We start from the raw sequence: 56569 nt of genomic DNA on the forward strand, positions 1-56569 counted from the left end.
GTGTCGTGCAGCATTCTGGTGGCGTGCTCGTCCGCGCAGGAGCAGCAGCAGGCGGCTGCGGCGTAATGGGCTAGTGAGGGACGCGAAGCCGCGCGCCCCGTCATCTAGCCCAGATGTGAATAGACCCTGTCGCGTGGCCGGCCCCGATGGCCAGCCACGCATCCCATCCGGCCAGGTTTCAATCTCACTCGTTCAGATTGATCGCCGCGAGCTTCCACGTGACCAGACCTTCGCGACGAAAGATTGCCGAATAGTTCGCGTTACCTTCGCCACGCCGGTACGTGATGACAAACTCATTGAGACTGCGATAGCCGGCCGTGCTTTGACGCCCGGGCGGCGGTGCGCTTGCCTGCGTGGTGGTGTCGCCCGCGGCTGGTGCGGCCGGCGCTTCGCCGCCCGCGGCTGGCGGCGCGGACGGTTGCTCGCCCGGCGTGCCACGCGGCGGCATGCCGTTCAGCAGCGCCGCGACGCCGTCGGGTGTCGCATAGGCATCGACGAGCGGGCCGATCAGCGTCACGCCGATCACCGCGCCGATCGTGGCCATCTTGTTGCCGGCATCCGCTTCAAGCCGGCGTGTCAGCATGGCGCCCACCTGTTGCTTCAGGCTATCGCGTAGCGCGGGAAAGTCCACATACTGATTGACGGTTTGCACGTCACGCGCATCGGCGGCGCGTTTGAGATTGTTCACCGCGAGATACGGTGACGCATAAATAAAGCCCAGCGCGGCAATCACGATCACCACGATCAGCGTGATCAGCAGCGGCCGGGTGGCGCTGCCCTGTGTGCGTTTCCGAATTGTCATCGAATGGGACTCCACGTCAGTGATGATCTAACGTCGACCACGGCGAGGTCGAAACGATCCCATCCCACGCGAATCTCTGAACATCCGAAGTGTTTGTTGCATGCGTACTCAGGATTCGCTCAGGCTTCGAACACCGCGCCGTGCACGTTGGCTTCGTCGGCTATGCAACGATCGATCATACGGCATACAGCGTCGACCGTACCGACCATGATCAGTCGCGACGGTCCATGATAGACCCGCACCGGCGCGCGACGCGCGGGCTCGGCGATGTTCAGCGCCGAATTCAGCGACACGCGCGCGAACGCCGGCAACGACGACGGCAGACCGGAAGCTTCGGCAGCCGCGTCGAACAGCGACGGCGTGCGCGCAGCGGGCGCCTCGATTAGCGCGCAGGGCGTGAGCTTGCGCAGATGGCGCAGACGGCCGAACTGGCGAAAGGGCAACAGGCGGGCAAGGCGTTCCATGAGTCTCTCCAGGCGATTCGGCGTAGATGCGGGCGTAAATGCGGGCGTAAATGCGGCTTGGGTTGGACAAACCGGCGCAAGCGTTCCGGCGACAACGAAAGATCAGAACTCGCTGGGGCGGATCAGCCCGACCGCGATCCCTTCGAGCGCAAAATCGGCGCTGCCGGATTCCACGAAGATGTTGTCGTAATCGGGGTTTTCGGCGATCAGTTCGATGCCGTTCGGCCGGCGCTTCAGACGTTTGACCGTTACGTCGTCGCCAAGCCGCGCAATGATGATCTGGCCGTCCTTCGCTTCGGTGCGCTTTTGCACCGCGAGCAGGTCGCCGTCGAGAATGCCCGCGTCGCGCATCGACAGGCCGCGCACCTTCAGCAGGTAGTCGGGCTTGCTCGAGAACAGCGCCGGGTCACACGCGTAGTGCTGCGAGATATGTTCCTGCGCGAGGATCGGGCTACCCGCCGCGACCCGGCCGATCAGCGGCAACGACAACTGCATCAGGCCCGCATGCGGCAGGGTGAACTGATACGGCGCGTCCTCCTGCCCGGACAGCAGGCGGATGCCGCGCGACGCGCCGGCCGCGAGTTCGATCACGCCCTTGCGCGCCAGCGCGCGCAGATGCTCTTCCGCGGAATTGGCCGAGCTGAACCCGAGTTCGGCGGCAATTTCCGCGCGAGTGGGCGGAAAGCCGGTGCGTTCGATCGCGCGGCGGATCAGATCGAAAACCTGCTGCTGTCGTGCGGTGAGTTTTGTCATGGCCACTGTATGTATGAACAGGTGACTGTATTTTTATACAGTATTCGGCGCATTTCAAGCTTTACTTTAAGTTCGGCGCAAGGGTCGCGCTGGGGCGTCGTTTATCGGCGACATGACGGCGTTGTCGGCGTCCCAACCGCCGGCGCATCTGTCGTTACCACTTTTAAGCATTAAAAAATGAAGAAACATTATTTTTAATAATGAAAGCGCTTCGATAGACTGGCCTCCGGTTGGCGCTCATGGGCACGTGACCGCGACGCAGAACAACACCAGACGCTCATCAGCGGACATCACGCGGAGAAAAATCGAAATGAACCATCGGCATATGGGGCTTGCGGCTCGAACCAGAAAACTGATCGCGGCGCTCGTCGTCGGCGCGGCGGGGGCGCTCGGCATGTTGGGCGCAAGCGGCGTCGCGCACGCCGACACCACGCTGTTGAACGTGTCCTACGATCCGACGCGCGAGCTGTATCAGGACATCAATCAGGCATTCGGCAAGGAATGGAAGGCCAGGACCGGCGGAGCCGTCACCTTCAGGCAGTCGCACGGCGGCTCGGGCGCGCAGGCTCGCTCGGTGCTCGACGGACTGCAGGCCGACGTCGTGACGCTTGCGCTCGCCTATGACATCGACGCGCTCGCGAACAAGGGGCTCGTCGACAAGAACTGGCAAAAGCGTCTGCCGGACAACGCATCGCCGTACACGTCGACGATCGTGTTTCTGGTACGCAAGGGCAACCCGAAGCACATCAAGGATTGGGATGATCTGGTGAAGCCGGGCGTGTCGATCGTGACGCCGAATCCGAAGACCTCGGGCGGCGCGCGCTGGAACTACCTGGCCGCGTGGGCGTACGCCGAGCATCAACCGGGCGGCAACGACCAGAAGGCCAGGGAGTTCGTCGGCAAGCTGTACAGGAACGCCGGCGTGCTCGATTCGGGCGCGCGCGGCGCGACCACGAGCTTCGTGCAGCGCGGTATCGGCGACGTGCTGATCGCGTGGGAAAACGAGGCGTTCCTGTCGCTGAAGGAGTTTGGTCCGGACAGGTTCGAGATCGTGGTGCCGTCGGTGAGCATTCTGGCCGAGCCGCCGGTCGCGGTGGTCGACAAGGTCGTCGACAAACACGGCACGCGAAAGGTGGCCGAAGCGTATCTGAACTTCCTGTATAGCGAGCAAGGTCAGGAGATCGCCGCGCGCAATTTCTATCGTCCGCGTTCCACCAAGGTGGCCGCCGATCTGACCGCGAAGTTTCCGAAGCTGAAGCTGTACACGATCGACGATTCGTTCGGCGGTTGGACCAACGCGCAGAAGACCCATTTCGCGGACGGCGGCGTGTTCGATTCGATTTATCAGCCGCAGTAAGAACCACCGCCTGAATCACAGCCAGGGCAAAAGGGCGCGCCCAATGGGCGCGCTTTCGGCTAACCGGGGTCCGGTGGCCAGCGGTGCGGCAGGACCGCCGCAGTGCGGCAACACGGCAAAACGAACAACCGCGCGAGCATCAACCATGAACGAGTATCCAGCATGACCACGTTGACCTTCCGCAAGCCGAGCGCATTGCCCGGTTTTGGCCTGACACTCGGCATCACGGTGGCTTATCTGAGCCTCGTGGTGCTGATTCCATTGGCGGCGACCTTTCTGAAAACCGCGACGCTCGACTGGGATCAGTTCGTGCGCGCGGTCACGTCGCCGCGTGTGCTCGCGTCGTATCGGCTGACGTTTTTCTCGGCGCTAGGCGGCGCGCTGATCAACGCAGTGTTCGGCTTTCTCGTCGCGTGGGTGCTGGTGCGCTACACGTTTCCGTTCAAGCGTATCGTCGATGCGGTCGTCGATCTGCCGTTCGCGCTGCCCACCTCGGTGGCGGGCATTTCGCTCGCGGCCGTGTATGCGGGCAACGGCTGGATCGGCCAGTTCCTCGCGCCGCTCGGCATCAAGATCGCGTTCACGCCGGCGGGCGTGCTGGTCGCGCTGACGTTCATCGGCCTGCCGTTCGTCGTGCGCACGGTGCAACCGGTGCTCGAGGAGTTCGAGCGCGAGCAGGAGGAGGCGGCCCCGTGTCTCGGCGCGTCGCGCTGGCTCACGTTTCGCCGCGTCGTGCTGCCGGCCGTGTTCCCGGCGCTGCTGACCGGCTTCGCGCTCGCCTTTGCGCGCGCGCTCGGCGAATACGGCTCGGTGATCTTCATCGCCGGCAATGTGCCGATGAAGTCGGAGATCACGTCGCTCCTGATCATCACGAAGCTCGAGCAATACGACTATGCGGGCGCGACGGCGCTCGCGGTCGTGATGCTGGTCGTGTCGTTCCTGATGCTGCTGTCGATCAACACGCTGCAGTGGTATCTGCAGCGGCGCACGAGCCGCGGCAATACGGGGTCGGCGCCAGTGGCCACGAGCGTCGCCGCTATCGGTGGAGGTGTGCAATGAGCCGCGTTCCGACCCACCCGGCGAGCGCGGCGCGTCGCCCCGATCCGGTCAGCGAGCCGGCGGTCGTGCGCTGGCTGCTGATCGGCCTCGCACTGCTGTTTCTCGCGCTGTTTCTGGCCGTGCCGCTCGCCGCGGTGTTCTACCAGGCGCTGAACAAGGGGCTGCGTTTTTACTTCGAAGCGCTCGCCGATCCGGATGCGCTGTCGGCGATCAAACTGACGCTGCTCACCGCGGCGATCGCGGTGCCGCTGAACCTCGTGTTCGGCCTTGCGGCGTCGTGGTGTATCGCGAAGTTCGAATTCCGCGGCAAGGCGCTGCTGACCACGTTGATCGATCTGCCGTTTTCGGTGTCGCCGGTGATCTCCGGTCTGATCTACGTGCTGATGTTCGGCGCGCAGGGCTGGTTCGGCCCGTGGCTCGAAGATCACGACGTGCAGATTATCTTCGCGGTGCCGGGCATCGTGCTCGCGACGATCTTCGTCACGTTCCCGTTCGTCGCGCGCGAGCTGATTCCGCTGATGCAGGCGCAGGGCAACGACGAGGAAGAAGCCGCGCACGTGCTCGGCGCATCGGGCTGGCAGACGTTCCGTCGCGTCACGCTGCCGAACGTCAAGTGGGGTCTGCTGTACGGCGTGATTCTGTGCAATGCGCGCGCAATGGGCGAGTTCGGCGCGGTGTCGGTCGTGTCGGGCCATATTCGCGGGCAGACCGACACGATGCCGCTGCACGTCGAAATCCTCTACAACGAGTACAACTTCTCGGCCGCGTTCGCCGTGGCCTCGCTGCTCGCGCTGCTGGCGCTGGTTACGCTGGGGCTCAAGCTGTTGGCCGAGCGTCATATGTCGGCGGAACTGTCGGCGGCGCGCGAAGTGCCTGCGTATGCGGGGCCCGTGTCGCCTTCCGGCGCTTCGCAGGCCAATAGCGCGCAGTCCGCTTCTCATTCGTTTTTCGTCAACGCCACGCCTGCGTCGCAGCGACATCCGCTCAAGCAAGGAGAGCTGTAAATGGGTATCACCGTTCGTAACCTGCAAAAGCGCTTCGGCGATTTCGTCGCGCTCGACAACGTGTCGCTCGACTTTCCGCCGGGCGAACTCGTCGCGCTGCTCGGGCCGTCGGGTTGCGGCAAGACGACGTTGCTGCGTGTGATCGCCGGCCTCGAATATGCGGATGGCGGCCGGGTCGAGCTGCAAGGCCTGGATGTCGCGGCGGTCGGCGCGCGTGAGCGCGAGGTCGGTTTCGTGTTCCAGCACTACGCGCTGTTCCGTCATATGACGGTGTTCGAAAACGTCGCGTTCGGGCTGCGCGTGAAGCCGCGCAAGGAACGTCCGTCCGAGAAGGTGATTCGTGAGAAGGTGCATGAGTTGCTGAAGCTCGTGCAGCTCGACTGGCTCGCACAGCGCTATCCGTCGGAGCTGTCCGGCGGCCAGCGCCAGCGCATCGCGCTCGCACGTGCGTTGGCCGTGGAGCCGAAGGTGCTGTTGCTCGACGAGCCGTTCGGCGCGCTCGACGCGAAGGTGCGCAAGGAACTGCGCAGCTGGTTGCGTCGCCTGCACGACGATCTGCATATTTCGACGATCTTCGTCACGCACGATCAGGAAGAAGCGCTCGAAGTGGCGGACCGCATCGTCGTGCTCAATCGCGGGCATGTCGAGCAGGTCGGCAGCCCACAGGAGGTGTACGACCATCCGCAGACGCCGTTCGTCTACGAGTTTCTCGGCGCGGCGAACCGTCTGCACGGCAGCGTCGATGCGCAAGGCTTCGTCGTCGATGGTGCGGCGCTGCCGGTCGCGATCGCGGCGGGTTTTAGGGGCCCGGCGTTCGCCTATGTGCGGCCGCACGATCTGCAGTTGTATCCGCAGGCGGCGGGGCATCGCGAGGGCATTGTCGTCGACGTGCGGCGCGTGGTGACGCTCGGCGGTTCGGTGCGCGTCGAGCTCGCGGGCCGCGAGGGCAATCTGCTCGAAGCCGAACTCGATCGCGAAACGTGGCGTGATCTGCAACTCGCGGTCGGCGACGGCGTGACCGCGGTGCCGCGCGCGCTGCGGGTGTTTCCGGCGCAGTGAGATGGCGGCGCCGCTGTGCGGCGCTGTGGACAGGAGAGAACGTATCAGCCGTACCGCGTGGTTCGCCTGGCATTTGCGGCTCCAATAACTCAACTCTGGCAGAACCGGAGACACAACGATGAATTTCCAGCAATTGCGCTTCGTGCGCGAAGCCGTGCGGCAGAACATGAACCTGACCGAAGCGGCGAACGTGCTCTACACGTCGCAGTCGGGCGTATCGAAGCAGATCAAGGATCTCGAGGACGAACTCGGGGTCGATATCTTCATCCGCCGCGGCAAGCGTCTGACCGGGCTCACCGAACCGGGCAAGGCCGTGCATCAGTTGATCGAGCGGATGCTGCTCGATGCGGAGAATCTGCGCCGCGTCGCGCGTCAGTACGCGGATCAGGACAGCGGCCACCTCGTCGTCGCGACCACCCACACGCAGGCACGCTACGCATTGCCGAAGGTGGTTCGGCAGTTCACGTCGGTGTTCCCGAAAGTGCATCTGGCGCTGCGCCAGGGCAGCCCGCAGCAGATCGCGCAGATGATCATCAACGGCGAGGCGGATATCGGCATCTCGACCGAGGCGCTCGACCGTTTTCCCGACATCGTCACGTTCCCGTGCTATTCGTGGCATCACGTCGTGGTGGTGCCGAAGGATCATCCGCTCGTCGGCCGTGCGAATCTGACGCTCGACGAGATCGCCGAATTCCCGATCGTCACCTACGACCAGGACTTCACCGGCCGCTCGCATATCGATCAGGCGTTCGCGAAAGCGGGTGCGTTGCCCGACGTCGTGCTGACCGCGATCGACGCCGACGTGATCAAGACCTACGTCGAACTCGGCATGGGCATCGGCGTGGTCGCGGCGATGGCCTACGACCCGAAGCGCGACAGCGAACTCGTCGCGCTCGACACGCAGCATCTGTTCGAGGCGAGCACGACGCGTGTCGGCTTGCGCAAGGGCGCGTTCCTGCGCGCGTACGCCTATCGGTTGATCGAGATGTTCGCGCCGCAGTTGAGCGAGGCGGACATCGCGGCGCAGTTGCGCGAGGCGGCTTAGAGCCGCGAGCAGCTTAGGGTGGGACTTGCACCCGCAGGATGGGCGCAAAAAAAGAGTCTTGCCGTGCCCGGCAAGACTCTCTCTAAACACCCGCTATACAGCTATTGGACTAACGGACCTTCTGCTTTTTACGTGCCTTGGCTATTAGAACTCGTAGCCAACCTGCGCACGTACGCCAGCGTCACCAGTCGACGCGACCGACACCGCAGCGTTGACGAGCCACTTATTGTTCTGTGAGCGGTACGTAGCTCCTACTGCTGCGGCGCTGCCGCCCTTATAGGTCGCCCCACCCGCAGCGACGATTGTCTTGCCCGGGCCCGACGGCGTCATGTTCGGCATTGCCATCGCTGCTGCGATCCCTGCGTAGGCGTTCTTCGCGACGTCGTTGATCGCCTGGTTGGTCGCGTTGATACGCTGATCGGTGTAGTTGTTGGCCTGCTGAACGCCTTGTGCGACCGAGCTGTTCATCTGACCGACATTGACTGCATCCGTGTCCGCGGTACCCGCTGCGACGTTGGTGATCTGGCGTTCGTGACCCACTGAACCCACCGATACCGAGTTATCGCGATCCGTCACCGAGCCCTGACCCAACGCCACCGAGTTCGCATTGCCAGCCTGCGAGCCCGTGCCGATCGCCGTCGAGTTGACGCCGGTCGCCGCCGCATTGGTGCCCACTGCCACCGCGTTCTCCGCTGCGGCGCTGGCGTTTGCCCCGACCACCGTGCTGCCCGCACCGGTACCCGGCATCGCTGCATTGACCACTGCAGCATCGTCGCTGTTCGATGACGAAACATCCGGGGCATTGAGCGACGGGTTGCCCGGTTGGATGTTCGACATCTGGGAACCGAGATCCTTCACATGCCCGTTGAGATCCGTCACCTGGTCCTGCAACGCCGACAACTGGCCGAAGTTCACCGCGTCGTACTGGCTCGCGCCGTTCGCCACATTGGCCAGGATCACCGGACCTGCGCTCTGGCCACCACCCAGCGTCACGGAACCAAAGTTCACCGAGCCGTCGGCGTTACGGTCGTACTGCACCGCGCCCGACAGCTGCGTGCCGACATCGCCCACCTGGGTCTGCAGCTTCGTGATGTCCGTGGTGTTCTGCGTGACCCGGTCATCGAGGTTGGTGACGGCATCGCCCACGCTATCCACCGTCGTACCGCCCACGGTGTAAGTGGGCGCTTTGATGGAACCGTCGGCATTGACCGCAGCACCACCGCCTAGCGCGGCAGTCACGCCTTTAAGCTGCGACACAACGACTCCGTCCGAGTCTTGCGTGCCGGCCGCTACATTCGTGATCTGTCGCTTGGCCGTCGCACTGCCAACCGACACCGTATTTGCGCGGTCGGCGATCGAACCCGCACCCAGTGCCATCGAGTTTGTTGCGGATGCAGAGGCGCCTGCGCCGATTGCGGTGGAATTGGCCCCGCTGGCTGCTGCACCGCGACCAATTGCAGTCGCCTTGTCCGCCGTCGCCTTGGCGGTATCGCCCAATGCGACAGCGCCATCACCGGTTGCGGTCGCATTGGTGCCGAGAGCAGTAGCGCTATATGCAGTTGCCGACGCACCAGAATCCGCGGAAGCGTTAAGCCCAATAGCTATACTGCTGACATTTGTGCCACTAGTCTTAGCTCCTGTGCCAACTGCAATCGAAGTTGCTCCGTTGGCAACGCCACCGCCCGCGCTGTACTGTGCGTGTGCTACCGGCGCCCACGAGGCTGCGGCCACAACCCCAGTCGCCACAACAGCAGAAACCGTTGCCTTACTACGCTTGCCGCGCGCAACCGAATTCTCCGGTGCTGCCACCCACGAACCAAGGGCTTCATTCCAGACACTGATATATGACCTGTTCACGACATAAATCCTTTTAAGAGTTTAAAATTAAGTGATACGAACTATTTTCGAAGCACCGGTGCCATTTTTTTTTGTTCAATATCATCCGCAAAACAGAGGCGATAAGTTCCCGCAAGATCATGGCCGCAGTGAGAACCGGCGAGATTCTGCTGAGTCCATCGGGGGCCGGACTTTGGTAAGTCTCTGTAACCGAGTTCAGTTTATATTTTTGAGATTGAGCGGAAATAAGCCCGGTCCGAATCGTCGCCAGTGGGTATTTGGGCGCTCTGGTGCTTGAGACGGCAGCACAGCCTGTTATTGGTGAAAGCGTGGCAACGTCATAAATCCGGACAGGGCGACGAGTAGAAAGGGGCGCCGTATGTGTTTATCCAGTATCTGCAGTTCAGCGATGCCCGTCGTCAATACTTGTGGTGATGAGTGCAATTGGGCACCGCATGAGATTTAAGGCAACGCTTATGTGGACGCCTCCCGGATTGCAAGCGGTTTTATCACGTTGGCTGGTAGGTAAGGTCGCACGCTTATGTCCGGCCTGTTTGCGCAGGTCGTGATGCCTGCTGGCCTCTATGGAATGCGCTGGCGGGGTCCTCATCTGATCATCGAACACAAAGGTTCATATGCCTTATCGGGTTATCCCTGCCCCGGTCCAACCTGTTAGCCAATGTGGGTCTATCGCTTGCGCACCTCGATGAAGGAAGTAGGTTAATTCACTGGTTGTGGCATCAGTTCGTCAGTCCGGCCGCTTGAATGGGTTGATATCTGTCGGTGTGCGCCAGGACGGCCCAGATAGTTCTGGCTAGCTTGTTCGCTACCGCCGCGACGGCGACATTGAAGGGTCGGCGGCTGAGCAGTGCGTCGACCCAGTCGCTATGCTTACCCCGGAGGACAACGGAGCGTGCCCCGTGCATGAGTAGGGTGCGTAGGTAGGTATCTCCGCGTTTGCTCAGGCCGAGTTGACGCACTCGGCCACCGGTCCCGATCTGGCGCGGCACCAAGCCGAGCCACGCGGCAAACTCACGTCCTGATTTGAAGTTGCGTGCATCGCCAATGGCGGCCGCCATGGCTGTGGCGGTGAGGAGACCGACACCCGGAATGTCGCTGAGTTTGCGGCAGTCCTCGTTGTTCCTGAAGGCTTGGGCGAGGCGGCGCTCCAGAACGGCGATCTCGCCGTCGATTGCCTGTACACGGGTCCACTGTTCACGAAGGCTGTCGACGAGCAAACCCGGAAGACGGTCGGCAACTCTGGCGAGACAGGCGGAGATGTTGTCGGCAAACGCGCGATATCCCTCGGGCAGCACTTCGCCGAATTCGTAGAGAAGGCCGCGCAGGGCGTTGGTCTGCATGATGCGAAACTTCATCAGTTGCGCCCGGAGCCGGTGCAGCGCGAGAATGGCCTGCTGCGCTTCGGTCTTAACGGCGACAAACCGCGCATCGGGCTGCTGAGCAGCTGTCCAGATCGCCCGCGCGTCGGCGGCGTCAGTCTTGTTACGCAGAACGAAGGGACGCACTGAGCGTGGGGCAATGAGCTTCACGTCGTGGCCGAGGCTCATCAGCTGTCTGGCCCAGCAGTGAGCGCTGCCACACGCTTCCATGACGACAAGCGAAGGCTCGCGCCTCGTGAAGAATTCGATGACCTGGTTGCGTTTGAGTTTTATGCGCTCAATCTCCCCGGTTTGAGCCATAACGGCATGCAATTGGAATACGTGCTTGGCTATGTCCATGCCGATTACGGTGGGTTTCATTTGAACCTCCTCAAGTGGCGAGCTGCAGGCAAACGCCGGAAGCTCTCACTGATGATGGCAGAAAGAGGCGGCGGTCGCCCGTGTCACATCGGACGGTAGGTGATCGCCGCCGGAGGGAGGCGTCCATCCCATCTGATTAAGTCCACCGATCCGGCACCTCAAGCGTTATAGAGCTCGGATTGAACGAAGAAGGCGAAACAGGATGAAGCAGCAGACGCTGGCGATGGCAGCCGATCAAGGAGCGGGTTTCGAGACCCGCCGCAGACGCACGCGGCGCGACGAGTTTCTCGACACGATGAATGCGATCGTGCCATGGGCGCAGCTGTGCGCGGTGATCGAGCCACATTATCCGAAGCGCGGCAATGGCCGCCCGCCGATTGGTCTGGAGCGCATGTTGCGCATTCACTTCATTCAGCACTGGTTCAATCTGGCGGACTTTGCCTGCGAAGAGGCGCTTTACGATAGTGCCAGCCTGCGTCGTTTTGCAGGAATTGATCTGGGCTGCGAGGCGGTACCAGACGCCACCACGCTGCTCAAATTTCGTCGTCTTCTCGAAACCCACAAACTGTGGCGAGCAATTGTTTGCCGAAGTCGGCCGGGTGCTGCAGGCCAGCGGCATGAAGCTCAAAAGCGGCACCATCGTGGACGCGACGATCATCGGCGCGCCGAGCTCGACGAAGAATGAGCAGAAGGCGCGCGACCCCGAGATGCATCAGACCCGCAAGGGCAAGCAATGGTACTTCGGTGCCAAGCTGCACATCGGTGTGGACAGCCAGAGCGGCCTGGCGCACAGCGCGGTGCTCACGCCGGCCAATGTGCATGACAAGCATCCACTGCCGCAATTGCTGCACGGGCAGGAGCGGCGCGTCTACGGCGACAGCGCCTATGCGAGCCAGAAGGAACTGATCCACAGCAAGGCGCCCAGGGCGCGCGACTTTACCAATCAGCGCACGCGCCGTGCGGGCGGCGAAGTTGACGAGGTGCAGCGTGGCAAGAACCGCAACAAGTCGAAGATCCGGGCCCGGGTCGAGCATGTCTTCGCGGTCGTGAAACGGCTGTGGGGATTTACCAAGGTGCGCTATCGCGGGTTGGCAAAGAACGCCAACCGGGCATTCGTCGCGCTCGCGCTGGCCAACGTCTATCTGTCGCGCAGGCAACTGATGGCACCGGTACGCCCATAGTGGGCGAAAGGCGGGCAACGCGCTCGCCCACAGGGCCCGCGAGGGCCGAAAAGCAATAGCGCAAGCTCGGCTTCATGACTTGACGACGTTCAATTGCTGACGCGCTGCCAAATTCGCGGCTTGTTCAGCGTAGCCTTAAGCCCGCTCGCGCGTTGCACACGCTCGCGCAAGCCGAACCCGCGTCCGGTCTTCCACGCATGGCGACGCGAAGCGCATCGCTTACAATCGCCGCCATGAATACCTCGACTTCTCCCTCTCTCCCGATTCCCCCCGGCCATAGCACCGCGCCGACGCTGCCGCGCATCGCGGTGCTCGCGACCGGCGGCACGATCGCCGGCGCGGCCCCGGATGCCGCCAATACGTCTGGCTATCAGGCGGGCGTCGTCGGCGTCGATCAGCTGCTCGCGGCGGTGCCGGCGTTGTCTACGGTCGCGCGAATCGCGCCCGAGCAGATCGCCAGCGTCGACACCAAGGACATGTCGCTGCCGCTGTGGACCACACTCGCGCAACGCATCAACGCGCTGCTCGCGACGGACGACGTCGACGGCCTGGTGGTCACGCACGGTACCGATACGCTCGAAGAAACCGCCTATCTGCTGCATCTGACCGTCAAGTCGGACAAGCCGGTCGTGCTGACCGCGGCGATGCGCCCAGCGTCGGCGCTGTCCGCCGACGGTCCGCTGAACCTGCTAAACGCGGTGACGGTCGCCGCGCACGCGGCGGCACGCGGGCAGGGCGTGCTGGTCGCGTTTAACAACCGGATTCATAGCGCGCGCGACATTGTGAAAACGAGCACCTATGCAGTCGATGCTTTCCAGTCGCCTGAGATTGGCGCGCTCGGCTGGGTGCAGGATGGCCGCGTCGAGTTCCAGCGCGGCGTGGTGCGCGCGCATACGGTCGCGAGCGAATTCGCAATCGATGCGGCGTGGCCGCAGGTGGAGATCGTCACGAGCTATGCGGGCGTGTCGCGGATCGCCATCGATGCGCTGGTCGCCGCGGATGTGCGCGGCATCGTCGTGGCGGGAACGGGCAATGGCTCGATCCACCAGTCGTTGCAGCAGGCACTGGCGGATGCCGCGTTGCGCGGCGTGGCGGTGGTGCGCTCGTCGCGCGTGGGTTCGGGGCATGTGATGCGCAACGGCGCGGCGGCCGACGATGCGCTCGGTTTCGTCAGCGCCGGTTCGCTGAATCCGTACAAGGCGAGGGTGTTGCTGATGCTGGCGCTGGCCGCGGGCCACACTGCGCCGGCGGCGTTGCAGAAGGTGTTCGATACGTATTGATTGGCGAATCCGACAGCCGGACACCCGACGACGACGTCTGACCGACCAAGGCTTCCCCGTCACCGACGGGTGCCGCTGCGGACCCCACTTGCCGCTCTCAGCCCAGAGCGGCGCGATTTGCCCGTTACGCCGCGCCGGCAACCCAAGCTGCCGTGCAACGAACGGGCGCCCCACCTGTGTTCACCGCGACGTCGCCGATGCCGAAGCGGCAACCGGCGGAATCAACGGCGAGCTGAACTGAAGAGGAAGCACGAAGACCTCAAGCCGCCTTCGCTTCCTCGCTATCCGGCGCCTGCGCGACCTCATGATTCGCCATGATTTCGAGCGCGCGCACCATCGCCGAGTGATCCCACGCCTTGCCGCCGTTCGCGGCGCAGACGCTGAACAGTTGCTGCGCGCTCGCGGTATGCGGCAGCGCGATGCCGAGCTTACGCGCGCCATCGAGCGCGAGATTCAGGTCCTTCTGATGCAGCTCGATGCGAAAGCCCGGATTGAACGTGCGCTTCGTCATGCGCTCGCCATGCACTTCGAGAATCCGCGACGACGCGAAGCCGCCCATCAGCGCGCGCCGCACCCGCTCTGGGTCGGCGCCCGAGCGCGACGCGAACAGCAGCGCTTCCGCGACCGCTTCGATGTTCAGCGCGACGATGATCTGGTTCGCGACCTTGCAGGTCTGACCCGCGCCGTTGTCGCCGATCAGCGAGATGTTCTTGCCCATCAGCTCGAACAACGGCTTGGCCAGCGCAAAGGCTTTCTCGGGACCGCCGACCATGATCGTCAGCGACGCATCCCGCGCGCCGATTTCGCCGCCGGACACCGGCGCATCGAGATAGTCGACGCCGAGCGCGTTGATCTTCTTCGCGAACGCCTGGGTGTCGAGCGGCGAGATCGAGCTCATGTCGATGACGAGCTTGCCTTTGGCGAGGCCGGCGGCGACGCCGTCGTCGGCGAACAGCACGTTGGCGACGTCCGGCGTGTCCGGCACCATGATGATGACGATGTCGGCGGCCTGCGCGACCGCGGTCGAACTGGCGACCACGCTCGTGCTCTTCGCGATGTCGTCCGGTACCGGATACGCGCCGTTCACGAACAGCGCGTGACCGCCCTTGATGAGGTTGCGCGCCATGTGCGCGCCCATGATGCCGAGTCCGATGAAGCCGATCTTTGCCATGTGTGTGAATCTCCAGGGTTATAGGGGGCGTGCGTTGAGGCTTCAGGGTTCCGTCAGGAACCCCAAGGCGCCTCAAGCCGCCGCATGCGCCGCGCCGCGCGCCTGACCTGCCACGCTTTGCACCCAGCCGAGGCCGGCATCGGTCGTCGTGCGCGGCTTGTATTCGCAACCGACGTAGCCGTCGAAGCCGAGCGAGTCGAGCAGCGCGAACAGATACGGATAGTTGATCTCGCCGGTGCCCGGTTCGTGCCGCCCAGGGTTGTCCGCGAGCTGGATATGCGCGATCTGCGCGAGGTTCTTTTCGATCGTCGCCGCGAGTTCGCCTTCCATCCGCTGCATGTGATAGATGTCGTATTGCAGGAACAGATTGTCCGAGCCGACCTCGCGAATCACGTCGAGTCCATCGCGCGAACGGTTCAGCGCGAAGCCCGGAATGTCGTACGAGTTGCATGGCTCGACGAGCAGCCGGATGCCGGCCTTCTTGAGCTCGCTCGCGGCAAAGCGCAGGTTGTCGACGATCGTTGCGCGGGCGGTGTCGGCGTCGACGTTCGCGCCCGCAATGCCAGCGAGGCAGTTCAGTTGCGGCACCTTCAAGGCGCTTGCGTATTCGATCGCGCGGCCCACGCCTTCCTGAAACTCGGCGACCCGATCGGGCAGGCACGCGATGCCGCGTTCGCCGGCTTCCCAGTTGCCGGCCGGCAGGTTGTGCAGCACCAGCTTGAGGCGGTTCTGTTGCAGACGTGCGCTCAATTCGGCGATCGAATACGGATAGGGAAACAGGAATTCGACGGCATGAAAGCCGGCGTTGGCCGCCGCCGCGAAACGGTCGAGGAACGGCACTTCGTTGAACAGCATCGTCAGGTTCGCTGCGAATTTAGGCATGGTGCTTTTGTCTCTCAGGTCGGTCAGGGAGTGGCGCGCTGGTCGTGATGAGGGGAGGGCGCGGAGCATGAGCTCGGCCCTCGCGCATCGAGCGCGCTGAATGCTGCGAATACCGCGAAGACGCAACGCTCAATCGAGCAGGCTGATCGCCGTCGGCGCGTCCTCGCGCTTTTCCGCGAGTTCCTCGAACTCGTTGATCGCGTCGATCTCGGTGCCCATCGAGATGTTGGTCACGCGTTCGAGAATCACTTCGACGATCACCGGCACGTTGAACTCGGCCAGCATCGACTGCGCTTTTTGCAGCGCCGGCTTCAACTCTTCCGGCTTGAACACGCGAATCGCCTTGCAGCCGAGACCTTCGGCGACGGCGACGTGATCGACGCCATAGCCGTTCGTCTCCGGCGAGTTGATGTTCTCGAAGCCGAGCTGCACGCAGTAGTCCATCTCGAACGCGCGCTGTGCCTGGCGAATCAGCCCGAGGTACGAGTTGTTCACGACGACATGCACGTACGGCAGCTTGAATTGCGCGCCGGCCGCGAGCTCCTCGATCATGAACTGGAAGTCGTAGTCGCCGGACAGCGCGACGATCGGCCGTTGCGGGTCGGCCGCGCGCACGCCGAGCGCCGCCGGAATCGTCCAGCCGAGCGGGCCGGCCTGGCCGCAGTTGATCCAGTTGCGCGCCTTGTACACGTGCAGGAATTGCGCGGCGGCGATCTGCGACAGGCCGATCGTGCTCACGTAGCACGTGTCGCGGCCGAACACCTGGTTCATCTCTTCGTAGACGCGCTGCGGCTTCATCGGCACGTTGTCGAAGTGCGTCTTGCGCAGCATCGTGCGCTTGCGTTGCTGGCAATCGGCAACCCACGCGGCGCGATCCTTCAGCTTGCCCGCGGCCTTCCATTCGCTGGCGACTTCGACGAACAGTTCGAGCGCGGCCTTCGCGTCCGACACGATGCCGAGATCCGGGCCGAACACGCGGCCGATCTGCGTCGGTTCGATATCGACGTGCACGAACTTGCGCCCCTTCGTATAGACATCGACGCTGCCGGTGTGACGGTTGGCCCAGCGGTTGCCGATGCCGAGCACGAAGTCGGACGCGAGCATCGTCGCGTTGCCATAGCGATGCGAGGTCTGCAGACCAACCATGCCGGCCATCAGCGGATGGTCGTCGGCAATCGCGCCCCACGACATCAACGTTGGGATCACCGGCACGCCGAGCGTTTCGGCGAACTTCACGAGCAGGTCTTCGGCTACGGCGTTCAGCACGCCGCCGCCCGACACGATCAACGGCTTGTCGGCATCGTTGAGCAGCGTCAGCGCTGCCTCGATCTGCTTGCGGGTCGCCTTCGGCTTGTAGACCGGCAGCGGCTCGTACGTGTCGATGTCGAATTCGATTTCGGCGAGCTGCACGTCGATCGGCAGATCGACCAGCACCGGGCCCGGGCGGCCCGAGCGCATCAGATGGAACGCCTGCTGGAACACACGCGGCACCAGCGCCGGCTCGCGCACGGTCACGGCCCACTTGGTGACGGGCTTGGCGATCGATTCGATATCGACGGCCTGGAAGTCTTCCTTGTACAGACGCGCGCGCGGCGCCTGGCCTGTGATAGCCAGAATAGGAATCGAGTCGGCCTGCGCGGAGTACAGACCGGTGATCATGTCGGTGCCCGCGGGGCCCGAGGTGCCGATGCACATGCCGATGTTGCCCGGCTGCGCGCGGGTGTAGCCCTCGGCCATGTGCGATGCGCCCTCCACATGACGCGCGAGCACGTGGCTGATGCCGCCGGCTTTGCGCATCGCCGAGTAGAACGGGTTGATCGCGGCACCCGGCACGCCGAACGCGGTATCGATGCCTTCTTTTTCGAGCACCAGAACGGCGGCGTCGACGGCTCTCATTTTGGCCATGAATGTCTCCTCAAGGTCGGGAATTACGTCGGTTGAGGGACACTGTAGGCCTGCGCCAAAGGTTTGATAAGATCAGTCCGGGTCGCTTATTCCGAAACAAAAAGTATGGAATAACGTGAAGCCCGGCGCACGGCCAGCATCAGCCCGGCAAGAGACAGGTGGGAGACGAACATGGACCGCTTCAAACAGATCGAAACCTTCGTGCGGGTCGCCGATGCGGGCAGTCTCGCGGCGGCGGCGCTTGAGGAAGGCGTGTCGCCGGTGATTCTCGGGCGGCGCATCGATGCGCTCGAGAAGCGCCTCGGCGTGAAGCTGATGTATCGCACGACACGGCGGCTCGTCGTCAGCGAGGACGGCGCCGCGTTTCTCGAACGCTGCCGCGGGCTTCTCAGCGAATGGGATCAGGCGGAAAACGAACTGAGCGCCGGGCGCCGCGCGGTGAACGGCCATCTGATCGTGTCGGCGCCCGCCGCGTTCGGGCGTAAGCACGTCGCGCCGCTCGCGCCTGCATTTCTGCGCGACAAACCCGAGTTGCAGATGTCGTTCAATCTGACCGACCGGGTCGTCGATCTGGTGCGCGAGGGCTACGATCTGTCGATCCGCATCGGCGGCGCGGTCGATCCGAACTTCGTCGCGGTGAAGCTCGCGTCGAACCGGCGCGTGGTGTGCGGTACTCCCGACTATTTTCGCCGTCACGGCAAGCCGAAGACGCTCGAGGATCTGCCGGCCCACAACTGTCTGGCGTTCAATCTGCAAGGCGGGCAGAACCGCGGCTGGTATTTCCGCCGCAACGGCAAGCTCGCGACGGTGCGGGTGGGCGGCTCGCTCGACTGCAACGATGGCGAACTGCTGCATCGCTGGGTTTCGGAGGGGCTCGGACTCGGCTGGCGTTCGACGTGGGAAATCCAGCGGCAGCTCGCGCGCGGCGAGCTCGAAACCGTGCTCGACGAATATGCGCTGCCCGATTACGACATCCTTGCGGTCTATCCGCAGCAGCGCTTCGTGCCGGCGCGCGTGCGCTATTTCATCGACTATCTGAAAGACGTGTACGCGAGCGACGACTACTGGAACCGGCCATCGTACTAGCTGGCGAGCGGGGCGCGCAGGCGATCGCGGTCTTTCTTGCGAATGCTCGCCTGAGTCGGGAATAAACTCGGTCTATGGCCAGTTCTGCTGTGAAAGACACGTCGGGAACGACACCACGCGGGACGCGCAACAGCGACCCGCACGACGCAGCCGCCATGCCCTTGGAGGGGCCCACGTGGTCCAGACCGATTCAGACGCCGATGCCGATGCAGCGAAAAGCCGCCGCTTCCAGCAGCTGGCGTTGCCGCATCTCGACGCCGCGTACAACCTCGCGCGCTGGCTGTGCGGCAATCCGAACGATGCCGAGGACGTCGTGCAGGAAGCGTTCATGCGCGCGTTCCGCTTCTTCGATACGTTTCGCGGCGACTCCGCGCGGCCGTGGCTGCTCGCGATCGTGCGCCGCACCTGGTACACGGAATGGCGGCGGCGCGCGCCGTCGCACGACATGCTCGAATTCGACGAAACGATGGACGACGCGACCCTCGACGGCTGGAGCGCGGGCGGCGACGATCCCCAGACGCTGCTGATCCGTGACGAGGATGCACGCCAGGTACACGACGCGTTGGCGCGTTTGCCGGTTGAGTATCGCGAGGTGCTGATCTTGCGCGAGCTCGAGGAGATGGGATATCGGGAGATCGCGGTGGTGGCGGATGTGCCGATCGGTACGGTGATGTCGCGGCTCGCGCGTGGGCGGCGCAAGCTGGCGGAGGTGTTGATGGCGCAGCAGCGAGGCGGGGGGGAGTCGGTTGGCGGGGGGCACAAAGGCGGGCAGGGTGACCGGCGCGGGTCGACGCAAGCGCCGCTGGAGCAGGGGGCGCAGTCCGGGCGAGTCGTGCAGTCGGCGGCAGTCGCGCCCTCGGGGTCGTCCACGCCCTGCGCGCCGTCCGACCGGCCACCGCGAAGTTCCGGCGACGGCCGCGCGGCATCATCGGCGGTCGTGCCCGCCACCGCAACAGTGACGCAACTCCGGGCGTTTGCCGACGGCCGGCCCCTCAACATTCCCGGCGCTGCCGCCGACCCCGCTCAGGAGACGCCGGATGGACTGTAACGAAGCTCGGCCGCTCCTCGAGGCGAATGCCGATCACGAACTGCCGGCACCCGATGCGCGCCGGGTCCAGCAGCATATCGAGAGCTGCGACGACTGCCGGCGCGCGAGCGACAACCTGCGCGCGCTGAGCGGCGCGCTGCGCGCGGCGCCGTATCATCGGGCGCCGCAGTCGTTGCGGGCGCGGATCGTGGCGGGCTTGCCCGGCGCGGTCGAGGGAGGAACTGCGGGGTTGGCCACGACGGCGGCGCCTGAAGATGCAGAGGAGGAGTCTGCCGGCAGCGCTAGCGCCGGGATGACCGACATGGCGACGTACGAACCTCAGCGTCAGCGTCGTTCGGCACGGCGGCCCGCGTGGCTCGACCGGTGGCTCAGTGGCTTCAGCGGTCCGGGTCGCTCGGGCGATTCACGCGGCCGGCTAATCGGCTTCAACGGACCGCATGCCGCCGGCGGCGCCAACCGCGTGGTCGCGCGCGGCGGTCTCGCGGTGCTCGTGATCGCGCTGTGTGTGGCCACCGCTGTCCTGACGCTGACGCTGCGCCGTCCCGCCGAATTCACGCCATTCACCGACGAACTCATCGAAAGCCATGTGCGCGCGCAGGTTTCCGGCCGCGACATCGACGTAATTTCGACCGACCGTCACACGGTCAAGCCATGGTTCAACGGTCGGCTCGACTATTCGCCGCCGGTCGAGGACCTCGCGGCGGCCGGCTTCGCGCTGGAGGGGGGCCGGCTCGACTACCTCGCGCACCAGCGGGTCGCAGTGCTCGTGTACCGCTACGGCAAGCACGTGATCGACGTGTATGTGTTTCCGCAGTCCACGACGCGTGGCATTGACGGCGCGGCGCCGGCATCGCTCGCCCACGACGGCTATTCGATCGCGCACTGGGACGCGGCGGGCATGACCTGGTGGGCGATCTCGGACGCCGCACCCGATGCGCTCAAGGGACTCGAAGCGGCGCTCAGAGCGCGTTTGCAGAGCGGCAGCCAGCGCACGGAAGCGGGTTGAGGGGCAAGGACGGCCCGACTTCCGCGACCCACCACCCTAAGCTCTTGAAAACACATCCGATTCCGCCGCCGAATCGGCGGAATTCCTTGCAACCCGTCCCCATTCGGGTTACACTCTTCGGCTTCTCACTTGCCGCACCGGTTCCGACGCCCGGGCGGCTTCTATCCAAAAGTCAGCACAAGGAGTGTGTAATGCGTCATTACGAAATCGTCTTTATCGTGCATCCCGATCAAAGCGAGCAGGTGCCCGCCATGATCGAGCGTTACAAGAGCACGATCACGTCGCACGGTGGTCAGATCCACCGAGTCGAAGACTGGGGCCGTCGCCAACTGGCCTACATGATCGAGAAACTCGCGAAGGCTCACTACGTCTGCATGAACATCGAGTGCGACCAGACCACGCTCGACGAGCTGGAACACGCGTTCAAGTTCAACGACGCCGTTCTGCGTCACCTCATCGTCAAGATGAAGAAGGCCGAAACCGGCCCGTCGCCGATGATGAAGGAAGTGCAGCGCGAAGAAGCCAAGAAGTCGGCAGCAGCTCAGCCGACCGAAGCGCAGGCTTAAGACTCATTATTTAAGCTGCCAGACACGCAGCGTCGCTTCGCTCACGTACACGAAGACATAAACAGGTACATGAACCGGCTGCAACTTACGGCGAGCGTCGTCGAACGCGAACCGGTGCGGTACACCCCCGCCGGCGTTCCGATTGCCAACTGCACGTTGCACCACCGCACGGAAGTCGTCGAGGCGGGCATTGCCCGTCAGGTCGAACTGACCATGCAGGCGGTCGCCGCGGGCGAAGCGAGCGGTAAGCTCGAAAACTGTCAGATGGGCGTCGAAACGCTCTTCACAGGTTTTCTGGCTAAAAAGCACCGTAACGCGCGAACTCTGGTATTTCACATCACAGCATTGCAGGACATTGGAAAGGACTAATCATGCCCCGCCCGACTGGTAAGAAATTCGACAAGCGTCGTCAGCAACAGAACCCGCTCTTCAAGCGCAAGAAGTTCTGCCGTTTCACGGCTGCTGGCGTCGAGTACATCGACTACAAAGACATCGAAACGCTGAAGGACTTCATCGGCGAGAACGGCAAGATCACGCCGGCACGTCTCACGGGTACCAAGGCGCATTATCAACGCCAGCTGGATACGGCTATCAAGCGCGCACGTTTCCTCGCGCTGGTGCCGTACACCGACCAGCACAAGGCCTAACCCGACGACGCGATAAGGAGCATCCGAATGCAAATCATTCTTCTGGAAAAAGTCGTCAATCTGGGTAACCTCGGCGACATCGTGAAGGTCAAGGACGGTTACGCACGTAACTTCCTGATCCCGAACAAGAAAGCTCGCCGTGCAACGAAGGAAGCCCTCGCTGAATTCGAAGTGCGCCGCGCAGAACTCGAAAAGCACGCCGCTGAAAAGCTGGCAGCCGCTCAGGCTCAAGGCGAAAAGCTGGCAGGCCAGACCGTTCAGGTCAATCAGAAGGCTGGCGTCGACGGCCGTCTGTTCGGCTCGGTGACGAACGCCGACATCGCCGAAGCGCTCGGCAAGCAAGGCTTCGCAGTGGAAAAGGCGCAAGTGCGTCTGCCGGAAGGCCCGCTGAAGATGGTTGGCGAGCACCCGGTTCAGGTTTCGCTGCACACCGACGTTCTCGTCGATGTGACGGTGGCCGTGATCGGCGAGCACGTCTAAGCCGACCGCATCAAGCATCAGGCAGGATCAGCCAGCGTATTGCTGGTGAAGAGCAGGGGCCGGGAAACCGGCCCCTGCTTTTTTTGTGCCCGACTATCTCTCGTATATCCCCGTATTTGCGTTTTTTCCGCTCGCAGCCGTCGCCGGATTGCCCGATAATTCCTCCCCATGAACGCACCGTCCAAAGATCCCCAACTCGAGTCGCTGAAAGTCCCGCCGCATTCGATCGAAGCCGAGCAATCGGTGCTGGGCGGCCTGCTGCTCGATAACGCGGCCTGGGACCGCATCGCCGACTTTCTCGCGCAAAGCGACTTCTACCGCTACGACCACCGCATCATCTTCGAGCACATCGGCAAGCTGATTGCGGCCACGCGGCCGGCCGACGTGGTCACCGTCTACGAAGCGCTCGGCACTTCGGGCAAGGCGGAAGAGGTCGGCGGCCTCGCTTACCTGAACGCGCTCGCGCAGAACACGCCGAGCGCGGCCAACATCCGCCGCTATGCGGAAATCGTGCGCGACCGCGCGGTGCTGCGCCGGCTCGTGTCGGTCGCCGATGAAATCTCCGCCGACGCGTTCAACCCGCAAGGCAAGGAAGTCCGGCAATTGCTGGACGAAGCGGAATCGAAGGTGTTCTCGATCGCCGAAGACGGCGCGCGCGGTACCCAGGGCTTTCTCGAGATCGGGCCGCTGCTGACCCAGGTGGTCGAGCGGATCGACACGCTCTATCACACCGCCAATCCGAGCGACGTGACCGGCACGCCGACCGGCTTCGTCGATCTGGATCGTATGACCTCGGGCATGCACGGCGGCGAGCTGATCATCGTCGCGGGCCGTCCGTCGATGGGTAAGACGGCGTTTTCGATGAACATCGGCGAATACGTCGCGGTCGAGTACGGACTACCCGTCGCGGTGTTCTCGATGGAAATGCCGGGCACGCAGCTCACGATGCGTATGCTGGGCTCGGTCGGCCGGCTCGATCAGCATCGCATGCGAACCGGGCGCCTGACCGACGAGGATTGGCCGAAGCTCACGCACGCGGTGCAGAAAATGAGCGAGGCACAGATCTTCATCGACGAAACCGGCGGTCTGAACCCGATGGAACTGCGCTCGCGCGCGCGCCGGCTATCGCGCCAGTGCGGCAAGCTCGGGCTGATCATCATCGACTATCTGCAGCTGATGAGCGGCTCGTCGTCGGGCGAAAACCGCGCGACCGAAATCTCGGAAATCTCGCGTTCGCTGAAGAGCCTCGCGAAGGAGCTCGACGTGCCGGTGATCGCGTTGTCGCAGCTGAACCGCGGTCTCGAGCAGCGGCCCAACAAGCGGCCAATCATGTCGGACCTGCGCGAATCGGGCGCTATCGAACAGGACGCCGACGTGATCCTGTTCATCTACCGCGACGAAGTGTACAACCCGGACAGCCCCGACAAGGGCACCGCGGAGATCATCATCGGCAAGCAGCGGAACGGTCCGATCGGTCCCGTTCGGCTCACTTTCCACGGCCAATACACGAAGTTCGACAACTTTGCGGGCGCGCAGAACTTCTACGGCGGCGAGTGACGCAAAGCGCCGTGGGCTGTTGTAACGGCGCTGTCGCGAGTGCGGCAATGATGGGCGGAACGGTACAATATGGCGGTTTTATGTCAGCCATAACGTGACCCATTTCCAGGATCCCAATGTTCGGTCGATTCATGCCCACCGAGGGCAAGTTCTTTGAAATCTTCAATTCGCACGCAACGTGCATCATCTCGGCAAGCCGCGAACTCGAGCTCCTGATCGACAATCTGCAGGACGCCGAAACCCACAAGCAGAACGTACAAAAGGCCGAGAAAGCGGCCGACAAGCTCACGCACGAAGCCATCGACCTGCTGCACAAGACCTTCATCACGCCGCTCGACCGCGACGAGATCCACAAGCTGATCACGACGATGGACGACATCCTCGACCTGATGGAGGACGTCGCCACCGCGATCTCGCTGTACGACGTGCAAGCGGTCACGTCGGAGGCGAGCCAGCTCGCGCATATCTGCACGGCGACCTGCGAGCGCGTGCAGTTCGCGGTCAGCCTGCTGTCGGACATGAAGCAGGCGAGCCAGATCCTGAAGGCCTGCGAGGACATCGACCGGCTCGAATCGGAAGCCGACCGCGTGCTGCGCGCGGCGATGTCGAAGCTGTTCCGCGAGGAAGACGACGTCAAGGTCCTGATCAAGCTCAAGGCGATCTACGAGCTGCTCGAAACGATCACGGACAAGTGTGAGGATGTGGCCAACATCATCGAAGGCATCGTGCTGGAAAACGCATAATGCAATCGATACAACTCGCTATCTGGGTCGTCACCGGCCTGGTTGCCATTGCTTTGGTGTTCGACTTCATGAACGGTTTTCACGACGCGGCGAATTCGATCGCCACGGTCGTGTCGACCGGCGTGCTGAAGCCACAGCAGGCGGTGGCGTTCGCGGCGGCGTTCAACGTCATCGCGTATTTCGTGTTTCACCTGAAGGTGGCCACGACCGTCGGCAAGGGTACGATCGACCCGGACATCGTCGACCACTATGTGATCTTCGGCGCGTTGGTCGGCGCGATCGCGTGGAACGTGATCACCTGGGTCTACGGCATTCCGTCCAGTTCGTCGCACGCGCTGATCGGCGGCCTCGTGGGTGCGGCGCTCGCGAAGTCGGGCTGGGGATCGCTGAACTGGGATGGCCTGATGAAGACCGTCGCGTTCATCTTCATTTCACCACTGCTCGGCTTCGTGCTCGGCTCGTTTTTCATGCTGCTGGTGTCGTGGCTGTACTTCCGCACGCCGCCGAGCAAGGTCGACCGTCGCTTCAGGCGTCTGCAATTGTTCTCCGCTGGCCTGTACAGCCTGGGTCACGGTGGCAACGACGCGCAGAAAACCATCGGCATCATCTGGATGCTGCTGATCGCCACCGGCTTCGCGTCGATGAAGGCGGACGCGCCGCCGCTGTGGGTGATCGGCGGCTGCTATCTGTCGATGGGTCTCGGTACGCTGTTCGGTGGCTGGCGCATCGTGCGCACGATGGGCCAGAAAATCACGAAATTGAAGCCGGTCGGCGGCTTCTGCGCGGAGGCGGGCGGAGCGATCACGCTCTTTACCGCCTCGGCGCTCGGCATTCCCGTCTCTACCACGCATACGATCACCGGCGCGATCGTCGGAGTCGGCGCGACGCAGAAGCTGAGCGCGGTGCGCTGGGGTGTCGCCGGCAACATCGTCTGGGCCTGGATGCTGACGATCCCGGCTTCCGCGGTGCTGTCCGGCGGGGCCTGGTGGCTGGGCCACCACTTCCTGTGATCACCATGCGACGCAGGCCTGCGCTGCCGGGTTCGGCTGAGTTTGGCTGAACAGCACGCGCGGGCTTCGGCTACATGCCGCCCATGGCATCGCACCGGTGTCCCTACGCAGTTCGACTAAAAAGCGCGTGGCACGACGCGTTCAGATCAGCGGCGCATTCGCACCATCCATCGGAATGATCGCGCCCGTCACATAGCTCGCGCGGCGGCTCGCGAGGAACAGCGCCACGTCGGCGATTTCCTCCGGCTTTGCATAGCGCCCGAGCGGCATCCGGGCCTGGCCGCGCGCCAGCGCTTCGTCATTGCCGATGCCTTGCTGCGCCGCTTCCAGCCTGACCGCTTCCTCGACGCGCTCGGTCAGCGTCGAGCCCGGATTGATCGCGTTGATGCGGATGCCATAGCGCGCGTAGTAGTGCGCGAGGCCGACGGTCGCGAGCATCAGCGCCGCGTTGGCCGCGCCGCTTGCGATATGGATGTCGCTCGCGACCTTGCCGCCCATGCCGATGATATTGACGATCGTGCCCGGCTCGGCACCGCCGTTGGCTTTCGCGCGCTCGGCCATACGGCGCAGCACTTCCTGCTGCGGATAGATATACGGGAAATACTTCGCTTCCATCGTCGCGCGGAATGCGTCGGCATCGAGCGTCTCGGGGTCGTACCGGCGCGCGGCGCCGGCACTGTTGATCAGCACGTCGATCGGGCCCACGGCGGTGCTGACTTCCTCGACGATATCGGCGGCGCTGTGCGCTTCGTGCAGGTCGGCGCGCGTGCGGTGCACGTGGAAACCTTCCTGTTTCAGCTGTTCGTAGGCGCGCGCAAGGTTGGCGGGGTCGCGCGACACGATCGCGACCTTCGCGCCTTCCTGTGCGAAGGCGCGCGCGCACGCGAAACCGATGCCTTTGCTGCCGCCGGTGATGAGCACCACCTTATTTCTGAGCCCGAGTTCCATGGTCGTTACCCGCCGTCGAAAGAATATCGATGACGATAGCAGATCACGGCGTCAGAAGTTGCCGTTCGCGAAACCGGCGATCGGGTCGTCGCTGCTTTGCGTGGGTGCGGGCACGCCGTGGGAAGCCGTCGACGCGCGCATGAGCTGCACGGATCCAGTGCCGTCGGTCTGCTGCATCTGCCGCGCCTGGCGTTCAGCGATGGAGGCGGGTGGCGGCGGTTCGAATGCATCGGCGGCGGCGTCGATCGGGTCGGGTGAAGGTTGGGCAAGGGTGCGGGCGGTCGTCGCGGACTGCATCGGTTGAGCGGGCGAACGAGCGCCGCTTTCATACGTGCTCGCCTGAGCCGCGGGGACCATCGTCGCTGCCACGGCGCCCGCTGAGCGTGCCTGCAGCTGCGCGGTGCCGAGGCCCGACGGCGGCGGCTCGAATTGATCGGCTTGCACGACGGGCGTGCCGCCGCCTGCACGGGTCGCCGGCGTCGCGCTCGCGACCGGCCGGGCCGTTGCCATCGACGACGCGCTGGACAGCGCCGTCGGGCCCGCGTAGGTCGACGCTGCCGGAACTGCCACGGTTGTTGCCGTGCCCGTCGCCGCGACCGCAGCACCTCGCTCGGTTTGCGGCGCCGCAGCCTGATAGCTCGGCGTATCGAACGGCGCCGGCGTTGCCGCCGGTCCCGCCATCCGGCGGATGCCGTCGAAGCGCTTCGCCCAGTAGGGATTGGTCAGATAGTCGAGCCGCACGGTGCCGCCCGTCGATGGCGCGTTGACGAAGCGCAGCTTGCCCACATAGATGCCGACGTGCGAATGCGCGCGCCCCGTCGTGTTGAAAAAGATCAGATCGCCTGGCGCGATTTCGTCCGGTTCGATCGACTCGCCGCGCCCGCTCATCTCGGCCGTCGTGCGCGGCAGGTTCACCGACGCCGCACGCAGCACGACGTACCGCACGAGACCGCTGCAATCGAAGCCGCTGTCGGGCGTATTGCCGCCCCAACGGTAGGGCACGCCGACGAGACTCATCGCCTGAATGGAGATTTCCTCGCGGCCGATGCTGTGATCGACGAAGTGGGGAAAGCCGGGCGGCGGCGCGCGATAGGCGCCGTTCGCGACGACGCTGCCGCCTGACCCGCGCGACGTCTTCTGCGGCGCGCCGGCACAGGCGGCGAGCAGCAGGACGGGCAGCAGCGATAAGGCGAGTCGGCGCATGAAGACGGCACGGGCGGTAAGCGCCCATTTACTCACTGACGATGTCGGGATGGTAGCCGCCCAACAAGGCTGCGGCAAGAATTGTTGATAAATTACTTGAAGTTTGTGCGCTAAGTGTTGCCGGCGGGGAACGCCGGTGCAATAAAAAAGCCGCGTCCGGAACGAACCGGACGCGGCCTGCGATCAAACGCCGGAAAAAAACCGGCAAACCTCTAGAGAATCTCCGACGCGTAGTCAGCGAGGCGCGAGCGCTCGCCGCGCGCGAGCGTTACGTGTCCGCTGTGCGCCCAACCCTTGAAGCGATCGACCACATAGGTCAGGCCCGAACTGCCCTCGGTCAGGTAAGGCGTATCGATCTGCGCGATGTTGCCAAGGCAGATGATCTTCGTGCCCGGACCCGCGCGCGTGACGAGCGTCTTCATCTGCTTCGGCGTCAGGTTCTGCGCCTCGTCGATGATCAGATACTTGTCGACGAACGTGCGGCCGCGCATGAAGTTCATGCTCTTGATCTTCAGGCGCGAGCGGATCAGCTCCTGGGTGGCGGCGCGGCCCCATTCGCCGGCGGCGTCGTCGGTTTTCTGCAGCACTTCGAGGTTGTCGTCGAACGCACCCATCCACGGCTGCATCTTTTCCTCTTCCGTGCCCGGCAGAAAGCCGATGTCTTCGCCGACCGGCACGGTCGCGCGCGTCACGATGATCTCGTTGTAGCGCTTGTCGTCGAGCACCTGCGCGAGACCCGCCGCGAGTGCGACCAGCGTCTTGCCGGTGCCGGCCTGGCCGAGCAGCGTGACGAAGTCGATGTCCGGATTCATCAGCAGGTTCAGCGCGAAGTTCTGCTCGCGATTGCGCGCCGTGATGCCCCACACGTTGTTCTTGTGGTGGCCATAGTCACGCAGCGTTTGCAGCAGCGCGGTCTTGCCGTTCAGTTCGCGCACCAGCGCATGAAACGCGGGCTCGCCGTTCTGCGGCTCCAGATAAACGAACTCGTTGACCAGCATCGATGCGCACAGCGGACCCGTCACGCGGTAGTACGTTGTGCCGGTTTTCGTGTCCTGCCAGCTTTCCATGCCCTTCGCGTGCCTGGTCCAGAAGTCTTGCGGCAGCGCCCGGATGCCCGTGTACAGCAGGTCGCTGTCCTCGAGCACCTGGTCGTTGAAGTAGTCTTCGGCGGGCAGACCGAGCGCATGCGCCTTGATGCGCATGTTGATGTCTTTCGACACCAGCACGACCTGGCGATCCGCGCGATCGCGCTGCAGCGCGCGCACGACGCCGAGGATCTGGTTGTCGGCCTTGCCTTCGGGCAGACCTTCGACCGGCTCGATCGCGGTCAGCCGGGTCTGGAAGTACAGCCGCCCGGACGCCTCGCGGCTGCCCAGACGTGCGAGCGAAATGCCGTCGGCCATGTCGCCCGCGTTCGCGACGAGCGCGTCGAGCGTGCGGCTCACCTGACGCGCGTTACGCGCGACTTCCGACATTCCCTTCTTGTGGTTGTCGAGCTCTTCCAACGTCATCATCGGCAGATAGACGTCGTGCTCCTCGAAGCGGAACAGGCAGCTCGGATCGTGCATCAGCACGTTGGTGTCGAGCACGAAAAGCTTCTGCACCTCGGCTGGCGTGGCGCCCGTGCCACGTTTCTTGCGCGTGGCGGCAGGGCTCGCTGCGGCGGGCGCGGCGGCTGTTTCGTCCGTGCGCTGCTTCGCGGCAGGCGCGCGTGCGACGATCGGCTGCGCTTCGGCCGCGTCGGCTTCGAGCTGCGCTCGCGCGGACGGAACCGGCTGCAACAGCGCGGCGGTCTGCCTGGTCTTGCGGCCGCGCGCGGGCGCGGGTTGCGCGGCGGGCGGCGACTCGACGGCGGGCACGGGCCACAACGTGGTGGCGGCGTTGGCAGCGTGCGCCATCGGTGTGGCGACATTGACGCGGCCGTAATCGGCCGACTCTGCGGATTCCCCTTCACGCGCCTGTTTTTTCGCGGTGGAGCGCGCGGGCGTGACGGCTTTGGCCTTGTATTCGTCAGGCGACAAAAGATTGCCGAGCTTGTTGGGGGGAGTAGGCAAAGGCATGGTTTCCCTCGGAATGATCGGGTCACATATCGTGCGCCGCCCGTCGCATTCTGACGATGCCCTCATGGGACATCGAGTTTGCAAGGAGGCGCGCATTCGGTCTAGAGATGCCGGTTCGCCTGGTTTTCGATAGGCTCCTTGACGGAAGCGCGTGAACCAATGAACGAACGGTCGCGCGCAATTAAAAAAGCCGCGGCCCCGGCATTCGGGGCAAGCGGCTCGACGATGATGCTCACGTTGCGCCTCACGCTCCGAACGGCACCGGTGGATCCGGTCAGGCGGCCGTCAGGGCTGGCGCAGCGGAGAACAATGTGGGGTGGACAGGCACTCATTGCGGGCCAATATAACGCGCATCAAAGCGCTTGTACAGCCTCCAGAATGTCGTCGACGTGGCCCGGCACTTTAACGCCGCGCCACTCCCGGCGCAGCACGCCATCGGCGTCGACGAGGAACGTGGAGCGCTCGATTCCGCGTACCTCTTTGCCATACATTTTCTTCATTTTGATGACGGCGAAGAGGGCGCACAGCGTTTCTTCCGGGTCGGAAATCAGCGGGAAGGGTAGTTCGAGCTTAGCCTTGAAGTTGTCATGCGAACGCAGGCTGTCGCGCGACACGCCGATCACTTCCGCGCCGGCTTTCTTGAACTTCGGATACAGATCGCGGAACTGCAACCCTTCGGTCGTGCAGCCCGGCGTGTTGTCCTTCGGATAGAAATACAGCACCACCTTCTTGCCCCGCAGCTTTGACAGCGTGATTTCGCCGCCCGTCGCGGCAGCGGTGAAGTCGGGGATGGGTTGGTCGACTGCGATGGACACGAGGTTCTCCGGTTATTGGGGCTGGCGTCGCTAGGTGCCGCGGCGTCGGCCGGTCTGTCGTCGAGGTTGTTGTTGTTCGGGAATACGGTCGGCGCGCGGTTGTCCGATCGTCAGACCCGGCAAGGAAGCGGGCAAAGGCGGGCAACGGGCGGGTAACAAGCGGCGCGCCTTCTAACGACTCCCGCGTCGCGGGCCTTCAGGGCTGGACGATCAGTTCGCCGGAGCGTCCCGGAATCTCGCCCCACGCGACAGGGTACGATGGCAGCGTGTCGCGGTCTAGCGTGGCGTAGTAATCGCCCATCGTCGCGAACGTGTGGCCCTGGGCGCGCCAGCCTTCGAGCAACTGTTCGAAAACCGGCGCGAGTTTCTGTCCTTCAAGTTCCGCGTGCAGCGTGAACACCTGGTCGTGCGGATTTTTTTCAGTTTGTTTCAGCATCCACGCGGCGACGTTGTGCGTATCGACACCATCGACACCGAGCACTTCGTCGAGCGTCGGGAGCGTGGTCGGCATCTGCACGTGCTTCAGCGTCCTGCCGTCGACCACCGGCAGATATGGCGAGTGGCCGCGGCCGTCGGAAGCGTAGCGCATGCCCCACGCGTCGATCTGCTCGAACGCGTGGCCGTTCATCTGCCAGCCCGCGGCGCCGTGCGTGACGGGCGGCGCGCCGAATATCTCGATGAACCGCGCGTGGCTCCGCTGCATCTGCGCGACGGTCCACGCGCGATCTTTGGCGCGCACGTTGTCCTGCCAGTACACGTGATCCCACGTATGAATGCCGCACTCGAAGCCGGCTTCGTGGATCGCGCGCATCTCGGCCGCGGCCTTCGCGCCGATGTCCGGACCGGGCAGCAGCACGCCGTACATCAACTGCCTGACGCCGTAATGCTCGACCACTGACGTGCGCGACACCTTCTTCAGAAAGCCCGGCCGCAGCACGCGGCGCATCGCCCAACCGGTGTGGTCGGGCCCGAGGCTGAACAGGAAGGTGGCGCGCGCCTTGAAGCGGTCGAAGATGCGCGCGAGATTCGGCACGCCTTCGCGGGTGCCGCGCAGCGTGTCGACGTCGATCTTCAGGACGATGCGAGCCAAGGACGCGCCCTTATTGCTGTTCGACGAGTGCGCGGGCTTCCGCGACGTGGCCGCGATATGCTTCGAAAATCTTGCGCAGCGCTTCGTCGAAAGTCGACGTGGGTGCCCAGCTGAGTTCCTGTTTCGTATTGTCGATCTTCGGCACGCGGTTCTGCACGTCCTGATAGCCGTTGCCGTAGTACGCGCCCGACGACGTTTCGACCAGTTGCACCTTCCTGGCCGAGTCCGCGTATTCGGGGAATTCGGCCGCGAGTGCCAGCATCTTGTGCGCGAGCTCACGCACCGAGAAGTTGTTGATCGGGTTGCCGATGTTGTAGATCTTGCCGGTGGCGACGCCGTTCCTGTTCTCGATGATCTTCATCAGCGCGCTGATGCCGTCGTCGATGTCCGTGAACGCGCGCTTCTGCGCACCGCCATCGACGAGGCTGATGTTCTCGCCGCGCACGATATGGCCGAGGAACTGCGTGACCACGCGCGAGCTACCTTCCTTCGGCGTGTAGATCGAGTCGAGGCCCGGGCCGATCCAGTTGAACGGACGGAACAGCGTGAAGTTCAGGCCTTCCATGCCGTAGCCCCAGATCACGCGGTCCATCAGCTGCTTCGAGCACGCGTAGATCCAGCGCGGCTTGTTGATCGGGCCGTACGACAGCTGCGATTCTTCCGGATCGAACTGCTCGTCCGTGCACATGCCGTAGACCTCGGAGGTCGAGGGAAACACCAGATGCTTGCCGTACTTGACGGCTGAACGCACGATCGGCAGGTTCGCCTCGAAGTCGAGTTCGAACACGCGCAGCGGCTGCTTCACATACGTTGCGGGCGTGGCGATCGCGACGAGCGGCAGAATCACGTCGCACTTCTTGACGTGATATTCGACCCATTCCTTGTTGATCGTGATGTCGCCTTCGAAGAAGTGCATCCGCTCATGATTGACGAGGTCGCCGAGACGTTCGGTCTGCATGTCCATCCCGAACACTTCCCAGTCGGTGGTTTCGAGAATGCGTTTGGACAGGTGATGGCCGATGAAGCCATTCACACCCAGAATCAGGACTTTTTTCATGAATGAGATTGGATGAGCTGGGCGAATTCCGCCGGACTGACGGCAGACTCGCCGCCATCGTGCTGGTGCCGCAATTCGTGGATGTTGATCGCGCGGCCGTCGCCGCAGATCGCGAAAACGGCATTATCGCTTACGTGCAGGCCCGGGGGCAAATCCGAGCGGAGCGCGCCGGGCGCGGCCAGACGCGCGCGCGCGACGATGAAACGGCGCCCGTTCAGCTCGGTGAAAGCGCCCGGATACGGCGGCGCGACCGCGCGGATCAGGTTGTAGACCTGCTGCGCGGACTGATTCCAGTCAATGCGGCCGTCTTCCGGTTTGCGCCCACCATAGTAACTGCCATGCGCGAGATCGTTCGGCAGATGCGGCGCCTCGCCCGCGAGCAGCGCCGGCAGCACGCGCCACAGCGTTTGCTCGGCGGCGACCGTGACCTTGTCGAAGACCTGCGCGGCGGTGTCGTCGGGCAGGATCGGCACCGGTGTTTGCGCAATGATCGCGCCGGCGTCGGGCTTCGCGGCCATTTCGTGCAGCGTTGCGCCGGTTTCGCTTTCGCCGTTGAGCACCGCCCAGTTGGTCGGCACGCGTCCACGATACTTCGGCAACAGCGAGCCGTGCATGTTGTAAGCGCCCCGTGCGGCGATCGCGAGCAGGTCGAGCGGCAACATGTGGCGGTAGTAGAACGAGAAGATGAAGTCCGGCCGCGCGGCGCTCACCGCGGCGCGCAGTTCGGGGCTCTTCGGATCGGCCGGCGTGACGACGGCAATGCCGTGCCCGGCTGCCACCGATGCGACGCTGCCGAACCAGATGTTCTCGCTCGGGTTGTCTTCGTGGGTCACGACGAGCGCGACCTCGACGCCGCGCGCGAGCAGCACCTGCAGGCAGCGCACGCCGACATTGTGATACGCGAATACGACGGCGCGCGGCTTCATGGATGGTGTCCCTGGTCGGCGACCGGCACCGGCTGCACGCCTTGCACGACGGTCTGACGCGGCGCTTCGGCGACGGCCCCGCCGTCGCGTTGCTCGAGAATGGTCTGCACCAGATAACGCGGCCGCGCACGCACCTGCTGATAGATCCGGCCGATGTATTCACCGAGCAGGCCGAGCGCGAAGATGATCACGCCGAGCAGGAAGAACGTGATGGCGAACAGCGTGAACACACCTTGCACTTCCGCGCCGATGATGAAACGGCGAATCAGCAGCAGGACGAACAGCGCCGCAGACCCTAGCGACAGGATCACGCCGATGAACGACAGCCATTGCAGCGGCACCACGGAGAAGCCGGTGACGAGGTCGAAATTCAGACGGATCAGCGAGTACAGCGAGTACTTCGACTCACCGGCGAAGCGTTCCTCGTGCGCGACCTCGATTTCCACCGGATTCTGCGCGAACGTGTACGCGAGCGCCGGGATGAACGTGTTGATTTCGCCGCAGCGGTTGATCGTATCGACGATATGGCGGCTGTAGGCGCGCAGCATGCAGCCCTGGTCGGTCATCTTGATGCGCGTGATGCGCTCGCGCAGATGATTCATCGCGCGCGACGCCTTGCGGCGCCACAGGCTGTCCTGGCGCTGCCGACGGATCGTGCCGACGTAGTCGAAACCTTCGCGCATCTTCGCGACGAGCTTGCCGATTTCCTCGGGCGGATTCTGCAGGTCGGCGTCGAGCGTGATCACGATGTCGCCGCGCGACTGCTCGAAGCCCGCGAGAATCGCCATGTGCTGGCCGTAGTTACCGTTCAGCAGGATCACGCGCGTGGTGTCGGGGCGCGCGCGGAACTGCCCGGCGAGCAGCGCCGCGGATTTGTCGCGGCTGCCGTCGTTGATGAAGATCACTTCATAACCGGTGCCGAGCGCGTCGAGCGCCGGATAGAGGCGTGCGAACAGCGCGCCCAGTCCGGCTTCCTCGTTGTACACCGGAATGATGATCGACACTTCCGGTGCGACGGCGCGATGTTCCGAATAAGTCATGTCCGCTTATTTTCCGTAGTGTTCGCAAATTTCGTTGACCGCGCGGCACACGCGCTCGACGTCGCCTTCGTTCATCAGCGTGAAGAGTGGCAGCGTGACGGTGGTGGCGCCGAAGCGCTCCGCGTGCGGGAACATGCCTTCCCTGAAGCCGCGCGCGCGGTACAGGGAAAACAGGTGCAGCGCCGGGTAGTGCACGCCCGAGCCGATGCCGCGCTCCTTCAGCTCGCCCATGAAGCCGGCGCGGTCGATCGACAGTTTTTCGAGCGGCAGCGTGATCTGGAACATGTGCCAGTTGCTGTTTTCGAAGTCCGCGGGCGGCAGGCCGACGCCGAGCTGAACGGCCGCGCCGCCTTCGAGTTGCGCGAAGTACGCGCGCACGAGCTTCTTGCGCTGCGCGATGAAGCGCTCGAGATGCGGCAGCTGGCCGAGGCCGACACGCGCGGCGACGTCGGTCAGGTTGTACTTGCCGCCGAGCACGTCGCAGTCCATGCCGTCGAAGCCGGTGCGCGTGATGCCCTGCAGCCGGTACTTCTGCGCGAGCACCGCTTCTTCCTCGTTGTTCAGCACCAGCGCGCCGCCTTCGACCGAGGTCAGGTTCTTGTTCGCGTGGAAGCTGAACGACACGATGTCGCCGAGCTTGCCGATGCGCTCGCCGTTCCAGGTGGAGCCGAATGCCTGCGCGGCGTCTTCGATCACGCGCAGCTCGTGCGCGCGGGCGATCCCGTACAGACGGTCCATGTCGACCGGCAGGCCCGACAGGAACACCGGCAGCAACGCCTTGGTGCGCGGCGTGATCGCTTTTTCGAGCAGGTCGAGATCGATGTTGCGCGTGATCGGGTCGATGTCGGCGAACACTGGCGTCGCGCCGGTTTCGAGGATCACGTTGCAGGTCGACACCCAGGTGGCCGGCGTCGTGATCACTTCGTCGCCGGGACCGACGCCGGCGATGCGCAGGCCGATTTCGAGCGTCGCGGTACCGGAATTGAAGGTGCGCACCGGGCGGCCGCCGCAGAACTCGGACAGCGCGGCCTCGAACTTCTGGTTCTGCGGGCCGGTGGTGATCCAGCCGGAACGCAGCACGTCGGCGACGCCCTGGATCGTTTCCTCGTCGATCTCGGGTTTGACAAACGGCAAAAACGGGACTTGTGACTGGCTCATGAATGCATCGCTCGATTGAAAGGGGCGCGGCCCGACGGGCGCGAAGTAAACCACAAACTACCCGCAAACCCAAGGCCGCGGCTTAAAAAACGCAACCGCTCAGCTTACCGCGGCCTACCTTACGTCACGCTTAGGCGGCGCGTGTGCCGCGCCGGTTCCCACGCGGGGCGGGGCGCCGCGCCTAGCTGCGCGCGAGCACGACCACGCCGACGAGAATGATGCCGATGCCGACCAGCTTCTGCACCGACATCACTTCGCCGAACAGGTACCACGCGGCGATCGCGTTGACGACGTAGCCCAGTGACAGCATCGGATAGGCGATCGACACGTCCACGCGCGAGAGCCCGATGATCCACACCGCCACGCTGATCACGTAGCAGGCGAGTCCGCCGATGATCGGCGGCTGGGTTGCCAGCTTGAAGCCGATGGGCAGGATGTTCGCACGGGTGAATTCGAAGTGTCCAACGGCATTCGTGCCGGCCTTGAGCAGCAGCTGCGCGCCGGCATTCAGCGTGACGCCGGCCAGGATGCAGAACAGGGAAATCGGGTTCATCGAACGGTCTGGTTCTCGAAAGGGTTAGGGCTTTGCCGCGGGCGTGGAGACGGGGGCCGGCGTGGCCGATGCCGCGGGCCTCACTTCCACGACTGCCGAGGCGGCGTTAGCGGGGGCAGCGGGTGCTGCTGCCGCCGCTGCGGCCGGGGCGGCGGCGGCAGCCGCGTCGGCGAGCGGCTTCATCACCACCACGCGGCGCGGATCGCGCGCGATCACCTGCATCGGCACGCCTTGCTTCACGAGGCGGTCGTAGGTCGGCGGCGGGATCAGCGCGAGCGCGTAGCGATCGGCCTTCCAGCGCTCGATCCACGCGTCGACCGTCGGCACCCATTTTTGCGGCTCGACGGACACGCCGAATGCGAGCTCGTCCGGGTGCGCGACCATGATCATCGTGTGGCCGATGTAGAACGGCAGCGTGTGGTCGAGCACGCCGACCGAGTAGAACGGCGTGTCGGGCGGCAGCTTCGCGAGCTCGGCCTTGATCGCGGGCGCGAGCGGCGCGCCGGAACTCAGGCGCCCGAACACGTCGTGGCCGGTGCCCGCGATGGTGCCGAGCAGCAGCCAGCCCGCGCCGAACGCGGCGAGGCTGCCGAGACCGACTCGCGCGTTGGCGCCCACGCCGCCCTGGCCGCGGCGGTTCAGCCACAGCGCGAACAGCGTGAGCACGAACGCGACGGCTAGCGCGGCGAGCACCCACACGCGGTATTCGGCATACAGCTCGGCTGGATTGCGCGCAGTGCCGAAGCGCGGCAGGAACAGCGCCGCGAACGCGGCGACCACGAAAAACAGCGCGTAGCCCGCCAGATGCCGGCGCAGCTGCTCGCGCGTGACGAGCGGCAGATACATGCCGATCAGCATCGCGATCGGCGGCGCGATCGGCAGCGTGTAGGACAGCAGCTTCGAGTGCGACGCGCTGAAGAACAGGAAAATGAAGACGATCCACGTGAGCATCAGCGTGACCGGCGCGAAGCCGTTCGGCTGACGCGGCTGGCGCCACGCGTGGCGCACGCTTTGCACGGTTACCGACAGCCACGGCAGGAAGCCCACCAGCAGTACTGGCACGAAGTAGTAGAACGCGCCGGGGCGATTCTGCTCGGGCGTCAGATAGCGCTTGAACTGCTGAACGACGAAGAAGAAGTTCAGGAATTCCGGATTGCGCTGCTGCACGAGGACGAACCACGGCGTCACGATCGCGAAAAAAACGATCAGCCCGCTCACCAGATGCAGACGCTTCCACATCGCCCAATCGCGCGCGATCAGCGTGTAGAGCACCAGCACCGCGCCCGGCAGGATCAGCCCGACCAGGCCCTTGGAGAGCACCGCCAGCGCCATCGACGCCCAGCACACCCACATCCAGCCGCGCACGCATGAGGGCCGCAGGTTCGGGCGCTGGGCGAGCAGCAGCGCGCACAGCGTGAGCGCCATCCAGAGCGACAGGCCCATGTCGAGCGTATTGAAGTGGCCCATCAGGTTCCAGTACGGCGAACAGGCGAGCACGAGTGCCGCGAACACGCCAGTCGCCGCGTTGAACACGCGGGCGCCGGTAAAGCCGATCAGCAGCACGCCGGCGAAGCCCGTCAGCGCGGTGTAGAGACGCGCCTGCCATTCGCCGATGCCGAACCACGCGAACGTCAGCGCGTTCGCCCAGGTTTGCAGCGGCGGCTTCTCGAAGTACTTGTAGGCGTTATAGCGCGGCGTGATCCAGTCGCCGGTCAGGAACATTTCGCGCGCCATTTCGGCGTAGCGGCCTTCATCGCTCGGCAGCAGATGGCGCCAGCCGAGCGGCACGAACCAGATCACGGCGAGAACCAGCACCAGCAACAGGATCGCGGTGCGATTGAGCGGTAGCCTCGACGGCGTATCGTTCATGAAATATCAACCCTTCTTGTTATCGACGGCGCGCGCACGGGCGCGCCGCGGGGGGCCAGAAACGGGCCGGCCGGGTGCGCCGGCGCCGGGCACGCTCAGGCCTCGATCAGCAACGCGGCCGCGACCTTGCGGCCCTCGGCCATCAGAATGTTGTAGGTGCGGCAGGCTGCCTTGAAGTCCATCGTTTCTACGCCGATGCGTTTCGCGGTCAGCGCGGCGGTCAGGCGCGGGTGCGGAAAGCGCAGCCGCTCGCCGCTGCCGAACACGACCACTTCGGGCGCGGCGTCGACCAGCATCGCGAAATGCTCGGCGCTCAACTGCTCGAACGACGAGACGGGCCAGGGAATGACCGGCGCGTCCGGCAGCACGAGAATACTGCCCGCGTGACGCACCAGATTGATTTCGACGTAGTCGGCGCCATAGCCGGTAACGGTATTGAGCGCGCCGCTGGAATCCTGATGTAATTTCAAATTGGTTTTCCGAAGTCGTCGTGAGACGTCATGCGTGTTGCCGGCCTGGCTGCACGTCGCACAGGCCGCGCGGTTCGACGCGTGTGACACACGAGAAGGCCGAAAAGGCTTGCCGATGCGGGTGGTGCATTGCGGAAGTCGGCCAAAATCCGCTAAATTATAACTTTTTAGCCGCCTTGCGGCGCCCCTCGCTCAAGTGCCGCCACAAGCCGCGCTGTGCGCATCGGCGTGGCCCACCGGCTACCTGGGTTGGCATCGCCCGCTTTCGCTGCGTTTTTTTCACGCCGGGAACCCGGAAAGCCGCGGCCGCTCGACAGTTCGACCCCATTTCGCGACTGGCCGCCGTCGCCGGCGCCGCCCGCGTCCGAATTCCCCGTAGCGGTGAATCCGAGCGGCCCGGCGTCGTCAGCCAGGCCCCGTTTGCCCAAGGTTTGCCCCAGCCATCAACCAGGATGAAGTGCCCGCCGTGAAACCGATTCTCAAATCCAACAAGTTGTTGAATGTCTGCTACGACATTCGCGGGCCCGTCCTCGAACATGCGAAGCGGCTCGAAGAAGAGGGTCACCGCATCATCAAGCTGAACATCGGCAATCTGGCACCGTTCGGCTTCGAGGCGCCGGACGAGATCATTCAGGACATGATCCTGAACCTGCCCAGCTCGTCGGGCTACTCCGACTCGAAGGGCGTGTTCGCCGCGCGCAAGGCGATCATGCACTACACGCAGCAAAAGGGCGTGCACGGCGTGGAACTGGACGACGTCTACATCGGCAACGGCGCGTCCGAGCTGATCGTGATGGCGCTCCAGGGCCTCGTCAACGACGGCGACGAAGTGCTGCTGCCCGCGCCCGATTACCCGCTGTGGACCGCCGGCGTGAGCCTCGCGGGCGGCACGCCGGTGCACTACATCTGCGACGAGTCGAATAGCTGGATGCCCGACCTCGATGACATCCGCGCGAAAATCACGCCGAACACGCGCGCGCTGGTCGTGATCAACCCGAACAACCCGACCGGCGCGCTGTACTCGGACGAACTGCTGCTCGGCCTGATCGAGATCGCGCGCCAGCACGGCCTCGTGATCTTCGCCGACGAGGTGTACGACAAGATCGTCTACGACGGCAAGACGCACACGTCGATGGCGTCGCTGTCCGAAGACGTGCTGACCGTCACGTTCAACAGCCTCTCGAAGAGCTACCGCTCGTGCGGCTATCGCGCCGGCTGGATGGCCATTTCGGGCCTGACCGGCGAGAATCGCCGGCTCGCGAAAGACTATCTGGAGGGGCTCGGCATTCTCGCGTCGATGCGGCTGTGTCCGAACGTGCCCGGCCAGTACGCGATCCAGACCGCGCTCGGCGGCTATCAGAGCATCAACGACCTGATCGTGCCGGGCGGGCGCCTGTACAAGCAGCGCGAGCTCGCCTACGACATGCTGACGGCGATCCCCGGCGTGAGCTGCGTGAAGCCCGAGGCGGCGCTGTACATGTTCCCGCGCCTCGACCCGAAGGTGTATCCGATCCAGAACGACCAGCAGTTCATCCTCGACCTGCTGCTCGAAGAGCGCGTGCTGCTCGTGCAGGGCACTGGCTTCAACTGGAAGACGCCGGATCACTTCCGTGTCGTGTTCCTGCCGAACGTCGACGACCTCGCGGATTCGATCAACCGGATCGCGCGCTTCCTCGACGGCTACCGCAAACGTCACACAGCCTGAGCCGGGGTCGCGTACGATGTGGCGCCTGATGTGTCAAATGAGGCGCGCCGCTCGTGCCACCCCCGACACCCTTTTCAAACCTCTACTAGAAACACACGCTGCATGGAACCGATCAAAGTTGGACTGCTGGGCTTCGGCACGGTAGGCAGCGGGACCTTCACGGTACTGCGCCGCAATCAGGAAGAAATCAAACGTCGCGCGGGTCGCGGCATCGAGATTGCGCGCATTGCCGTGCGCAACCCGGCCAAGGCGACCGCGGCGCTCGGCGGCGAAGCCGGCAGCGTGGCGCTGACCGATGACTTCAACGCGGTCGTCGACGATCCTTCGATCGCGATCGTCGCGGAAATGATCGGCGGCACCGGCATCGCGCGCGACCTCGTGCTGCGCGCGATCAACAACGGCAAGCACGTGGTCACCGCCAACAAGGCGCTGCTCGCGGTGCACGGCACGGAGATTTTCCAAGCGGCGCGCGCGAACGGCGTGATGGTCGCGTTCGAGGCGGCGGTGGCGGGTGGCATTCCGATCATCAAGGCACTGCGCGAAGGGCTGACGGCGAACCGCATCCAGTACATCGCGGGCATCATCAACGGCACGACGAACTACATCCTGTCGGAGATGCGTGACCGTGGGCTCGATTTCGCGACCGCGCTGAAGGCCGCGCAGGAGCTCGGCTACGCGGAAGCCGACCCGACCTTCGACATCGAGGGCGTCGACGCGGCGCACAAAGCGACGATCATGAGCGCGATCGCGTTCGGCGTGCCGGTGCAGTTCGACCGCGCGTACGTCGAAGGCATCAGCAAGCTCGCCGCGATCGACATCAGATACGCCGAGGAGCTCGGCTACCGCATCAAGCTGCTCGGCATCACGCGACGCACCGACAAGGGCATCGAGCTGCGCGTGCACCCCACGTTGATTCCGGAAAAGCGCCTGCTCGCGAATGTGGAAGGCGCGATGAACGCGGTCGTCGTGCATGGCGACGCGGTCGGCACGACGCTGTACTACGGCAAGGGCGCGGGCGCCGAGCCGACGGCTTCCGCCGTGGTCGCCGATCTCGTCGACGTGACGCGTCTGCACACGGCCGACCCCGAGCACCGCGTGCCGCATCTGGCATTCCAGCCGGACAGCCTGTCGAACACCCCGATCCTGCCGATCGAAGAAGTCACGAGCGGCTACTACCTGCGCCTGCGCGTCGCCGACGTGACCGGCGTGCTCGCCGACATCACGCGCATTCTGGCGGACACCGGCATTTCGATCGACGCGCTGCTGCAAAAGGAATCGGAGCTCGTCGACGCGAACGGCAAGGGCGAAACCGACATCCTGCTGATCACGCACGAGACGGTCGAAAAGCAGGTCAATGCCGCGATCAGATCGATCGAGGCGCTCGAGACCGTCGTCTCGCAAGTCACGAAGCTGCGCATGGAAGCGCTGAACTAGGCCGAACTATGAACTACCTCTCCACGCGCGGCGCTGGAGCCGGCGAGCGCCATACCTTCTCCGAGATCCTGCTCGGCGGTCTCGCGAAAGACGGCGGCCTGTATCTGCCGGCCGACTATCCGCGGGTCACCGCGGACGAACTCACGCGCTGGCGCACGCTGCCGTACGCGGATCTCGCCTTCGAGATCCTGTCGAAGTTCTGCGACGACATTCCCGCCGACGATCTGCGCGCGCTGACGCGCAAGACCTATACGGCGGCGACCTACTGCAACGTGCGCGACGACGAAAGCGCCGCGCAGATCACGCCGCTGAAGACGCTCGGCGTCGAAGACGGCGCGCCGCTGTCGCTGCTCGAACTGTCGAACGGTCCGACGCTCGCGTTCAAGGACATGGCAATGCAACTGATCGGCAACCTGTTCGAGTACGCGCTCGCGAAGCATGGCGAATCGCTGAACATTCTCGGCGCGACGTCGGGCGACACCGGCAGCGCCGCTGAATACGCGATGCGCGGCAAGAACGGCATCCGCGTGTTCATGCTGTCGCCGCACAAAAAGATGAGCGCGTTCCAGACCGCGCAGATGTACAGCCTGCAAGACCCGAACATCTTCAACCTCGCGGTGCAAGGCGTGTTCGACGACGCGCAGGACATCGTGAAGGCGGTGTCGAACGATCACGCGTTCAAGGCGAAGTACAAGATCGGCACGGTCAATTCGATCAACTGGGCGCGTGTCGTCGCGCAGGTCGTCTATTACTTCAAGGGCTACTTTGCCGCGACGAAGTCGAACGCCGAGCGCGTGTCGTTCACGGTGCCGTCGGGCAACTTCGGCAACGTGTGCGCGGGTCATATCGCGCGCATGATGGGTCTGCCGATCGAGAAGCTCGTCGTCGCGACCAACGAGAACGACGTGCTCGACGAGTTCTTCCGCACTGGTATTTACCGCGTACGCAAGGCGGCCGAGACGTATCACACGAGCAGCCCGAGCATGGACATCTCGAAGGCATCGAACTTCGAGCGCTTCGTGTACGACCTGCTCGGCCGCGATCCGGCGCGCGTGCTGCAACTGTTCCGCGACGTCGAGGAGAAGGGCGGTTTCGATCTCGCGGCAAGTGGCGACTTCGCGCGCGTAAGGGAGTTCGGTTTCGTGTCGGGCAGCAGCAGCCACGACACCCGCGTCGACACGATCCGCGACGTGTTCCAGCGTTACGACACGATGATCGACACGCACACGGCCGACGGCGTGAAGGTCGCGCGCGAGCATCTGCAGCCCGGCATTCCGATGATCGTGCTCGAGACCGCGCAGCCGATCAAGTTCGGCGAGACGATCCGCGAGGCGCTGCTGCGCGAGCCGGAGCGCCCGGCGGCGTTCTCGGGGCTCGAGTCGCTGCCGCAGCGCTTCGAGGTCGTGCCCGCGGATGCGCAGCGGGTGAAGGACTTCATCGTCGCGAATACCGGCGAATAAGGGCGAGCGGGCCGCGTGAGCCGTTTTACGGCTCACGCGGGATGCCGCGTCGCTTCACGTTGATCGACGCTCACGCCCGCACTACGAGAAAACGCTGGCCGCACCCTCCGCGGCCACGCATCGAAAAACACCAAAAGCTCCCCATGACGCCCGGCCGCCCAGGCTAACGGCATCGGCCGCTACAATGTTCTTTTAACCTGCGGCTTCCACCCTCCAGATGTCCACACCCACGCCCCGCGCCCCGATGCTCGCCACTGCCGATGCGCTGGCGATCCTGCTCGACGCCGCGCGCGCGCTCGACGGTATCGAAACGCTGCCGACGCTCGACGCGCTGAATCGCGTGCTCGCCACCGACGTCACGTCGCCGCTCGACGTGCCGCCGATGAACACGAGCGCGATGGACGGCTACGCGGTCCGCATCGCCGATCTCGCGCACGGCAGCCGCCTGCCGGTCTCGCAACGGATTCCGGCCGGCCATGCACCGACGCCGCTCGCGCCCAACAGTGCGGCACGCATCTTCACCGGCGCGACGGTGCCCGCCGGCGCGGACGCGGTCGTGATGCAGGAGCAGACCGAGGTGGCTGGCGACGAGGTGACGATCGTGCATCGTCCGCAAGCGGGCGAGTGGATCACCGCACAGGGCGCCGATATTCGCGCGGACTCGGTGATCCTGCCGGCCGGCACGCGGCTCACGCCGCAGGCGTTGGGACTTGCCGCGTCGGTCGGATGCGCGCGGCTCGAGGTGCGCCGGCGCGTGAAAGTCGCCGTATTCTTCACCGGCGACGAACTGACGATGCCCGGCGAGCCGCTGAAGCCCGGCGCGATCTACAACTCGAATCGCTTCACGCTGCGTGGCCTGCTCGAGAAGCTCGGCTGCGACGTGACCGACTATGGCATCGTCGCCGATCAACTCGACGCGACCCGCGCGACGCTGCGAGAAGCGGCCGAGGCGCACGATCTGATTCTCACCTGCGGCGGCGTGTCGGTCGGCGAGGAGGATCACGTGAAGCCGGCGGTGGAGGCCGAAGGGCGTCTGTCGATGTGGCAGATCGCCATGAAGCCGGGCAAGCCGCTCGCGTTCGGCGCGGTGCGGCGTGGTGCGGGTGGTGCGGGTGGTGCAAATGGGAGCGAGCCGGCCGAAACGTTTTTCATCGGCCTGCCCGGCAATCCGGTGTCGAGCTTCGTGACGTTCCTGCTGTTCGTGCGTCCGTTCGTACTGCGGCTGGCCGGCGTGCAGGCGGTCGCGCCGCGCGCGCTGTCGCTGCGCGCGGACTTCACGCAGGGCAAGGCCGATCGCCGCAACGAGTTCCTGCGCGCGCGCGTCAACGTGGCGGGAGGGCTCGATCTGTTTGCCAATCAGAGTTCGGCCGTGTTGACGTCGACCGTGTGGGGCGACGGTCTGATCGACAATCCGCCGAACCACGCGATCAGCGCCGGTGAAACCGTGCGCTTCATTCCGTTTTCCGAACTGCTGAACTGAGGCCGGTCGTCCGCGGCATGCGCGGCGTAGACCGGCGGTATCCCGATGAAGATTGAACTCCGATATTTTGCGAGCGTGCGTGAAGCGCTCAATACGTCCGACGAAAGCGTCGAGGTGCCCGACGGCATCGCGACCATCGGCGATGTGCGCGCGTGGCTGCGCGTGCGTGGCGGCATCTGGGCCGAGACGCTCGCCGAAGGCCGCGCGCTGCGCATGGCCTGCAACCACGTGATGACCGGCGCGAGCACCCGCATCACCGAGGGCTGCGAGGTCGCGTTCTTTCCGCCCGTCACCGGCGGCTGAGCCGCGCTCTCGCGCATCACGTTCACGCCAGCGACAAAAGCCCTCAGGAGCCGTCCATGCCCGTTCGCGTCCAGACCGAAGACTTCGACCTCAGCGCCGAGGTGGCCGCGCTGCGCGCGCGCAATCCGAGGATCGGCGCGCTCGCGTGCTTCGTCGGCACCGTGCGCGATCTCAACGAGGGCAGCGCGGTCGAGACGATGGAGCTCGAGCATTATCCGGGCATGACGGAGAAGTCGCTCGAGGCGATCGTCGAGCGTGCGCGCGAACGCTGGCCGGGCATCGAGGTGCTGATCGTGCATCGCGTCGGCAAGCTGTATCCGCTCGATCAGATCGTGCTCGTTGCGACGACGGCCGCGCATCGCGGCGACGCGTTTGCGTCGTGTGAATTCGTGATGGACTATCTGAAGACCAAAGCGCCATTCTGGAAGAAGGAGAAAACCGACGCGGGCGAGCGCTGGGTCGACGCGCGCGTGACCGACGATGCCGCGCTCGCGCGCTGGGGAATGGATTCGGGAAATCGGACTCCGGAGTAAACGAGTCGCGGGCCGCGGAGTTGCGACGGCGCACGCGGCGTCTTTGTGTGAGGGGCGTCGGCGCCGGCCGACGTTCACTCGTCCCGCGAGCGTCCGATGATCGGCACCGGGAACGGCTCCCCAGCCGGCCGCGACGGATGCTCACCATCGTCGTCAACGTCGCCATCTCGCGGCCGACGCTTTGGCGCCACCCGCTCGAGCAGCGCCTGCTGCTCTGGCGGGATCTTGTAATCCCAGCCGAAACGGCTCAGCTGCAGACTCTGCGCGATCCGCAGCGCCGGCTCCATGAAACGGACCGCCGCGGCAGGCTGATAGCGCGATTCGACCGTATCGAGGAACAGATACAGCCAGCGGCTGAAATGCTGCGGCTCGATGCCTTTGAGCGGCTGATGCGCCTGCTGCACGTTGCCGCGATACTGCTTCGCGCCGAGCGCGAGGCTGCTCCAGAATGTGCACATCTTCGGCAGATGGTCGTCCCAGCGGCCCGCGAGCTTCGCGTCGAAGACCGGACCGAGCAGCGGGTCGGCACGCACGCGATCGTAAAAGCCATAGACGAGGTCGCCGATATTGGCGTCGGTGGGTTCGGCCGCGCGTTCGACCGGCGGCGCGGCGGGGAAAGACGGATTCATGCGGATTCCAGAAAATTGCGGTTGCCGATGACGGCTGAGCTGAACCTTGAACCCCCCGTTTTTCTAACAAACGGTTGATGCGGAAAAAGCTACTATTGCTATCCGAAACAGTTTTGCAACGCGATTCGCGGAACGTCGCCCGCCAGCCAGTCATGCCCGCCAGTCATGTTAGGGCGTAGCGCTCGTTCCCGGCAACTCTTGCGTCGACGCGGTTATCGGGACGTTCAAGGCACTTGCTCGCAGCCTTTCAAGCTATACCGGGACCTATGAGACTTACCGACTATACGGATTACGCGCTGCGCGTGCTGCTGTACCTCGCGGTGCGGGGCGACGGATTATCGACGATTCAGGACATTTCGCAAGCCTACGGCATCTCGAAGAACCATCTGATGAAGGTCGTGCAGCAGCTGGGCGAGCTCGGCTGGGTCGAAACCGTGCGCGGCCGCAACGGCGGCGTGCGGCTCGGCGCGCAATCGCTGTCGCTGACCGTCGGCGACGTGGTGCGGGTCACGGAAAGCGACTTTGCGCTGGTCGGCTGTCTGCCGGACCGGCAGGGCCAACAGCGGCCTTGCGTCATCACGACGCAGTGCCGGCTGCGTGGCGCGTTACAGGCGGCGAACCTCGCTTTTCTCGCCGAGCTCGATCGTTTTACGATCGGCGAAGTCGCGCAACCGAAAAGTCCGCTCGCGGCGTTGCTCGGGTTAGGCTCCACGATTCAGATGGTGCCGCTGCCGATTACGGTGGTATCGGATAGCACGCGCGGCGGCAGTCCGGCGACGCTGGGCCACAAGAACTAGAACATCCGGCCGGCTCCCGGGTGCGCAAACCCGCCCGGCCGCGCCACTGGGGAAGGATCGCGGCAGTTCTTGCGCTCAAATGTTAAATAGTTGCGACCGAGGCCAAAAAAGCGCTTGAAACCCTAATAAAACGCCTCATTTTGGTGGTAATCGAAATTGGAGGTCTCTTGATGAGAATCGACAAACTCACCACTAAATTCCAGGAAGCGCTCGCGGACGCCCAGAGTCTGGCGGTTGGCCACGACAATCAGTACATCGAACCCGTCCACGTGCTCGCGGCACTCGTCGCGCAGCAGGACGGCTCCGCTCGCTCGCTGCTGTCGCGCGCCGGCGTGCATGTACAACCTCTACAAACCGCACTGAACGACGCGGTCACGCGGCTGCCCCAAGTGCAAGGCACCGATGGCAACGTGCAGATCGGCCGCGAACTGACCGGTCTGTTGAACCAGGCCGACAAGGAAGCGCAGAAGCTCAACGACACGTTCGTCGCGAGCGAAATGTTCCTGCTCGCGGTCGCCGACGACAAAGGCGAGGCCGGCCGTCTCGCGCGCGAGCATGGGTTGTCGCGCAAGGCGCTCGAAACCGCGATCGCCGCGGTGCGCGGCGGCTCGCAGGTGCATAGCCAGGACGCCGAAAGCCAGCGCGAAGCGCTGAAGAAATACACGATCGACCTGACCGAGCGCGCGCGCGCAGGCAAGCTCGATCCCGTGATCGGCCGCGACGACGAAATCCGCCGTTCCATTCAGATCCTGCAGCGCCGCACCAAGAACAACCCGGTGCTGATCGGCGAGCCGGGCGTCGGCAAGACCGCGATCGTCGAGGGGCTCGCGCAGCGCATCGTCAACGGCGAAGTGCCGGAAACGCTGAAGAACAAGCGCGTACTGTCGCTCGACATGGCCGCGCTGCTCGCGGGCGCCAAGTATCGCGGCGAGTTCGAGGAGCGCCTGAAGGCGGTGCTCAACGACATCGCGAAGGACGAAGGGCAAACCATCGTCTTCATCGACGAGATTCACACGATGGTCGGCGCCGGCAAGGCCGAAGGCGCGATGGACGCGGGCAACATGCTGAAGCCGGCGCTCTCGCGCGGCGAGCTGCATTGCGTCGGCGCGACCACGCTCGACGAATACCGCAAGTACATCGAAAAGGATGCCGCGCTCGAGCGCCGTTTTCAGAAGGTACTGGTGGACGAGCCGTCGGTCGAGGCGACCATCGCGATCCTGCGCGGTCTGCAGGAGCGCTATGAGCTGCACCACGGCGTCGACATCACCGACCCGGCGATCGTCGCGGCCGCCGAGCTGTCGCATCGTTACATCACGGACCGCTTCCTTCCCGACAAGGCGATCGATCTGATCGACGAAGCCGCGTCGAAGATCAAGATGGAAATCGATTCGAAGCCGGAGGAGATGGATCGGCTCGACCGTCGTCTGATCCAGCTGAAGATCGAACGCGAAGCGGTGAAGAAGGAGAAGGACGAAGCGTCGCAGAAGCGTCTGCAACTGATCGAAGAGGAAATCGAGCGGCTCAACCGCGAATATTCGGACCTCGATGAAATCTGGACCGCGGAAAAAGCGGCGGTGCAGGGCAGCGCGCAGCTGAAGGAAGAGATCGAGAAGACGCGTGCGGAAATCGTGCGTCTGCAGCGTGAGGGCAAGCTCGAGAAGGTGGCCGAGTTGCAGTACGGCAAGCTGCCGGGTCTCGAGGCGCAGCTGAAGGAAGTCACGCGCGCCGAGGCCGAGGAGCAGAACAGTCCGAAGCGTCCGCGTCTGTTGCGCACGCAGGTCGGCGCGGAAGAAATCGCCGAGGTCGTGTCGCGGGCCACCGGCATTCCGGTGTCGCGCATGATGCAGGGCGAGCGCGAAAAGCTGCTGCAGATCGAGTCGAAGCTGCATGAGCGCGTGGTCGGCCAGGACGAGGCGATCAGCGCGGTCGCCGATGCGATTCGCCGCTCGCGCGCGGGTCTGTCGGACCCGAACCGTCCGTATGGCTCGTTCCTGTTCCTCGGGCCGACCGGCGTCGGCAAGACCGAGCTGTGCAAGGCGTTGGCGTCGTTCCTGTTCGATTCGGAAGAGCATCTCATCCGTATCGACATGAGCGAGTTCATGGAGAAGCACAGCGTCGCGCGTCTGATCGGCGCGCCTCCGGGTTACGTCGGCTACGAGGAGGGCGGTTATCTGACCGAGGCCGTGCGCCGCAAGCCGTATAGCGTGATCCTGCTCGACGAAATCGAGAAGGCGCATCCGGACGTGTTCAACGTGCTGCTGCAGGTGCTCGACGACGGCCGCATGACCGATGGCCAGGGCCGCACCGTCGACTTCAAGAACACGGTGATCGTGATGACCTCGAACCTCGGTTCGCAGGTAATCCAGGCGATGGTCGGCGAGCCGCAGGAAGCCGTGAAGGACGCCGTGTGGGAAGAGGTGAAGCTGCACTTCCGGCCCGAGTTCCTGAACCGGATCGACGACGTCGTCGTGTTCCATGCGCTCGATCGCTCGAACATCCAGTCGATCGCGCGGATCCAGTTGCAGCGTCTGCACGAGCGGCTCGCGAAGCTCGACATGCAGCTGGTGGTGTCGGACGCGGCGCTCGAGCACATCGGCAAGGTCGGCTACGACCCGCTGTTCGGTGCGCGGCCGCTGAAGCGCGCGATCCAGCAGGAGATCGAGAACCCGATCGCGAAGCTGATTCTGGCCGGCAAGTTCGGTCCGAAGGATGTAATTCCGGTCGAAGTGGACGACGGCAAGCTGCTGTTCGAGCGCGTCGTGCACTGAAGGCGATGGCTTGATGATGCGAAGGGACGACGGCAGGCGAGTCGTTCCCACCAACGTTAAGAAACCGGCAACGAAGGTGACTTCGTTGCCGGTTTTCCTTTGCCCGCCGATTTCAAACCGGTGGCATCACCGTGGAGCGAAGGTCTCTGCAAGCCGCCAGCGCATGGCGCACAGCGTGCTTAAGTGTTGCCCTTGTTGCCGAGCAGCGCCGACAGGCCGCCGAGCGCGCCGAGCACCGTGGTCGCGTTCAGCTTGCCATCGGCCGGCACTTCGCCTTCCGGCGTGGCCGCGTTGACGACGTGCGGCAGGATCTGCGACAGCAGACCCGTCACCTGATCCGGCTGGACGCCGGCCTTGGCGGCGAGACCGGTCACGGCTTCCGAGCCCAGCACGTTATGCAGCGCGTCGGGTGCGATCGGCTGGTTTTCGCCATTGCCGACCCACGACGACACGACGTCGCCGAGGCCCTTTTCCTGGAAGCGCTGGATCAGGCCGTTCAGGCCACCAGGCTGGTTGTTGACGAATTCGAGCGCGGCGGCGATCAGCGCTTGCTGGCCGCCGCCTTCTGGCGATTTGCCAAGCAGGGAACCGATGGTGTCGAGTAGGCTCATGACGGTCTCTCTTCAATGCCGGCGCGTATGACGGCCGGGCGGGTGACGTCGACGCGCGGTTGCGCGTCGCGGTGAAACGCAGGGCGGCAGCCCCGCCGGCATCATGCGCCGGACGCAGCTGGGGCGGATGCCGCCTTGCTCTTCTTCGCTTTCTTCTTCGAAGCCTTGGTGCCGGACGCGTCGGCCGGTGCGCTGGCTGCGACGGCCGGAGCCGAAGCGGCTGCCGCTTCGGATGCTGCGGCCTTGTCCTTCTTCTTCGACTTCGACGGCTTCGCGGCCGAGGCGGGGGCAGCCGCGACCGGCGCTGCCGTCGTGGCGGCGGTGGTTGCCGCGGGAGCCGCCGGTGTGGTCTTCGTGGCCGGCCTGGTGGACGTCTTCGCGCCGGTCGGCGGTGCCGACGAGCCGTTGATCGTCAGTCCGGCCGCTTCGAGGTTCTCGACCGATTTCTGGCCGATGCCCTTCACACGCGCGGCGAGATCGTCGGCGTTCTTGAACGGGCCGTTTTTGGCGCGTTCGTCGAGAATCGCTTTCGCATGCACGGGGCCGATGCCCTTGACCGATTCGAGCGCGGCCTGATCGGCGGTATTCACTTCCACGGCCGCGGCAAATCCGGCCGACAGCGACAAAGCCACAGCGACGCAAAGCATTAAAAGCTTCTTCAGCATGGCAAGCACTCCATTGAGGGCAAAAAGTTAGCCGGGAACGGACGACCTATCCTGTCAGCGGGCGCTGCGTTTAAGCATAGGACAAATCGCAGGCCCGATTTGAGATAGCGGACGATTTATACCGATCGATTGATGACAAGTAAATCCGCCACACAATATTTAAAGCTTTTAGCGGCATGCAGTGCCGGTGAATTTATCGGTCGATATCGATCGCGATAACTCGTCTGCGATAAAGAATGAGCAACACAAAGGAATGACAGCGTCCGACGCTTGACTTAGAGTGCACTCGAAGTCCTAACCTGAGTCCGTCATGTCGAAACACTCAACCGCGCTCACCATCGGTCAGGTCGCCGAAACGATCGGCGTGTCCACGCACACGCTGCGCTATTACGAACAGGCCGGCCTGATCCGGCCGGTCGGACGCACGCAGACGGGGCACCGGCTGTACTCGCCCGCCGATCTCGACTGGTTGCGCTTCGTGATGCGTCTGAAGGCAACGGGCATGTCGATCTCCGGCATGCAGCAGATCGCCGTGCTGCGCGCGCAAGGCCATCCGACGATGCGCGCACGCCGCGACCTGCTGGTTGCGCATCGCACCGCGCTGCTCGCGCGGATCGCCGATCTGCAGAGCAACCTCGGCGCGATCGACGACAAGATCGCGTACTACGAGGCGGCCGCGAGCGGCGCGCTTGAGCCCGACCCGGCACGACAGGACGACGAAGCCTCGTCGCCCTCACACCCCGATGAGGACTCGCAATGGACTACGCACACAACGACCGCTACGCGCGGGGCTGGGACAAGCTCAGGGAAATCGACGGTTCGGCGGGCGAGCAGGTAATCGCCGCGCTCGCGCCCGTCGCGCCGGAATTCGGACGCCTGTTGATTGAATTCGGCTTCGGCGACATCTACAGCCGGCCGCAGCTCGATCTGCGCACGCGTGAGATTGCGACGATCGCATCGCTCGCGACCCTCGGCTGCGCGCAGCCGCAACTGAAGGTACATATCGAGGCGGCGCTGAACGTCGGCTGCACGCGCGAGCAGATCGTCGAGGTGTTCATGCAGATGGCGCTTTATGCGGGCTTTCCGGCCGCGCTCAATGCGCTGTTCGCGGCGCGGGAAATTTTCGAGGCCAAGGATCGGGAGGGGCAGACCGCATACGCGTCGTGAGCGGGCTGAGCTGCGTGGGGAAGGAAAGGCGGATGCAGAACAGGTCGTCTCTCACCCGGGCTTGGGCGCAACTGACGGTCCGGTCGGTGCTATTCGTGGCCTTCCCAACTCCCCATCCCTTCAAACAGCCGACTCAACCCGCCCCGCCGCAGCCTCGCGCAAATAGCGCTGGCTCACGATTCGCCAATACACGAGCAAGCCGAGCCCGGCAATCGCGAGACTTGCGGAATTCGCGACCCAGAAGCCGCGCGCGCCGGTCAGCCAGGGCGGCGTGAGGCCGGTCGTATCGAAGCCGAGCGCATAGCCGCCGCCGAGCCCGACTCCCCACAGCGCCACCGCATAGATGATGGTCGGCACGACCGCGACCTTGTAGGCGCGCAGCACGAACGCGGTCGAGATCTGCAACGCGTCGAACAGGTGGTAGCAGGCGACGATCAGCACCAGCGGCAACGCCTTCGCCGCCACCTGCGCGTTCGTCGTATAGCCGTCGACGATATACGGCCGCAGCACGAGCACGAGCGCGCCATAGCAGCACGCGATCGCAACCGCCATCGCGATGCCGTGACGCGACAGCGTGCGCGCCGCCTGCGGCCGACGCGCGCCGAGCGCCTGCGCGACCAGCGTCGACGACGCGATGCCGATCGACAGTGGCGTCATATAGAGCACCGCGCCGACGTTGCCGGCGATCTGGTGCCCGGCGAGCGTCGTCGTGCCGAAACGCGCGATGAAAAGCGCCATGAAGGTGTACGACGTGACCTCGATCAGATACGACAGCCCCATTGGAATACCGAGCCGCAGTTGCGCGGCCTGGCGCTTCCAGACCGGCCAGCAGAAGTGCGTGAAGATGCCGAGTGCCTTGAAATCGTCGACGCGCGCGAGCAGCAGCATGCCGAGCGCCGCGAGTGCCCAGTTGAGCAGCGTGCTCGCGAGCGCGCAGCCCGGACCGCCCAGCGCGGGCACGCCGAGGCCGCCGAAAATGAACCAGGTATTGAGCGGAATTTTCAGCAGCAGCGCGGCGATCTGCAGGAACATCACGAGCCGCGGTTTGGCGAGCGCATTGGCAACGGAGCCGTAGACCCGGAAGGCGAGGCCGGCGGGCAGCCCGAACGCGAGAATCCGCAGGTACGCGAGCGTGCGCTCGTGCAGCGCGTCGGGCACCCGCGACAACGCTAGCAGCGGCCCGGGGAAGAACAGGATCAGAAAGCCGATCACGGTCAGCGCGGCGGCAAGCCACCATGACTGGCGGACCTCTTCGCCGATCTCGCCGTAGCGACGCGCGCCGTACAGCTGCGCGGTGATCGGCTGCAGCGCGGTCAGGATGCCGGTCAGGCCGATATAGACCGAGACGTAGATCGACGAGCCGAGGCCGAGCGCGGCCAGATCGACGGCCGAGTAGCGCCCGACCATCGCCGTGTCGATCACGCCGAACGCGATGATGGCCAACTGGCCGATCAATACGGGCCACGCGAGCGCGGCGATCTTCCGTACGTCGGCGAACATGGTCAGTCGCGCTTCTTGTGCCAGTTGCGGCGCTTGCCGGGCGGCGGCTTGGGACGGTCGATGCGCACGTACAGGCGGAAGCGCTCGTCGCGGTCCGCCGCGCGGCGGCCTTCCCACACGAGCTTCCAGATGTAGTCGGGCATCGCGCTCGGGTTGCCGTAGTCCTGCGAGTCCTGACGCAGGATTACGTCGCAGTCCTGGTTGAACGAGAAATGCATGTCGCCGAAATACGCGAATGTCGCGATCTGCGCATTGCCCAGGCGCACCGGCGCGATGCACGTGTAGTCATCGGGCAAGTGGGCGGCGATCTGCTGCGCGACGTCGCGATAGGTCCGGCTGTAGTTGACGACCGGCAGCCACAGCGTCATCAGCAACACCCACATCAGCGTGGTGCCGGCGCTCGACAGCACGACGCTGCGCCACAGCACCTTCGGATGACGCGCGAGGCGCCAGCGCACCAGCAGGAACCAGCACACGGTCACCGCGACCGCGCACACGAACGACAGAATCTTGAACTGCGGCACGAAGCCGGGCGCGAGTCGCGCGAGATTGCGCGCGAGCGGATGCGGAAAGCCGGTCAGGCCTGCCACATACACGAGCCATACGAAGCTGCCGAGGATCGTGAAGCTCAGCAGCGCGAACCAGTCGATCGCGTTGATTGCGCCGCGCTTGAGCGTCGGCAGCGCGAAAGTGGCGAGTACCGCAAGTGGCGGCAGCAGCAGCATGTAGAGTCGGTTCGACTGATGGCTTTGCAGCACGACGAGCACGAACAGCGGCCCGATCACCGACAGCGGAATCGCCACGTGCGGCGCGCGCCGCAGTCCCTGCCAGCTGAACCACGACCACAGCGCGAGTGGCCAGGCGGGCCATGTGAAGAGCGGCAGGTTTTTCAGCGCATACGCGGCGACCGAGCCGGGCGGGCCCGCGAACGAACTCAGGCTCACGTGCAGCCACTGGTTCAGATACCAGACAGCGTCGTCCGGGAACGCGGTGAGCGCGATGATCGGCCACGACACCGCGAGCACGAGCGCCACGGGCAGACCCGCGAGCAGCAGCCAGCGCGATCGCGTTTCGCGTACGATCAGCGTCATCGCGAGCGTGCCGAGCAGCAGCGCGCCGACCAGCACCGGGCTGCTCGCGAGTGTGACGAGGCCGATCGCGAGACCCCAGATCAGCGCGCCCTGAATCGGCTTGTCGATCATGCGCACGAGGCCGTACACGAGCATCGCGATGCAGACGAACTGCGCGAGCTGCGGCGTGGTCTCGTGACCGCGCTCGGCGAGGCCGAAGCACGCGAGCAGGATCAGCAGTGCGCCATCGGCGAGCGTGCGGCCATAGTCGCGCGGTTCCGGCTCGCCGCCGAACGCATATTTGAATGGCTGCACTTCGGCGCGCCGGCCGAGCAGATACGCGGCGTACCAGACGAACGCACAGCCCGCGCAGAACATCAGGCCCGTGAACACGCGCGACGCGTTGCTCGCGTCGACCCACGGTGCGAGGATGCGGATCGCACTCGCGCCGAGCCAGTAGCCGAGCGGGCCGTCCTCGGTCAGATATTTGCCGACGAGATTCGGCAGCAGCCAGTCGTGCGCGCCGCCGTTCGCCATCGTCCACATCACACCAAAGCCGGCTGCGTCCTCGTTCTTCCACGGATCGCGGCCGAACAGGCCGAACGAGGCGTAGACGATACAGATGGCCAGCAGCAGCCAGCGCGGCAACGCACTGGTCGCAGAGGCGGTGAGGCGAACGACAGGTCTCATGCGGTGTGTGGAGTCTGGATAAACGATGCAGCCGGAGCGGCCCGGCAGGTCAGGGCGCGAGGGCCCGTTTCGAGCATCCGGCATTGTAGTCGTGCCGTGCGATGCACGTCACGGCCGGTAACGCCCGGCAACGTCAATGGACAAGCTGTAACACAGTGTCGCGAAAGCGCGGCGTGCGACCCAGCGGGCGCACATGCGCAGGCGACAAAAAAGGGCAGCTCGCGCTGCCCTTTCTGTTTGCTCCGTTGCCGGCCGGAAGCCGGCACGGTTGCGGTATTACTTTACTGCCTTGCCCGAAGCACGTGCGCCGAACTTCTTGTTGAACTTCTCGACGCGGCCGGCCGTGTCCATGATCTTTTGCTGGCCGGTGTAGAACGGATGCGATTCCGACGACACTTCGATCTTCGCGAGCGGGTAGGTCTTGCCGTTGAATTCCGCGGTTTCGCGCGTCTGGATGGTCGAGCGCGTCACGAACCTGAAGTCGTTCGACATGTCGACGAACAGGACTTCGCGGTAATTCGGGTGAATGCCTTCTTTCATGGTCTTTCCTTTAATCTGGCGGTAGCCAACCCGCGTGCAGCCTCGAATGGGACTGCCTTCAGGCGCGAGCCACTTGCCTACGGTCGAAAAACCGCGATTATGCCAGAAAATCAGTCGCTTGGCGATTTTTCTGCCAGCGGATTCTCTTGCGGCGCAAGCGGCGCCCACATTCGCGGCGTCTCAAATGGGCGTGAACGTCAAACCGACGCGCGCTGGATCTTGCCGGTAGTAGCGCGCGAGCAGTCGGTACAGTTCCGGATACTCCGCCTCGAACGCTTGGGGCCGCACGAACAGCGCCTCGCTGCATACGGCAAAAAATTCCGACGG

At 64.4% G+C, this 56569-nt stretch carries 56 protein-coding genes (2 of these 56 only partly in view); 28 read left to right on the plus strand and 28 right to left on the minus strand.

Annotated features, from left to right (window positions below):
• On the plus strand, positions 1 to 66 hold the final stretch of the coding sequence (locus OKW29_RS24155) for a universal stress protein (RefSeq protein ID WP_018418191.1). 402 nt of this gene lie to the left of the window's left edge; 66 of the gene's 468 nt are visible here — the last part of the coding sequence; the start codon falls outside the window, past its left edge; its stop codon occupies positions 64 to 66.
• A gap of 118 nt (positions 67 to 184) precedes the next feature.
• On the opposite strand, the gene OKW29_RS24160 is transcribed toward OKW29_RS24155, so the two are convergent.
• From OKW29_RS24160 to lexA, 3 genes are all read right to left on the minus strand, one after another.
• The gene (locus OKW29_RS24160) at positions 185 to 802 is read right to left on the minus strand and encodes a DUF2939 domain-containing protein (RefSeq protein WP_184063810.1); all 618 of its coding nucleotides are present in this window, start codon (positions 800 to 802) and stop codon (positions 185 to 187) included.
• A 119-nt stretch (positions 803 to 921) separates the two neighbouring features.
• Positions 922 to 1266: a hypothetical protein gene (locus OKW29_RS24165; RefSeq protein WP_184043952.1), complete on the minus strand. Its 345-nt coding sequence runs from the start codon at positions 1264 to 1266 to the stop codon at positions 922 to 924.
• Positions 1267 to 1368: 102 nt separating this feature from the next.
• Positions 1369 to 2019, minus strand: coding sequence for a transcriptional repressor LexA (gene lexA / locus OKW29_RS24170; RefSeq protein WP_184029221.1), 651 nt, complete (start codon positions 2017 to 2019; stop codon positions 1369 to 1371).
• Positions 2020 to 2329: 310 nt separating this feature from the next.
• Here lexA and OKW29_RS24175 point away from each other — a divergent pair, with 310 nt between their 5' ends.
• The 5 genes from OKW29_RS24175 (at position 2330) to OKW29_RS24195 (ending at position 7543) form a co-directional block, all read left to right on the plus strand.
• Positions 2330 to 3376 (plus strand): sulfate ABC transporter substrate-binding protein, encoded by a 1047-nt coding sequence (locus tag OKW29_RS24175; RefSeq protein ID WP_429292891.1) that lies wholly within the window; start codon positions 2330 to 2332, stop codon positions 3374 to 3376.
• Positions 3377 to 3538: 162 nt separating this feature from the next.
• Complete coding sequence (gene cysT / locus OKW29_RS24180; RefSeq protein ID WP_429292892.1) at positions 3539 to 4435, plus strand: sulfate ABC transporter permease subunit CysT; 897 nt, start codon at positions 3539 to 3541, stop codon at positions 4433 to 4435.
• Positions 4432 to 5439: a sulfate ABC transporter permease subunit CysW gene (gene cysW, locus OKW29_RS24185; protein WP_429292893.1), complete on the plus strand. Its 1008-nt coding sequence runs from the start codon at positions 4432 to 4434 to the stop codon at positions 5437 to 5439. Before cysT ends, cysW begins: the two co-directional genes overlap by 4 nt.
• Positions 5440 to 6498 carry a sulfate/molybdate ABC transporter ATP-binding protein gene (locus tag OKW29_RS24190; RefSeq protein ID WP_429292894.1) on the plus strand — a complete coding sequence of 353 codons (1059 nt, stop codon included), beginning with the start codon at positions 5440 to 5442 and terminating at the stop codon, positions 6496 to 6498.
• Between the two features lie 118 nt (positions 6499 to 6616).
• Positions 6617 to 7543, plus strand: a complete 927-nt coding sequence (locus OKW29_RS24195) for a CysB family HTH-type transcriptional regulator (protein ID WP_429292895.1) — start codon at positions 6617 to 6619, stop codon at positions 7541 to 7543.
• 144 nt (positions 7544 to 7687) lie between these two features.
• Here OKW29_RS24195 and OKW29_RS24200 read toward each other — a convergent pair whose 3' ends face one another.
• Together OKW29_RS24200 and OKW29_RS24205 are read right to left on the minus strand one after the other, a co-directional pair.
• On the minus strand, positions 7688 to 9400 hold the full coding sequence (locus tag OKW29_RS24200; RefSeq protein ID WP_429292896.1) for a YadA family autotransporter adhesin: 1713 nt from the start codon (positions 9398 to 9400) through the stop codon (positions 7688 to 7690).
• Positions 9401 to 10119: 719 nt separating this feature from the next.
• Positions 10120 to 11139, minus strand: coding sequence for an IS110 family transposase (locus OKW29_RS24205; RefSeq protein WP_429292897.1), 1020 nt, complete (start codon positions 11137 to 11139; stop codon positions 10120 to 10122).
• A 202-nt stretch (positions 11140 to 11341) separates the two neighbouring features.
• On the opposite strand from OKW29_RS24205, the gene OKW29_RS24210 reads away from it, so the two are divergent.
• Positions 11342 to 12320, plus strand: a protein-coding gene (locus OKW29_RS24210; protein WP_429292898.1) for an IS5 family transposase whose coding sequence is annotated in 2 segments (ribosomal slippage) — positions 11342 to 11707 and positions 11709 to 12320 — 978 coding nt in all. Because the reading frame shifts where the segments join, the coding sequence is not laid out codon by codon here.
• A 233-nt stretch (positions 12321 to 12553) separates the two neighbouring features.
• Positions 12554 to 13600 (plus strand): asparaginase, encoded by a 1047-nt coding sequence (locus OKW29_RS24215; protein ID WP_429292899.1) that lies wholly within the window; start codon positions 12554 to 12556, stop codon positions 13598 to 13600.
• A 259-nt stretch (positions 13601 to 13859) separates the two neighbouring features.
• On the opposite strand, the gene OKW29_RS24220 is transcribed toward OKW29_RS24215, so the two are convergent.
• From OKW29_RS24220 to gcl, 3 genes are all read right to left on the minus strand, one after another.
• Positions 13860 to 14771 carry a 2-hydroxy-3-oxopropionate reductase gene (locus OKW29_RS24220; RefSeq protein WP_429292900.1) on the minus strand — a complete coding sequence of 304 codons (912 nt, stop codon included), beginning with the start codon at positions 14769 to 14771 and terminating at the stop codon, positions 13860 to 13862.
• Between the two features lie 72 nt (positions 14772 to 14843).
• The gene (otnI, locus tag OKW29_RS24225) at positions 14844 to 15653 is read right to left on the minus strand and encodes a 2-oxo-tetronate isomerase (protein WP_429292901.1); all 810 of its coding nucleotides are present in this window, start codon (positions 15651 to 15653) and stop codon (positions 14844 to 14846) included.
• 129 nt (positions 15654 to 15782) lie between these two features.
• Entirely contained in the window at positions 15783 to 17558 is a 1776-nt protein-coding gene (gcl, locus tag OKW29_RS24230) for a glyoxylate carboligase (RefSeq protein ID WP_429292902.1), read from the minus strand.
• Between the two features lie 171 nt (positions 17559 to 17729).
• Here gcl and OKW29_RS24235 point away from each other — a divergent pair, with 171 nt between their 5' ends.
• The 10 genes from OKW29_RS24235 (at position 17730) to OKW29_RS24280 (ending at position 25701) form a co-directional block, all read left to right on the plus strand.
• Positions 17730 to 18644 carry a substrate binding domain-containing protein gene (locus OKW29_RS24235; protein ID WP_184043936.1) on the plus strand — a complete coding sequence of 305 codons (915 nt, stop codon included), beginning with the start codon at positions 17730 to 17732 and terminating at the stop codon, positions 18642 to 18644.
• Positions 18645 to 18819: 175 nt separating this feature from the next.
• Positions 18820 to 19692: an RNA polymerase sigma factor gene (locus OKW29_RS24240; RefSeq protein ID WP_429292903.1), complete on the plus strand. Its 873-nt coding sequence runs from the start codon at positions 18820 to 18822 to the stop codon at positions 19690 to 19692.
• The gene (locus OKW29_RS24245; RefSeq protein ID WP_429292904.1) at positions 19682 to 20698 is read left to right on the plus strand and encodes an anti-sigma factor family protein; all 1017 of its coding nucleotides are present in this window, start codon (positions 19682 to 19684) and stop codon (positions 20696 to 20698) included. The genes OKW29_RS24240 and OKW29_RS24245 overlap by 11 nt, the downstream gene beginning before the upstream one ends.
• 191 nt (positions 20699 to 20889) lie before the next feature.
• Entirely contained in the window at positions 20890 to 21264 is a 375-nt protein-coding gene (rpsF, locus tag OKW29_RS24250) for a 30S ribosomal protein S6 (protein WP_013089311.1), read from the plus strand.
• Positions 21265 to 21333: 69 nt separating this feature from the next.
• Entirely contained in the window at positions 21334 to 21633 is a 300-nt protein-coding gene (priB, locus tag OKW29_RS24255) for a primosomal replication protein N (protein WP_429292905.1), read from the plus strand.
• 2 nt (positions 21634 to 21635) lie between these two features.
• A complete protein-coding gene (rpsR, locus tag OKW29_RS24260; protein WP_013588504.1) occupies positions 21636 to 21911 on the plus strand; it encodes a 30S ribosomal protein S18 in 276 nt (91 codons plus the stop codon).
• Positions 21912 to 21938: 27 nt separating this feature from the next.
• Positions 21939 to 22391 (plus strand): 50S ribosomal protein L9, encoded by a 453-nt coding sequence (rplI, locus tag OKW29_RS24265; RefSeq protein ID WP_187618805.1) that lies wholly within the window; start codon positions 21939 to 21941, stop codon positions 22389 to 22391.
• A 168-nt stretch (positions 22392 to 22559) separates the two neighbouring features.
• On the plus strand, positions 22560 to 23948 hold the full coding sequence (locus OKW29_RS24270; protein WP_184029116.1) for a replicative DNA helicase: 1389 nt from the start codon (positions 22560 to 22562) through the stop codon (positions 23946 to 23948).
• A 116-nt stretch (positions 23949 to 24064) separates the two neighbouring features.
• Positions 24065 to 24691: a DUF47 domain-containing protein gene (locus OKW29_RS24275; protein ID WP_018418171.1), complete on the plus strand. Its 627-nt coding sequence runs from the start codon at positions 24065 to 24067 to the stop codon at positions 24689 to 24691.
• The gene (locus OKW29_RS24280) at positions 24691 to 25701 is read left to right on the plus strand and encodes an inorganic phosphate transporter (RefSeq protein WP_187628321.1); all 1011 of its coding nucleotides are present in this window, start codon (positions 24691 to 24693) and stop codon (positions 25699 to 25701) included. The genes OKW29_RS24275 and OKW29_RS24280 overlap by 1 nt, the downstream gene beginning before the upstream one ends.
• Before the next feature lie 141 nt (positions 25702 to 25842).
• Here OKW29_RS24280 and OKW29_RS24285 read toward each other — a convergent pair whose 3' ends face one another.
• From OKW29_RS24285 to OKW29_RS24345, 13 genes are all read right to left on the minus strand, one after another.
• On the minus strand, positions 25843 to 26649 hold the full coding sequence (locus tag OKW29_RS24285) for an SDR family oxidoreductase (RefSeq protein WP_429292906.1): 807 nt from the start codon (positions 26647 to 26649) through the stop codon (positions 25843 to 25845).
• A gap of 51 nt (positions 26650 to 26700) precedes the next feature.
• Positions 26701 to 27852 carry an NlpC/P60 family protein gene (locus OKW29_RS24290; RefSeq protein ID WP_429292907.1) on the minus strand — a complete coding sequence of 384 codons (1152 nt, stop codon included), beginning with the start codon at positions 27850 to 27852 and terminating at the stop codon, positions 26701 to 26703.
• Positions 27853 to 28064: 212 nt separating this feature from the next.
• The gene (locus OKW29_RS24295; RefSeq protein ID WP_429292908.1) at positions 28065 to 29912 is read right to left on the minus strand and encodes a PhoH family protein; all 1848 of its coding nucleotides are present in this window, start codon (positions 29910 to 29912) and stop codon (positions 28065 to 28067) included.
• A gap of 101 nt (positions 29913 to 30013) precedes the next feature.
• On the minus strand, positions 30014 to 30148 hold the full coding sequence (locus OKW29_RS24300) for a hypothetical protein (RefSeq protein WP_260321379.1): 135 nt from the start codon (positions 30146 to 30148) through the stop codon (positions 30014 to 30016).
• A 117-nt stretch (positions 30149 to 30265) separates the two neighbouring features.
• A complete protein-coding gene (locus OKW29_RS24305; RefSeq protein WP_187618800.1) occupies positions 30266 to 30727 on the minus strand; it encodes a peroxiredoxin in 462 nt (153 codons plus the stop codon).
• Between the two features lie 196 nt (positions 30728 to 30923).
• Complete coding sequence (locus OKW29_RS24310; protein ID WP_184029077.1) at positions 30924 to 31817, minus strand: polysaccharide deacetylase family protein; 894 nt, start codon at positions 31815 to 31817, stop codon at positions 30924 to 30926.
• A gap of 10 nt (positions 31818 to 31827) precedes the next feature.
• Complete coding sequence (locus OKW29_RS24315; RefSeq protein WP_184063756.1) at positions 31828 to 32874, minus strand: bifunctional UDP-4-keto-pentose/UDP-xylose synthase; 1047 nt, start codon at positions 32872 to 32874, stop codon at positions 31828 to 31830.
• Positions 32871 to 33800: a formyltransferase gene (locus OKW29_RS24320; RefSeq protein ID WP_187618797.1), complete on the minus strand. Its 930-nt coding sequence runs from the start codon at positions 33798 to 33800 to the stop codon at positions 32871 to 32873. Before OKW29_RS24320 ends, OKW29_RS24315 begins: the two co-directional genes overlap by 4 nt.
• The gene (locus OKW29_RS24325) at positions 33797 to 34840 is read right to left on the minus strand and encodes a glycosyltransferase (RefSeq protein WP_429292909.1); all 1044 of its coding nucleotides are present in this window, start codon (positions 34838 to 34840) and stop codon (positions 33797 to 33799) included. The genes OKW29_RS24320 and OKW29_RS24325 overlap by 4 nt, the downstream gene beginning before the upstream one ends.
• A 6-nt stretch (positions 34841 to 34846) precedes the next feature.
• Positions 34847 to 35998: a DegT/DnrJ/EryC1/StrS family aminotransferase gene (locus OKW29_RS24330; RefSeq protein ID WP_429292910.1), complete on the minus strand. Its 1152-nt coding sequence runs from the start codon at positions 35996 to 35998 to the stop codon at positions 34847 to 34849.
• A gap of 181 nt (positions 35999 to 36179) precedes the next feature.
• Entirely contained in the window at positions 36180 to 36551 is a 372-nt protein-coding gene (locus OKW29_RS24335) for an SMR family transporter (protein ID WP_013089326.1), read from the minus strand.
• Between the two features lie 24 nt (positions 36552 to 36575).
• Positions 36576 to 38420, minus strand: coding sequence for a glycosyltransferase family 39 protein (locus tag OKW29_RS24340; protein ID WP_429292911.1), 1845 nt, complete (start codon positions 38418 to 38420; stop codon positions 36576 to 36578).
• Positions 38421 to 38515: 95 nt separating this feature from the next.
• On the minus strand, positions 38516 to 38890 hold the full coding sequence (locus tag OKW29_RS24345) for an Mth938-like domain-containing protein (RefSeq protein ID WP_090804589.1): 375 nt from the start codon (positions 38888 to 38890) through the stop codon (positions 38516 to 38518).
• A gap of 457 nt (positions 38891 to 39347) precedes the next feature.
• Here OKW29_RS24345 and OKW29_RS24350 point away from each other — a divergent pair, with 457 nt between their 5' ends.
• The 6 genes from OKW29_RS24350 to OKW29_RS24375 all read left to right on the plus strand — a co-directional run bounded on the left by OKW29_RS24350 (position 39348) and on the right by OKW29_RS24375 (position 45805).
• Positions 39348 to 40595: a pyridoxal phosphate-dependent aminotransferase gene (locus OKW29_RS24350; protein WP_429292912.1), complete on the plus strand. Its 1248-nt coding sequence runs from the start codon at positions 39348 to 39350 to the stop codon at positions 40593 to 40595.
• A 102-nt stretch (positions 40596 to 40697) separates the two neighbouring features.
• Positions 40698 to 42029: a homoserine dehydrogenase gene (locus OKW29_RS24355; RefSeq protein WP_429292913.1), complete on the plus strand. Its 1332-nt coding sequence runs from the start codon at positions 40698 to 40700 to the stop codon at positions 42027 to 42029.
• 8 nt (positions 42030 to 42037) lie between these two features.
• Positions 42038 to 43489, plus strand: coding sequence for a threonine synthase (thrC, locus tag OKW29_RS24360; RefSeq protein ID WP_429292914.1), 1452 nt, complete (start codon positions 42038 to 42040; stop codon positions 43487 to 43489).
• Between the two features lie 244 nt (positions 43490 to 43733).
• A complete protein-coding gene (locus tag OKW29_RS24365) occupies positions 43734 to 44969 on the plus strand; it encodes a molybdopterin molybdotransferase MoeA (protein ID WP_429292915.1) in 1236 nt (411 codons plus the stop codon).
• 45 nt (positions 44970 to 45014) lie between these two features.
• On the plus strand, positions 45015 to 45272 hold the full coding sequence (moaD, locus tag OKW29_RS24370) for a molybdopterin converting factor subunit 1 (protein WP_429292916.1): 258 nt from the start codon (positions 45015 to 45017) through the stop codon (positions 45270 to 45272).
• 56 nt (positions 45273 to 45328) lie between these two features.
• Positions 45329 to 45805, plus strand: a complete 477-nt coding sequence (locus OKW29_RS24375) for a molybdenum cofactor biosynthesis protein MoaE (RefSeq protein ID WP_429292917.1) — start codon at positions 45329 to 45331, stop codon at positions 45803 to 45805.
• A gap of 74 nt (positions 45806 to 45879) precedes the next feature.
• On the opposite strand, the gene OKW29_RS24380 is transcribed toward OKW29_RS24375, so the two are convergent.
• Positions 45880 to 46434, minus strand: coding sequence for a group III truncated hemoglobin (locus tag OKW29_RS24380; RefSeq protein ID WP_429292918.1), 555 nt, complete (start codon positions 46432 to 46434; stop codon positions 45880 to 45882).
• 266 nt (positions 46435 to 46700) lie between these two features.
• Between OKW29_RS24380 and OKW29_RS24385 the strand changes: the two genes are divergently transcribed.
• Together OKW29_RS24385 and clpB are read left to right on the plus strand one after the other, a co-directional pair.
• Positions 46701 to 47231, plus strand: coding sequence for an Rrf2 family transcriptional regulator (locus tag OKW29_RS24385; protein ID WP_429292919.1), 531 nt, complete (start codon positions 46701 to 46703; stop codon positions 47229 to 47231).
• A gap of 170 nt (positions 47232 to 47401) precedes the next feature.
• Positions 47402 to 49999: an ATP-dependent chaperone ClpB gene (clpB, locus tag OKW29_RS24390; protein ID WP_090804607.1), complete on the plus strand. Its 2598-nt coding sequence runs from the start codon at positions 47402 to 47404 to the stop codon at positions 49997 to 49999.
• A 179-nt stretch (positions 50000 to 50178) separates the two neighbouring features.
• Here clpB and OKW29_RS24395 read toward each other — a convergent pair whose 3' ends face one another.
• Complete coding sequence (locus OKW29_RS24395; protein WP_429292920.1) at positions 50179 to 50610, minus strand: YidB family protein; 432 nt, start codon at positions 50608 to 50610, stop codon at positions 50179 to 50181.
• A 101-nt stretch (positions 50611 to 50711) separates the two neighbouring features.
• The gene (locus tag OKW29_RS24400; protein WP_429292921.1) at positions 50712 to 51275 is read right to left on the minus strand and encodes a ComEA family DNA-binding protein; all 564 of its coding nucleotides are present in this window, start codon (positions 51273 to 51275) and stop codon (positions 50712 to 50714) included.
• Between the two features lie 310 nt (positions 51276 to 51585).
• On the opposite strand from OKW29_RS24400, the gene OKW29_RS24405 reads away from it, so the two are divergent.
• Together OKW29_RS24405 and OKW29_RS24410 are read left to right on the plus strand one after the other, a co-directional pair.
• A complete protein-coding gene (locus OKW29_RS24405) occupies positions 51586 to 52113 on the plus strand; it encodes a MerR family transcriptional regulator (protein WP_429292922.1) in 528 nt (175 codons plus the stop codon).
• On the plus strand, positions 52032 to 52442 hold the full coding sequence (locus OKW29_RS24410) for a carboxymuconolactone decarboxylase family protein (protein WP_429292923.1): 411 nt from the start codon (positions 52032 to 52034) through the stop codon (positions 52440 to 52442). Before OKW29_RS24405 ends, OKW29_RS24410 begins: the two co-directional genes overlap by 82 nt.
• A gap of 120 nt (positions 52443 to 52562) precedes the next feature.
• On the opposite strand, the gene OKW29_RS24415 is transcribed toward OKW29_RS24410, so the two are convergent.
• The 4 genes from OKW29_RS24415 to OKW29_RS24430 form a co-directional block, all read right to left on the minus strand.
• Complete coding sequence (locus OKW29_RS24415) at positions 52563 to 53942, minus strand: MATE family efflux transporter (protein WP_429292924.1); 1380 nt, start codon at positions 53940 to 53942, stop codon at positions 52563 to 52565.
• A gap of 2 nt (positions 53943 to 53944) precedes the next feature.
• Entirely contained in the window at positions 53945 to 55702 is a 1758-nt protein-coding gene (locus OKW29_RS24420; RefSeq protein ID WP_184063708.1) for an ArnT family glycosyltransferase, read from the minus strand.
• Between the two features lie 276 nt (positions 55703 to 55978).
• Positions 55979 to 56242, minus strand: a complete 264-nt coding sequence (locus tag OKW29_RS24425; protein ID WP_090804621.1) for a type B 50S ribosomal protein L31 — start codon at positions 56240 to 56242, stop codon at positions 55979 to 55981.
• A gap of 180 nt (positions 56243 to 56422) precedes the next feature.
• Positions 56423 to 56569, minus strand: partial view of a zinc-dependent peptidase gene (locus OKW29_RS24430; protein WP_429292925.1) — the end only. 687 nt of this gene lie beyond the right edge of the window; only the last 147 of its 834 coding nucleotides appear in the window; its start codon lies beyond the right edge, outside the window — the gene reads right to left on this strand; its stop codon occupies positions 56423 to 56425.

It is taken from the genome of Paraburkholderia sp. CI3 (assembly GCF_050436505.1).
In the GTDB taxonomy this organism is placed as follows: domain Bacteria; phylum Pseudomonadota; class Gammaproteobacteria; order Burkholderiales; family Burkholderiaceae; genus Paraburkholderia; species Paraburkholderia tuberum.

Excerpts from the sequence above, each read along its gene's own strand:
- rpsF (WP_013089311.1), top strand. The coding sequence starts at position 20,890 with ATGCGTCATTACGAAATCGTCTTTATCGTGCATCCCGATCAAAGCGAG.
- cysW (WP_429292893.1), top strand. The coding sequence starts at position 4,432 with ATGAGCCGCGTTCCGACCCACCCGGCGAGCGCGGCGCGTCGCCCCGAT.
- OKW29_RS24320 (WP_187618797.1), bottom strand. The coding sequence starts at position 33,800 with ATGAAGCCGCGCGCCGTCGTATTCGCGTATCACAATGTCGGCGTGCGC.
- OKW29_RS24400 (WP_429292921.1), bottom strand. The coding sequence starts at position 51,275 with ATGCTGAAGAAGCTTTTAATGCTTTGCGTCGCTGTGGCTTTGTCGCTG.
- moaD (WP_429292916.1), top strand. The coding sequence starts at position 45,015 with ATGAAGATTGAACTCCGATATTTTGCGAGCGTGCGTGAAGCGCTCAAT.
- OKW29_RS24330 (WP_429292910.1), bottom strand. The coding sequence starts at position 35,998 with ATGAGCCAGTCACAAGTCCCGTTTTTGCCGTTTGTCAAACCCGAGATC.
- OKW29_RS24315 (WP_184063756.1), bottom strand. The coding sequence starts at position 32,874 with ATGAAAAAAGTCCTGATTCTGGGTGTGAATGGCTTCATCGGCCATCAC.
- OKW29_RS24380 (WP_429292918.1), bottom strand. The coding sequence starts at position 46,434 with ATGAATCCGTCTTTCCCCGCCGCGCCGCCGGTCGAACGCGCGGCCGAA.
- OKW29_RS24410 (WP_429292923.1), top strand. The coding sequence starts at position 52,032 with ATGGACTACGCACACAACGACCGCTACGCGCGGGGCTGGGACAAGCTC.
- OKW29_RS24355 (WP_429292913.1), top strand. The coding sequence starts at position 40,698 with ATGGAACCGATCAAAGTTGGACTGCTGGGCTTCGGCACGGTAGGCAGC.
- thrC (WP_429292914.1), top strand. The coding sequence starts at position 42,038 with ATGAACTACCTCTCCACGCGCGGCGCTGGAGCCGGCGAGCGCCATACC.
- gcl (WP_429292902.1), bottom strand. The coding sequence starts at position 17,558 with ATGGCCAAAATGAGAGCCGTCGACGCCGCCGTTCTGGTGCTCGAAAAA.
- OKW29_RS24270 (WP_184029116.1), top strand. The coding sequence starts at position 22,560 with ATGAACGCACCGTCCAAAGATCCCCAACTCGAGTCGCTGAAAGTCCCG.
- OKW29_RS24405 (WP_429292922.1), top strand. The coding sequence starts at position 51,586 with ATGTCGAAACACTCAACCGCGCTCACCATCGGTCAGGTCGCCGAAACG.
- OKW29_RS24425 (WP_090804621.1), bottom strand. The coding sequence starts at position 56,242 with ATGAAAGAAGGCATTCACCCGAATTACCGCGAAGTCCTGTTCGTCGAC.
- lexA (WP_184029221.1), bottom strand. The coding sequence starts at position 2,019 with ATGACAAAACTCACCGCACGACAGCAGCAGGTTTTCGATCTGATCCGC.
- clpB (WP_090804607.1), top strand. The coding sequence starts at position 47,402 with ATGAGAATCGACAAACTCACCACTAAATTCCAGGAAGCGCTCGCGGAC.
- OKW29_RS24325 (WP_429292909.1), bottom strand. The coding sequence starts at position 34,840 with ATGACTTATTCGGAACATCGCGCCGTCGCACCGGAAGTGTCGATCATC.
- OKW29_RS24420 (WP_184063708.1), bottom strand. The coding sequence starts at position 55,702 with ATGAGACCTGTCGTTCGCCTCACCGCCTCTGCGACCAGTGCGTTGCCG.
- OKW29_RS24415 (WP_429292924.1), bottom strand. The coding sequence starts at position 53,942 with ATGTTCGCCGACGTACGGAAGATCGCCGCGCTCGCGTGGCCCGTATTG.
- OKW29_RS24165 (WP_184043952.1), bottom strand. The coding sequence starts at position 1,266 with ATGGAACGCCTTGCCCGCCTGTTGCCCTTTCGCCAGTTCGGCCGTCTG.
- OKW29_RS24205 (WP_429292897.1), bottom strand. The coding sequence starts at position 11,139 with ATGAAACCCACCGTAATCGGCATGGACATAGCCAAGCACGTATTCCAA.
- OKW29_RS24280 (WP_187628321.1), top strand. The coding sequence starts at position 24,691 with ATGCAATCGATACAACTCGCTATCTGGGTCGTCACCGGCCTGGTTGCC.
- OKW29_RS24275 (WP_018418171.1), top strand. The coding sequence starts at position 24,065 with ATGTTCGGTCGATTCATGCCCACCGAGGGCAAGTTCTTTGAAATCTTC.
- rpsR (WP_013588504.1), top strand. The coding sequence starts at position 21,636 with ATGCCCCGCCCGACTGGTAAGAAATTCGACAAGCGTCGTCAGCAACAG.
- OKW29_RS24375 (WP_429292917.1), top strand. The coding sequence starts at position 45,329 with ATGCCCGTTCGCGTCCAGACCGAAGACTTCGACCTCAGCGCCGAGGTG.
- OKW29_RS24235 (WP_184043936.1), top strand. The coding sequence starts at position 17,730 with ATGGACCGCTTCAAACAGATCGAAACCTTCGTGCGGGTCGCCGATGCG.
- OKW29_RS24385 (WP_429292919.1), top strand. The coding sequence starts at position 46,701 with ATGAGACTTACCGACTATACGGATTACGCGCTGCGCGTGCTGCTGTAC.
- OKW29_RS24290 (WP_429292907.1), bottom strand. The coding sequence starts at position 27,852 with ATGCGCCGACTCGCCTTATCGCTGCTGCCCGTCCTGCTGCTCGCCGCC.
- OKW29_RS24395 (WP_429292920.1), bottom strand. The coding sequence starts at position 50,610 with ATGAGCCTACTCGACACCATCGGTTCCCTGCTTGGCAAATCGCCAGAA.
- OKW29_RS24190 (WP_429292894.1), top strand. The coding sequence starts at position 5,440 with ATGGGTATCACCGTTCGTAACCTGCAAAAGCGCTTCGGCGATTTCGTC.
- OKW29_RS24175 (WP_429292891.1), top strand. The coding sequence starts at position 2,330 with ATGAACCATCGGCATATGGGGCTTGCGGCTCGAACCAGAAAACTGATC.
- OKW29_RS24245 (WP_429292904.1), top strand. The coding sequence starts at position 19,682 with ATGGACTGTAACGAAGCTCGGCCGCTCCTCGAGGCGAATGCCGATCAC.
- priB (WP_429292905.1), top strand. The coding sequence starts at position 21,334 with ATGAACCGGCTGCAACTTACGGCGAGCGTCGTCGAACGCGAACCGGTG.
- OKW29_RS24365 (WP_429292915.1), top strand. The coding sequence starts at position 43,734 with ATGCTCGCCACTGCCGATGCGCTGGCGATCCTGCTCGACGCCGCGCGC.
- OKW29_RS24215 (WP_429292899.1), top strand. The coding sequence starts at position 12,554 with ATGAATACCTCGACTTCTCCCTCTCTCCCGATTCCCCCCGGCCATAGC.
- otnI (WP_429292901.1), bottom strand. The coding sequence starts at position 15,653 with ATGCCTAAATTCGCAGCGAACCTGACGATGCTGTTCAACGAAGTGCCG.
- OKW29_RS24295 (WP_429292908.1), bottom strand. The coding sequence starts at position 29,912 with ATGCCTTTGCCTACTCCCCCCAACAAGCTCGGCAATCTTTTGTCGCCT.
- OKW29_RS24335 (WP_013089326.1), bottom strand. The coding sequence starts at position 36,551 with ATGAACCCGATTTCCCTGTTCTGCATCCTGGCCGGCGTCACGCTGAAT.
- OKW29_RS24195 (WP_429292895.1), top strand. The coding sequence starts at position 6,617 with ATGAATTTCCAGCAATTGCGCTTCGTGCGCGAAGCCGTGCGGCAGAAC.
- cysT (WP_429292892.1), top strand. The coding sequence starts at position 3,539 with ATGACCACGTTGACCTTCCGCAAGCCGAGCGCATTGCCCGGTTTTGGC.
- OKW29_RS24340 (WP_429292911.1), bottom strand. The coding sequence starts at position 38,420 with ATGAACGATACGCCGTCGAGGCTACCGCTCAATCGCACCGCGATCCTG.
- OKW29_RS24220 (WP_429292900.1), bottom strand. The coding sequence starts at position 14,771 with ATGGCAAAGATCGGCTTCATCGGACTCGGCATCATGGGCGCGCACATG.
- OKW29_RS24285 (WP_429292906.1), bottom strand. The coding sequence starts at position 26,649 with ATGGAACTCGGGCTCAGAAATAAGGTGGTGCTCATCACCGGCGGCAGC.
- rplI (WP_187618805.1), top strand. The coding sequence starts at position 21,939 with ATGCAAATCATTCTTCTGGAAAAAGTCGTCAATCTGGGTAACCTCGGC.
- OKW29_RS24160 (WP_184063810.1), bottom strand. The coding sequence starts at position 802 with ATGACAATTCGGAAACGCACACAGGGCAGCGCCACCCGGCCGCTGCTG.